Annotated in this window: 51 protein-coding genes, 15 tRNA genes and 1 pseudogene (2 of these 67 cut by a window edge); 19 read left to right on the top strand and 48 right to left on the bottom strand. The window is 46.6% G+C overall.

What is annotated here, in order from left to right:
* Together AB0763_RS10105 and queF are read right to left on the bottom strand one after the other, a co-directional pair.
* Positions 1-1,101, bottom strand: partial view of a lipopolysaccharide assembly protein LapB gene (locus tag AB0763_RS10105; RefSeq protein WP_306100806.1) — the beginning only. 1,188 nt of this gene lie to the left of the window's left edge; only the first 1,101 of its 2,289 coding nucleotides appear in the window; the start codon lies at positions 1,099-1,101; its stop codon lies off the left edge, out of view.
* 12 nt (positions 1,102-1,113) lie between these two features.
* Positions 1,114-1,959, bottom strand: a complete 846-nt coding sequence (gene queF, locus AB0763_RS10100; protein ID WP_306100807.1) for an NADPH-dependent 7-cyano-7-deazaguanine reductase QueF — start codon at positions 1,957-1,959, stop codon at positions 1,114-1,116.
* Positions 1,960-2,176: 217 nt separating this feature from the next.
* On the opposite strand from queF, the gene syd reads away from it, so the two are divergent.
* Both syd and AB0763_RS10090 read left to right on the top strand, forming a co-directional pair.
* Positions 2,177-2,728: a SecY-interacting protein gene (gene syd, locus AB0763_RS10095; protein ID WP_306100808.1), complete on the top strand. Its 552-nt coding sequence runs from the start codon at positions 2,177-2,179 to the stop codon at positions 2,726-2,728.
* The gene (locus AB0763_RS10090; RefSeq protein ID WP_306100809.1) at positions 2,728-3,513 is read left to right on the top strand and encodes a Zn-ribbon-containing protein; all 786 of its coding nucleotides are present in this window, start codon (positions 2,728-2,730) and stop codon (positions 3,511-3,513) included. Before syd ends, AB0763_RS10090 begins: the two co-directional genes overlap by 1 nt.
* A 58-nt stretch (positions 3,514-3,571) precedes the next feature.
* On the opposite strand, the gene metQ is transcribed toward AB0763_RS10090, so the two are convergent.
* The 3 genes from metQ to metN all read right to left on the bottom strand — a co-directional run bounded on the left by metQ (position 3,572) and on the right by metN (position 6,137).
* On the bottom strand, positions 3,572-4,366 hold the full coding sequence (metQ, locus tag AB0763_RS10085; protein WP_306100810.1) for a methionine ABC transporter substrate-binding lipoprotein MetQ: 795 nt from the start codon (positions 4,364-4,366) through the stop codon (positions 3,572-3,574).
* A gap of 69 nt (positions 4,367-4,435) precedes the next feature.
* Positions 4,436-5,113, bottom strand: a complete 678-nt coding sequence (locus tag AB0763_RS10080) for a methionine ABC transporter permease (protein ID WP_306100811.1) — start codon at positions 5,111-5,113, stop codon at positions 4,436-4,438.
* Positions 5,103-6,137, bottom strand: coding sequence for a methionine ABC transporter ATP-binding protein MetN (gene metN / locus AB0763_RS10075; RefSeq protein WP_306100812.1), 1,035 nt, complete (start codon positions 6,135-6,137; stop codon positions 5,103-5,105). Before metN ends, AB0763_RS10080 begins: the two co-directional genes overlap by 11 nt.
* A 227-nt stretch (positions 6,138-6,364) precedes the next feature.
* Between metN and gmhB the strand changes: the two genes are divergently transcribed.
* The gene (gene gmhB / locus AB0763_RS10070) at positions 6,365-6,913 is read left to right on the top strand and encodes a D-glycero-beta-D-manno-heptose 1,7-bisphosphate 7-phosphatase (protein ID WP_306100813.1); all 549 of its coding nucleotides are present in this window, start codon (positions 6,365-6,367) and stop codon (positions 6,911-6,913) included.
* A gap of 222 nt (positions 6,914-7,135) precedes the next feature.
* Here the strand turns inward: gmhB and AB0763_RS10065 are convergent, their stop codons facing one another.
* A complete protein-coding gene (locus AB0763_RS10065; RefSeq protein WP_306100814.1) occupies positions 7,136-7,735 on the bottom strand; it encodes a YitT family protein in 600 nt (199 codons plus the stop codon).
* Between the two features lie 327 nt (positions 7,736-8,062).
* Between AB0763_RS10065 and glyA the strand changes: the two genes are divergently transcribed.
* Positions 8,063-9,313, top strand: coding sequence for a serine hydroxymethyltransferase (gene glyA / locus AB0763_RS10060; RefSeq protein ID WP_306100815.1), 1,251 nt, complete (start codon positions 8,063-8,065; stop codon positions 9,311-9,313).
* A gap of 218 nt (positions 9,314-9,531) precedes the next feature.
* Here the strand turns inward: glyA and lipA are convergent, their stop codons facing one another.
* The 12 genes from lipA to leuS form a co-directional block, all read right to left on the bottom strand.
* The gene (gene lipA, locus AB0763_RS10055) at positions 9,532-10,497 is read right to left on the bottom strand and encodes a lipoyl synthase (RefSeq protein ID WP_306100816.1); all 966 of its coding nucleotides are present in this window, start codon (positions 10,495-10,497) and stop codon (positions 9,532-9,534) included.
* Complete coding sequence (gene lipB / locus AB0763_RS10050) at positions 10,490-11,143, bottom strand: lipoyl(octanoyl) transferase LipB (protein ID WP_306100817.1); 654 nt, start codon at positions 11,141-11,143, stop codon at positions 10,490-10,492. Before lipB ends, lipA begins: the two co-directional genes overlap by 8 nt.
* Before the next feature lie 176 nt (positions 11,144-11,319).
* On the bottom strand, positions 11,320-11,598 hold the full coding sequence (ybeD, locus tag AB0763_RS10045; protein ID WP_306100818.1) for a DUF493 family protein YbeD: 279 nt from the start codon (positions 11,596-11,598) through the stop codon (positions 11,320-11,322).
* 356 nt (positions 11,599-11,954) lie between these two features.
* Entirely contained in the window at positions 11,955-13,133 is a 1,179-nt protein-coding gene (locus AB0763_RS10040; protein ID WP_306100855.1) for a serine hydrolase, read from the bottom strand.
* An 81-nt stretch (positions 13,134-13,214) separates the two neighbouring features.
* Positions 13,215-14,030, bottom strand: a complete 816-nt coding sequence (locus tag AB0763_RS10035; RefSeq protein ID WP_306100819.1) for a septal ring lytic transglycosylase RlpA family protein — start codon at positions 14,028-14,030, stop codon at positions 13,215-13,217.
* Positions 14,031-15,152 (bottom strand): rod shape-determining protein RodA, encoded by a 1,122-nt coding sequence (gene rodA / locus AB0763_RS10030; RefSeq protein WP_306100820.1) that lies wholly within the window; start codon positions 15,150-15,152, stop codon positions 14,031-14,033.
* A gap of 2 nt (positions 15,153-15,154) precedes the next feature.
* Positions 15,155-17,071 carry a penicillin-binding protein 2 gene (mrdA, locus tag AB0763_RS10025; protein ID WP_306100821.1) on the bottom strand — a complete coding sequence of 639 codons (1,917 nt, stop codon included), beginning with the start codon at positions 17,069-17,071 and terminating at the stop codon, positions 15,155-15,157.
* Positions 17,072-17,077: 6 nt separating this feature from the next.
* Positions 17,078-17,548 carry a 23S rRNA (pseudouridine(1915)-N(3))-methyltransferase RlmH gene (gene rlmH / locus AB0763_RS10020; protein WP_306100856.1) on the bottom strand — a complete coding sequence of 157 codons (471 nt, stop codon included), beginning with the start codon at positions 17,546-17,548 and terminating at the stop codon, positions 17,078-17,080.
* A 3-nt stretch (positions 17,549-17,551) separates the two neighbouring features.
* Positions 17,552-17,869, bottom strand: coding sequence for a ribosome silencing factor (gene rsfS, locus AB0763_RS10015; protein ID WP_306100822.1), 318 nt, complete (start codon positions 17,867-17,869; stop codon positions 17,552-17,554).
* Between the two features lie 45 nt (positions 17,870-17,914).
* Complete coding sequence (gene holA / locus AB0763_RS10010) at positions 17,915-18,940, bottom strand: DNA polymerase III subunit delta (protein ID WP_306100823.1); 1,026 nt, start codon at positions 18,938-18,940, stop codon at positions 17,915-17,917.
* A gap of 17 nt (positions 18,941-18,957) precedes the next feature.
* A complete protein-coding gene (lptE, locus tag AB0763_RS10005; protein WP_306100824.1) occupies positions 18,958-19,494 on the bottom strand; it encodes an LPS assembly lipoprotein LptE in 537 nt (178 codons plus the stop codon).
* A gap of 149 nt (positions 19,495-19,643) precedes the next feature.
* Complete coding sequence (leuS, locus tag AB0763_RS10000; RefSeq protein WP_306100825.1) at positions 19,644-22,217, bottom strand: leucine--tRNA ligase; 2,574 nt, start codon at positions 22,215-22,217, stop codon at positions 19,644-19,646.
* A gap of 121 nt (positions 22,218-22,338) precedes the next feature.
* On the opposite strand from leuS, the gene AB0763_RS09995 reads away from it, so the two are divergent.
* The gene (locus tag AB0763_RS09995) at positions 22,339-22,809 is read left to right on the top strand and encodes a zinc ribbon-containing protein (RefSeq protein ID WP_306100826.1); all 471 of its coding nucleotides are present in this window, start codon (positions 22,339-22,341) and stop codon (positions 22,807-22,809) included.
* 81 nt (positions 22,810-22,890) lie between these two features.
* Here the strand turns inward: AB0763_RS09995 and lnt are convergent, their stop codons facing one another.
* The 5 genes from lnt to miaB all read right to left on the bottom strand — a co-directional run bounded on the left by lnt (position 22,891) and on the right by miaB (position 28,475).
* Positions 22,891-24,414 (bottom strand): apolipoprotein N-acyltransferase, encoded by a 1,524-nt coding sequence (lnt, locus tag AB0763_RS09990; protein WP_306100827.1) that lies wholly within the window; start codon positions 24,412-24,414, stop codon positions 22,891-22,893.
* A gap of 29 nt (positions 24,415-24,443) precedes the next feature.
* Entirely contained in the window at positions 24,444-25,319 is an 876-nt protein-coding gene (gene corC / locus AB0763_RS09985; RefSeq protein ID WP_306100828.1) for a CNNM family magnesium/cobalt transport protein CorC, read from the bottom strand.
* A gap of 101 nt (positions 25,320-25,420) precedes the next feature.
* Positions 25,421-25,885: an rRNA maturation RNase YbeY gene (gene ybeY, locus AB0763_RS09980; protein WP_306100830.1), complete on the bottom strand. Its 465-nt coding sequence runs from the start codon at positions 25,883-25,885 to the stop codon at positions 25,421-25,423.
* Positions 25,885-26,985, bottom strand: coding sequence for a PhoH family protein (locus tag AB0763_RS09975; protein ID WP_306100831.1), 1,101 nt, complete (start codon positions 26,983-26,985; stop codon positions 25,885-25,887). Before AB0763_RS09975 ends, ybeY begins: the two co-directional genes overlap by 1 nt.
* A 65-nt stretch (positions 26,986-27,050) precedes the next feature.
* On the bottom strand, positions 27,051-28,475 hold the full coding sequence (gene miaB / locus AB0763_RS09970) for a tRNA (N6-isopentenyl adenosine(37)-C2)-methylthiotransferase MiaB (protein WP_306100832.1): 1,425 nt from the start codon (positions 28,473-28,475) through the stop codon (positions 27,051-27,053).
* A 244-nt stretch (positions 28,476-28,719) separates the two neighbouring features.
* Here miaB and AB0763_RS09965 point away from each other — a divergent pair, with 244 nt between their 5' ends.
* Positions 28,720-29,874, top strand: a complete 1,155-nt coding sequence (locus AB0763_RS09965; protein ID WP_306100833.1) for a 2-octaprenyl-3-methyl-6-methoxy-1,4-benzoquinol hydroxylase — start codon at positions 28,720-28,722, stop codon at positions 29,872-29,874.
* Between the two features lie 335 nt (positions 29,875-30,209).
* On the opposite strand, the gene AB0763_RS09960 is transcribed toward AB0763_RS09965, so the two are convergent.
* The 19 genes and pseudogenes from AB0763_RS09960 to lolB all read right to left on the bottom strand — a co-directional run bounded on the left by AB0763_RS09960 (position 30,210) and on the right by lolB (position 36,519).
* A tRNA-Leu gene (locus AB0763_RS09960) sits at positions 30,210-30,294 on the bottom strand.
* Positions 30,295-30,343: 49 nt separating this feature from the next.
* Positions 30,344-30,418: transfer RNA gene (locus AB0763_RS09955), tRNA-Gln, on the bottom strand.
* Between the two features lie 22 nt (positions 30,419-30,440).
* A tRNA-Met gene (locus AB0763_RS09950) sits at positions 30,441-30,517 on the bottom strand.
* Positions 30,518-30,531: 14 nt separating this feature from the next.
* Positions 30,532-30,616, bottom strand: a tRNA-Leu gene (locus AB0763_RS09945).
* A 49-nt stretch (positions 30,617-30,665) separates the two neighbouring features.
* A tRNA-Gln gene (locus AB0763_RS09940) sits at positions 30,666-30,740 on the bottom strand.
* A 34-nt stretch (positions 30,741-30,774) separates the two neighbouring features.
* A tRNA-Leu gene (locus AB0763_RS09935) sits at positions 30,775-30,859 on the bottom strand.
* Positions 30,860-30,908: 49 nt separating this feature from the next.
* A tRNA-Gln gene (locus AB0763_RS09930) sits at positions 30,909-30,983 on the bottom strand.
* 34 nt (positions 30,984-31,017) lie between these two features.
* Positions 31,018-31,102 (bottom strand) — tRNA-Leu (locus tag AB0763_RS09925).
* A 50-nt stretch (positions 31,103-31,152) separates the two neighbouring features.
* Positions 31,153-31,227 (bottom strand) — tRNA-Gln (locus tag AB0763_RS09920).
* 32 nt (positions 31,228-31,259) lie between these two features.
* A tRNA-Leu gene (locus AB0763_RS09915) sits at positions 31,260-31,344 on the bottom strand.
* 46 nt (positions 31,345-31,390) lie between these two features.
* A tRNA-Met gene (locus AB0763_RS09910) sits at positions 31,391-31,467 on the bottom strand.
* A gap of 79 nt (positions 31,468-31,546) precedes the next feature.
* Positions 31,547-31,621: transfer RNA gene (locus AB0763_RS09905), tRNA-Gln, on the bottom strand.
* A 27-nt stretch (positions 31,622-31,648) separates the two neighbouring features.
* Positions 31,649-31,733, bottom strand: a tRNA-Leu gene (locus AB0763_RS09900).
* A 38-nt stretch (positions 31,734-31,771) separates the two neighbouring features.
* A tRNA-Met gene (locus AB0763_RS09895) sits at positions 31,772-31,848 on the bottom strand.
* A gap of 265 nt (positions 31,849-32,113) precedes the next feature.
* On the bottom strand, positions 32,114-33,205 hold the full coding sequence (gene ychF, locus AB0763_RS09890) for a redox-regulated ATPase YchF (RefSeq protein ID WP_306100834.1): 1,092 nt from the start codon (positions 33,203-33,205) through the stop codon (positions 32,114-32,116).
* 10 nt (positions 33,206-33,215) lie between these two features.
* A complete protein-coding gene (gene pth, locus AB0763_RS09885; protein ID WP_306100835.1) occupies positions 33,216-33,806 on the bottom strand; it encodes an aminoacyl-tRNA hydrolase in 591 nt (196 codons plus the stop codon).
* A 137-nt stretch (positions 33,807-33,943) separates the two neighbouring features.
* Positions 33,944-34,891 (bottom strand): ribose-phosphate pyrophosphokinase, encoded by a 948-nt coding sequence (locus AB0763_RS09880; protein ID WP_306100857.1) that lies wholly within the window; start codon positions 34,889-34,891, stop codon positions 33,944-33,946.
* Positions 34,892-34,951: 60 nt separating this feature from the next.
* A pseudogene (ispE, locus tag AB0763_RS09875) lies at positions 34,952-35,797 on the bottom strand (4-(cytidine 5'-diphospho)-2-C-methyl-D-erythritol kinase); the annotation flags it as partial.
* A 107-nt stretch (positions 35,798-35,904) separates the two neighbouring features.
* Complete coding sequence (gene lolB, locus AB0763_RS09870) at positions 35,905-36,519, bottom strand: lipoprotein insertase outer membrane protein LolB (RefSeq protein WP_306100836.1); 615 nt, start codon at positions 36,517-36,519, stop codon at positions 35,905-35,907.
* 150 nt (positions 36,520-36,669) lie between these two features.
* On the opposite strand from lolB, the gene hemA reads away from it, so the two are divergent.
* The 7 genes from hemA (at position 36,670) to ybaK (ending at position 42,565) form a co-directional block, all read left to right on the top strand.
* Positions 36,670-37,932, top strand: a complete 1,263-nt coding sequence (hemA, locus tag AB0763_RS09865; protein WP_306100837.1) for a glutamyl-tRNA reductase — start codon at positions 36,670-36,672, stop codon at positions 37,930-37,932.
* Positions 37,933-37,949: 17 nt separating this feature from the next.
* Positions 37,950-39,038 (top strand): peptide chain release factor 1, encoded by a 1,089-nt coding sequence (gene prfA, locus AB0763_RS09860; protein WP_306100858.1) that lies wholly within the window; start codon positions 37,950-37,952, stop codon positions 39,036-39,038.
* Positions 39,039-39,055: 17 nt separating this feature from the next.
* The gene (gene prmC / locus AB0763_RS09855) at positions 39,056-39,913 is read left to right on the top strand and encodes a peptide chain release factor N(5)-glutamine methyltransferase (protein ID WP_306100838.1); all 858 of its coding nucleotides are present in this window, start codon (positions 39,056-39,058) and stop codon (positions 39,911-39,913) included.
* Between the two features lie 21 nt (positions 39,914-39,934).
* The gene (locus tag AB0763_RS09850; RefSeq protein WP_306100839.1) at positions 39,935-40,318 is read left to right on the top strand and encodes a SirB2 family protein; all 384 of its coding nucleotides are present in this window, start codon (positions 39,935-39,937) and stop codon (positions 40,316-40,318) included.
* Between the two features lie 25 nt (positions 40,319-40,343).
* Entirely contained in the window at positions 40,344-41,153 is an 810-nt protein-coding gene (locus tag AB0763_RS09845) for a SirB1 family protein (protein ID WP_306100840.1), read from the top strand.
* A gap of 15 nt (positions 41,154-41,168) precedes the next feature.
* Entirely contained in the window at positions 41,169-42,020 is an 852-nt protein-coding gene (kdsA, locus tag AB0763_RS09840; protein ID WP_306100841.1) for a 3-deoxy-8-phosphooctulonate synthase, read from the top strand.
* Between the two features lie 71 nt (positions 42,021-42,091).
* Entirely contained in the window at positions 42,092-42,565 is a 474-nt protein-coding gene (gene ybaK / locus AB0763_RS09835) for a Cys-tRNA(Pro) deacylase (RefSeq protein WP_306100842.1), read from the top strand.
* 214 nt (positions 42,566-42,779) lie between these two features.
* Here ybaK and rluF read toward each other — a convergent pair whose 3' ends face one another.
* Together rluF and smrA are read right to left on the bottom strand one after the other, a co-directional pair.
* The gene (gene rluF / locus AB0763_RS09830; protein WP_306100843.1) at positions 42,780-43,787 is read right to left on the bottom strand and encodes a 23S rRNA pseudouridine(2604) synthase RluF; all 1,008 of its coding nucleotides are present in this window, start codon (positions 43,785-43,787) and stop codon (positions 42,780-42,782) included.
* A gap of 59 nt (positions 43,788-43,846) precedes the next feature.
* Positions 43,847-44,425, bottom strand: coding sequence for a DNA endonuclease SmrA (gene smrA, locus AB0763_RS09825; protein ID WP_306100844.1), 579 nt, complete (start codon positions 44,423-44,425; stop codon positions 43,847-43,849).
* Positions 44,426-44,821: 396 nt separating this feature from the next.
* Between smrA and AB0763_RS09820 the strand changes: the two genes are divergently transcribed.
* Positions 44,822-44,898: transfer RNA gene (locus tag AB0763_RS09820), tRNA-Pro, on the top strand.
* 1,213 nt (positions 44,899-46,111) lie between these two features.
* On the opposite strand, the gene AB0763_RS09815 is transcribed toward AB0763_RS09820, so the two are convergent.
* Together AB0763_RS09815 and AB0763_RS09810 are read right to left on the bottom strand one after the other, a co-directional pair.
* Entirely contained in the window at positions 46,112-46,960 is an 849-nt protein-coding gene (locus tag AB0763_RS09815) for a TraB/GumN family protein (protein WP_306100859.1), read from the bottom strand.
* A 128-nt stretch (positions 46,961-47,088) separates the two neighbouring features.
* Positions 47,089-49,821, bottom strand: coding sequence for a heavy metal translocating P-type ATPase (locus AB0763_RS09810; RefSeq protein ID WP_306100860.1), 2,733 nt, complete (start codon positions 49,819-49,821; stop codon positions 47,089-47,091).
* Positions 49,822-50,024: 203 nt separating this feature from the next.
* Between AB0763_RS09810 and gltX the strand changes: the two genes are divergently transcribed.
* The 3 genes from gltX to AB0763_RS09795 all read left to right on the top strand — a co-directional run bounded on the left by gltX (position 50,025) and on the right by AB0763_RS09795 (position 53,591).
* Positions 50,025-51,449, top strand: coding sequence for a glutamate--tRNA ligase (gene gltX, locus AB0763_RS09805; RefSeq protein WP_306100861.1), 1,425 nt, complete (start codon positions 50,025-50,027; stop codon positions 51,447-51,449).
* A 139-nt stretch (positions 51,450-51,588) separates the two neighbouring features.
* Positions 51,589-52,119 (top strand): PAS domain-containing protein, encoded by a 531-nt coding sequence (locus AB0763_RS09800; protein WP_306100862.1) that lies wholly within the window; start codon positions 51,589-51,591, stop codon positions 52,117-52,119.
* Positions 52,116-53,591: a methyl-accepting chemotaxis protein gene (locus AB0763_RS09795; RefSeq protein WP_306100863.1), complete on the top strand. Its 1,476-nt coding sequence runs from the start codon at positions 52,116-52,118 to the stop codon at positions 53,589-53,591. The genes AB0763_RS09800 and AB0763_RS09795 overlap by 4 nt, the downstream gene beginning before the upstream one ends.
* A 37-nt stretch (positions 53,592-53,628) precedes the next feature.
* Here the strand turns inward: AB0763_RS09795 and AB0763_RS09790 are convergent, their stop codons facing one another.
* Together AB0763_RS09790 and AB0763_RS09785 are read right to left on the bottom strand one after the other, a co-directional pair.
* Complete coding sequence (locus tag AB0763_RS09790) at positions 53,629-54,135, bottom strand: Fe3+-citrate ABC transporter substrate-binding protein (protein WP_306100864.1); 507 nt, start codon at positions 54,133-54,135, stop codon at positions 53,629-53,631.
* A 176-nt stretch (positions 54,136-54,311) separates the two neighbouring features.
* A complete protein-coding gene (locus tag AB0763_RS09785; protein WP_306100865.1) occupies positions 54,312-55,409 on the bottom strand; it encodes a GNAT family N-acetyltransferase/peptidase C39 family protein in 1,098 nt (365 codons plus the stop codon).
* 69 nt (positions 55,410-55,478) lie between these two features.
* Between AB0763_RS09785 and AB0763_RS09780 the strand changes: the two genes are divergently transcribed.
* Positions 55,479-56,933: a RimK family protein gene (locus AB0763_RS09780; protein WP_306100866.1), complete on the top strand. Its 1,455-nt coding sequence runs from the start codon at positions 55,479-55,481 to the stop codon at positions 56,931-56,933.
* 162 nt (positions 56,934-57,095) lie between these two features.
* Positions 57,096-57,671, top strand: partial view of a peptide antibiotic transporter SbmA gene (sbmA, locus tag AB0763_RS09775; protein WP_306100867.1) — the 5' end (the start) only. Its footprint extends 699 nt past the window's final position; only the first 576 of its 1,275 coding nucleotides appear in the window; the start codon lies at positions 57,096-57,098; the stop codon falls past the right edge of the window.

The following is a 57,671-nucleotide window of genomic DNA, read 5'->3' as shown; positions in this document are numbered from 1 at the left end:
GGTGTTGGATAAAATTTGATCGGCTTGCTGTAAATACTGTTCCGCGAGTGGGTAGTTGTAGAGCTGTAAATATGTGGCGGCCAAATCGAGGCGAATGCGGAGAATTTTATTGAGGTCTTTTTCCGTTGCGCTGTGATCAAGCACGTTAAAATAATGCACCAAGGCTAAGTTGTATTTCCCTTGTTTAAAATACATGTCTCCCATCATGGTTAGGGTTTGCGCCAATGCATTCGAGTCTGGGTAGTGATCAAAAAATTCAGCGGCTTGTGAGGCGTGTTGTAATGCTTTGTCAAACACGCGACGCTGTTTAAACAGCAGGGCGAGCTGTTGATTTATTTGCGCGAGTAAAATGCTTTTGTTGTGCTCTACTGCGTGCCAGTAAGCAAAAAGAAGCTCGGTTAAGGCGTGGTTGTATTGTTTAAACTGCAGATAAAATCGCCCAGCAGATAAGTGATAATCAATGGTCAAATCATTTGCCGCTTGCGAGCCCAAAAGCACTTTTGCTTGTTTGAAGTTTTGCTCGACTGAGGATAAGTCCCCTTGTCGCGCCGCAATCTTGGCTTTTAACATCGCCAAGTGATACCAGGTCTCTTGGGCAAGGGTGGCTTTTTTATCCAAAGCGTAGAGCTTGTTTTCAATCACCTCGAGGCTTTTTTGGGCTTTGTTGTCGTCGTGATCGATTTGCCAATTAAAGTCGGCAAACGCCATTTCGGCCTCGATCGCTAAAAAAGGCAGCCGGAATGTTTCACTGAGTGCCAGTGCGGATGACAAATGATTAAAAGCCAGTGAGATTTTGCCTTGGATAAAACTGGCTTTAGCAATGATCATGTGCGCTTGGATACTGCCACTGGGCGTTCTTAAATGGGCATCGCTGTCGTCGCGGCTCAATGTCGATGGGCTCTGGTCACCGCTGTTGGCCAAGCGGCGTTGTTGCAGGTATTGTTGTGCCACACTTTGCGATTGCGCAGGTGCAATCGCAAGGAGTTGCTGAGCGTCGTAGAGTTCACTGGATTGGAAGCGAAAACTGTTGGCGTTTACCTGGGCGGTAAGCAATAAAAAAAGCAGCGCGCTTACCCATCGACAAAGGTGGCAATTGATCATTGTGATTAACTCTTACTGTCTCGCCATGCGTTGATGGTTGGTGACTGAATCGGGCTCTGAACTGCGGAAAGGGTTGATGTCCAGCCCGCCGCGGCGAGTATATCGCGCCAATACGCTCAACGACTGTGGTTGGCAATAGCGAGTGATATCGGTAAAAATGCGCTCGACACATTGTTCGTGAAACTCATTGTGCTCTCGAAAGGAAACAATATAGCGCAAAAGTGATTCGCGTTTGATCTTAGGCCCTTGATAGCGGATTTCGATGCTGCCCCAATCGGGTTGGTTGGTGATCAAGCAGTTCGATTTGAGCAAATGGCTGTGCAAAGTTTCACTGACGATCTCGGTCTCGATGGCATTGTTAAGGTGCTGAGGGTCAAATTGATAACTGTCGATGCTGATGTCTTGATCATCAATGCACTCACCGGCCATGGCCATAATCGGTTGATGCTCAAAATGAGACACGGGATGAAGTTTTACCGTGACCGTTTCACCGGCACACGCCGAGAGATCGTTTGTTAAATGACGCTCAACTTCTTGCCACGATGCAAAACGGGTTTGATTAAAGCTGTTGAGGTAAAGCTTAAACGATTTTGACTCGACTAAGTTTTCTGAGGTAGCAGGAATAAAAACATCACCGATGGCCACTTGGGGTAAGCCCTTTTCATTGAGCCAAGACAACTCATACAGGGTCCACATATCGCCACCGTGAAAGGGCAATTCGTCACCCAATGCTAGGTCTTGTCGATTTAGGCTGCGCGGTACCGGTTGCAGTAAGGAAGGATTGTACTGACTGGCGTATTCGGTCTTTTGACCTAATGTCAGTGAAGCGAGTTCTTTCGCGTTTGAATATTTGCTCATACATCGGATTAAAATTCGATTACAATGACGCAATTTTACTGAATTAATAACAGAAAAGCCATGACAATACCGATTCGCGCTTTGGATACCAACCGCTGAGTTGCCTGTTAGATAAGGGCGTTACGATAGTGTTGACCAAGGGGAGTATTAAGACGTGTCCACTTAGACCTGGATTGCGAGCTTGATAGTGATTGGCTTTTTACTGAAAGGAGTATTTATGACTCACTCTGTGAGCGATGCATTACGACAATTGCACCATACTTATTACCAATCTTGCCAGCGGCAAACAGGACACTCACCTTATTGTGATGAAACGTTTGTCGATTGGCCGTCGCCTTGTATCGAGCGTATCGACAACGAGAAAGTGTATTGGCAAGCACAGCCGCAGCAGAGTGAGGAGTCCTTGTTTGACGGCGTTGAAAATGCACTTGAGTTGACGTTACACCCCGATATTAAAGCGTTTTATAGCGCTTTTTTTGCCGGTGATATAACGCTTACTATTGAGCAGCAGGCGATCACATTACTGCAGGTGTGGAACCGAGAAGACATCGAACGTTTGCAAGAAAACATGATTGGTCATTTGTTAATGCAAAAAAGGTTAAAACAAACGCCAACGGTCTTTATTGGGACGACAGAAGATGAACATCAAGTGATTTCCATCTGTAACTTGTCCGGTGAGGTGTTACTCGAAACCTTGGGGAAAAAGCAGCGTCGCGTGCTTGCTGATAACCTAGTGAATTTTTTAACTCGTGTGGAGCCTTTGCACTGATGTGGGTTTGTGAACTGGAGTTTGAGTGTTTTGATAACACCACCGTCGATGCCGTCGACAAGGCCATCAACGGTTTGATGGATGCATTGCGCTATAATGGGCAAGTTCTGGGACGCGAGTTTCCCGTCGTGATGGGCGAGGGCATTTTTTATGTCCGCGCGGTGTGCCCAGAGCAAGAGAGTTTACACCCTAAGTATCATTCAGATTACGTTAAAGCTTGTGTTAAGCGTTTGTCTGAGGCTTGCCTTCTTGCGCCGAAAGTACGCCTATTAGGGCGAGATTTGAACTCAGAGCAAAGTGCACAGGCTGACAAGCCAGAGTGGCAAGTATTGTATACCACTTATGTTCATACCTGTTCCCCTTTAAGAGATGGCGATAGTTTGCTGCCTATCCCTTTGTATCGCTATCCGGCCACTTTTAATGGCGATCACAAATCCGTGATCAAATGGCAATCGGAGTGGCAAGCGTGCGATGAGATTCAAATGGCTGGCGGTTGCCAAGCGGAACACGCCGCATTACATGAAATTTGTGATGTAGACAGCGTATTATTTCGTCGAGGTTGGGGTCTTAGAGGACGTATTGAGTATTTAACCCAAGTGCCGACCTACTATTATTTGTATCGAGTTGGTGGCGAAAGCTTGCGTGCTGAGCGCGAGCGAAAATGTCCTCGCTGTGGTCAAGATTGGTTACTCGAACAACCGCTACACGACATCTTCCACTTTAAATGCGAGCCATGTCGTTTACTGTCTAATATCTCTTGGGATCATCTGAAAACCCAAGGCTAAAAAAGCCTTCATCACTCGGTGATGAAGGCTTTTTTATCGCTCAGTATTTATCTCGGTATTACCAACCTTTGACCACACCGCCAAACAGTTCATCCGCTTTTTTGTACACAGCTTCGGTTTGGTATGCTTTGATAAACTCTTGGACTTTTTCGTCGTTGACGTTGTCTTGGCGCGCCACGATAAGATTGACGTATGGGGAGTCTTTTGCTTCAACGAACACGCCGTCTTTCTCTGGGCTTAGGCCAAGTGAACTCGCGAACGTATTGTTGATAACAGACAAAGTGACGTCATCGAGTGAGCGCGGTAATTGCGCGGCATCAAGCTCAACAATTTGGAGATCTTTCGGGTTTGACACAATATCGCGTGGTGTGGCTTTAAGACCAGCGCCATCGCGCAGTTTGATCAGACCTTCTTTCTCAAGTAGCAATAATGAGCGACCTAGGTTAGTCGGGTCATTGGGAACGGCAATGCGATCACCTTGTTTCAACTCGTCCACTGAGGTGACATTTTTCGAGTATCCCGCCAACGGGTAAACAAAGGTATTACCGGCAATGGCCAACTTATAGCCACGGTCTTCGATTTGTTGATCTAAATACGGTTTGTGTTGAAAGGCGTTAATGTCAACAGAGCCATCGTCGAGGGCAGCATTTGGCGTGATGTAGTCGGTAAAGGTCACCAATTCAACATCAAGGCCATATTCTTCTTTGGCGATTTTTTTAGCCACTTCAGCAACTTGTGCTTCAGCACCTGCCATAACGCCAAGTTTTAGAGTGTGGTCATCTTGGTTATCGCCACCACAAGCGGCCAATAAAAGACTTGATGCAGCAAGAGCAAGTATACGAGTGAATTTCATACTTTTATTCCTATACGATAATTTTTAAAGTTGTCTTTTTATACTATTCGTTTAACGAGAGATTGATTTTTATCGATGATCGACGCGGCGTACTATCGCATCACCGATCGATTGAATAATTTGTACCAACACGATTAACATAATGACGGTGACAATCATGATGGTTACATCATAGCGGTAAAAACCGTATCGAATCGCGACATCGCCTAAGCCGCCGCCGCCAACGGTTCCTGCCATGGCAGAATAACTAACCAGAGTCACTAAGGTGATGGTCACGGTGTTGATAATGGTAGGAAGCGCTTCTGGTAATAACACCTTATTAATAATCTGCATCGGAGTTGCTCCCATCGACTGGGCGGCTTCCACCAAACCATTGGGGACTTCCATCAAGGCGCTTTCTACTAAGCGGGCGACAAAAGGAATCGCTCCAATCGTCAAGGGGACAATGGCGGCGGTTGTGCCGATAAAGCTGCCGACGATCATTTTGGTAAAAGGAATAATGGCCACCATCAACACTAAAAAAGGCACAGAGCGACCGATGTTGACAATGGCACCCAATACGCGATTGAGTTTCGGGTTTTGGTGTAAACCACCTGCTTTGGTGGTATGTAGGATCACGCCAAGTGGAATACCAACAGCAAAACCAATCAAGCCAGCGACGAGCACCATGTAGATGGTTTCCCAAGTGGCACCGAGTAGCAGCGAGGCGTTGTCGCTCAGCCATTGAATCATTGCATTAAAGGACATAGCCCAATACCTCTACTTTCACATTGTTGTCTTTAAGAAACGCTAACGATTGCTCAATATCCTTCGCTTCACCAATCAGCTCTGTCACCATCATGCCGAACTTTACACCACCGGCGTAGTCAAGATCGGAGGTTAGGATATTAGCATCGGTATGATACAGCTTGGCAATTTGCGACATTAAAGGCGCATCAACCGTTGCCCCAGTAAACTCAAGTCTCACGAGAGGGTGGGCATTTTCGACGGGATCGGCGTGCAAGCGGTTAAGGTAATCTTCAGGAATCGACAGATCCAAGGTAGAGCGGATAAAGTTGTGCGCAAGCTCAGTTTTCGGGTGGGCAAAAATCTCACCAACCGTGCCTTTTTCAACCAACTCCCCACCGCCGATAATAGCCACTTGGTGACAAATGCTCTTAACCACATCCATTTCGTGTGTGATTAATAACATTGTGATATTTAACTCGCGATTGATTTTTTTGAGCAAGGTTAAAATCGATTGTGTTGTGGCCGGATCCAACGCACTGGTCGCCTCATCACAGAGCAATACTTTGGGTTCTGAGGCCAACGCACGGGCAATGGCTACGCGCTGTTTTTGCCCGCCACTGAGGTTTGCTGGGTAATGGAGGTGCTTATCACTTAAGCCAACTAATTCTAATAAGTCGGTGACGCGCTGCTTGATTTTATCACTGCTTTGGCCTGCAAGCTCCAAAGGCAGAGCGACGTTGTCAAATACAGTGCGAGAAGACAGCAGATTAAAGTGCTGAAAAATCATCCCAATATTGCGACGAGCACGGCTAAGTTCACTCGCGCTAAGCTCGGTCAAATCAACACCGTCCACTTTGATTGAGCCTGAGCTTGGTGCTTCAAGCATATTGACACAGCGTATTAAGGTGCTTTTCCCTGCACCAGATGAACCGATTACCCCAAAAATAGTACCTTGAGGAATTTGCAAATTGATGTTTTTAAGTGCGTGAATATCTTTATTACCTAAAGAGAACACCTTATTCACATGATTAATTTCTATCATTTATTGACCTTGCACGGAATCAATCCAAAGCGAAAATGTTGATAAATCGGGTTGCGACTTATCCAGGGTACAGGGAATACGGCCTGTGAGATGCTGATGCTAGGGATTCTACTGAAAGAAGTCAATAGCTATTTTTACGTCTAGACGTCTAAATTCAATTTGCTAGTGATGGTGAGTCTAAAGCGTGCGATAATACAGCCTGGTATCGAAAGCAAGAGAGACATGTTTTGGCTAAACCCGCTATATTCCTAGACCGAGATGGGGTGATTAATCGCGATCACGGTTACGTACACGACGAACACGATTTTGAGTTTATTGACGGTGTTTTTGAGGCGACGAAAGCGTTAAAGCAGCAAGGCTATTTATTGGTGTTAGTGACCAATCAATCCGGTATTGCGCGTCACTTATTCTCAGAAGAGCGCTTTTTAGATTTAACTCAGTGGATGGATTGGAACTTTGTTGATCACGGCGTGGAGTTTGATGGCTTTTATTATTGCCCTCATCATCCAGAGCATGGTATCGGCGAGTATAAACAAGATTGTGATTGTCGTAAGCCAAAACCCGGTATGTTTCTTTCTGCACGCGATTTCTTGAAAATTGATATGGCGCGTTCCGTCATGGTTGGCGATAAAGCACAAGACTTGCAAGCGGCTCTGGCGGCTGGGGTCGGAACAAAAGTCTTAGTGCGCTCTGGCAAAGCTGTGACAGAAGAGGGGATGGCATTAGCCGATCACGTCGTAGACTCTATTGCAGATGTTCCTAGTTTGCTAGCCTAGTGACGTCAGTCATCAGAGGGAACAAGCCCCTCAATGAACGGTTTTGCGTCGACCTAGCGCCAAGCCATGTCGAACGACAGTAGCAATACATCTAGCACTTCAGCCATGGCCTTTTACGCAGAGCAGTAAAAGGCCATGTTGTTTTGAGGGTGAAATGTTGTTTTGAGAATGAATCGTTGGCCACGGGGTGCCGTTATAAAGTCAAACCCATCGCGATGCGGGTTAACTGTAGTTGACTGTATAGCGCTTGGGCTTGTGATTCATAGCGAGAACGGCATTGAGGATCACCACGCCAAACACTGACATGGCTAATTGCATTGGCGCGATAAAAAATCCCGAAGCAATCAAAATGCCGGCATCGATGATGACTTGTGATTTTCCCACTGACAAACCAAAGCGATCTTGAATCATAAGGCACAAAACATTAAACCCCCCCAGACTGGCACGGTGGCGAAATAAGATAAGCATACCAATCCCCATCAGCAGACCACCGGCCAAGGCGCAATACCCTTGATGAAGCTGATCTAAGTGCAACCACGTCGGGATCCACTCACTCATCAGAGACACCAAAGCGCCACACAATAGACTGTTAAAAGCAAATCGACGCCCAAAGCGCTGCCACGCCATCCAGTAAAAAGGCAAGTTGACCAAAAAGTATACGGTGCCGAATGACACGGGCAACACATGAGTCATCAGTAGGGCTAAACCTGCGGTGCCGCCAGTCAGTAAGTTGGCTGACTGTAAAAAGAACAAACCTTGTGTGACCAAAAGACAGCCAGTCAACATGGCGATATAGTCTTCATTTCGGGTGTGTTTTTCCATCTTTTCATATTGAGGTTGAAAAATTTGAGCTCATATTATTAAAAAGACGTAGATAGAGGTAGCCGCCATGAAGAATTTGCGGTACACCTATGTCTAGGACACTTTACAAAGTGTAAATCAGAAAGTTGACACAAGATGGCTGCCTTTTTTTGATCATGAATGCCTCTGAAAACGGATATGAAGAAATCGCATAATAAAAAGTGTTTTTTATCCTTTATGCCGCTGAGTAATTTATGTAAAATGCGCGCCATTATCGCAACGAAAACGTTTGCTTTTGGTTGCTGTGCCTATTTTATACATTAGTCATATCTGAGTCAGGAGATACAGATGCTTAAGCGCGACATGAACATTGCCGATTATGATGCCGATCTTTTTGCTGCTATTGAGGAAGAAACCCTTCGTCAGGAAGAGCACATTGAGTTGATCGCTTCTGAAAACTACACCAGCCCACGAGTCATGGAAGCACAAGGTTCTCAACTGACCAATAAATACGCAGAAGGTTACCCTGGTAAGCGTTATTACGGCGGTTGTGAGTACGTTGACAAAGTGGAAGCCTTGGCCATTGACCGCGCCTGTCAGTTGTTCGGTTGTGAATACGCGAATGTTCAACCTCACTCTGGCTCACAAGCCAACAGCGCCGTTTATATGGCATTGCTTAACCCAGGCGATACCGTGTTGGGTATGAGCTTGGCACACGGTGGTCACTTGACTCACGGTTCGCCGGTTAACTTCTCTGGTAAGCACTACAACGTCATCCCTTACGGTATTGATGAGCAAGGCCAAATCAACTATGAAGAGATGGAAGCCTTAGCGCTTGAGCACAAGCCAAAAATGATTATTGGTGGTTTCTCAGCTTACTCTCAAATTGTCGATTGGAAGAAAATGAGAGAAATCGCTGACAAAGTCGGTGCGTATTTCTTCGTCGATATGGCTCACGTTGCCGGTTTAATTGCGGCAGGCGTCTACCCAACGCCTGTGCCTTATGCTCACGTTGTTACGACAACCACACACAAAACCTTGGCTGGTCCTCGCGGTGGCTTGATCTTGTCGAATGCCGGTGAAGAGATGTACAAGAAATTGAATTCAGCGGTTTTCCCTGGTGGTCAGGGCGGTCCTTTGATGCACGTTATCGCCGGTAAAGCGGTGGCATTTAAAGAGGCGATGGAGCCTGAGTTTAAAGCCTATCAAGCTCGCGTGGTTGATAATGCCAAAGCTATGGTTGCTCAATTCCAAGAGCGTGGTTACAAAATTGTCTCAAACAGCACTGAAAACCACTTGTTCTTGGTTGATCTGATCGACAAAGGCATCACGGGTAAAGAAGCGGATGCAGCCCTCGGCGCGGCAAACATTACGGTCAACAAAAACTCAGTACCGAATGACCCTCGCAGCCCGTTTGTTACTTCAGGTATCCGTGTTGGTACACCTGCCATCACTCGTCGCGGTTTTAACACTGAAGATGCGAAAAACCTTGCTGATTGGATGTGTGATGTTCTTGACAACACTGACAACCAGCAAGTCCTAGAAACGACGAAAGCGAAAGTGCTTGAAATTTGTCAGCGTCTACCTGTTTACGCATAATCGTTTGATTTGATAAACAGAAAAAGCCTTGCGGTAGTCGTAAGGCTTTTTTTTGGCTTTTGATACCAGATAACCTGACCGTCAACACAACAATCTCATGAGAAGGGCGGTTATACCCATCTGATTAAGTGTGTGATCAATGATAGCGAAGGATCAAGCTTGATAACCAGGCAAAAAAAACGGCACCTTGTGCCGTTTTTTGTTCAGTGTGAGTCGGGTTATTTAATTTCAATACCCTGCGCTTGCATATCCGCATGGTAAGAAGAGCGAACAAATGGACCACAGGCTGCGTGAGTAAAGCCAAGCTCCAGCGCAATTTCTTTGAGTTCGTCAAACTCCGCTGGTGGCACATAACGAGCGACGGGTAAGTGGTGACGGCTCGGCGCTAAGTATTGGCCTAGCGTTAGCATAGTGACACCGTGTGCGCGCAAATCTTTGAGTACTTCAACGATTTCTTCTTTGGTCTCGCCAAGGCCCATCATTAACCCAGATTTCGTCGGTACATTTGGGTGCTGCTGTTTAAACTTTTCAAGTAATTGCAATGACCACTTATAGTTGGCACCAGGTCGAGCTTTGCGATAAAGGCGTGGTGCTGTTTCTAAATTGTGGTTGAATACATCTGGTGGATTGTCTTTGAGCAAATCAAGAGCCACATCCATACGTCCGCGGAAATCGGGTACTAAGGTTTCAATTTTGATGTTTGGGTTTAAGGCACGGATTTCGCGATTACAGTCGGCAAAGTGTTGAGCACCACCATCGCGTAAGTCGTCACGGTCCACTGAAGTGATAACGACGTATTTTAGTTTCATGTCGCGAATCGTGCGCGCCAGTTTTTGTGGTTCATCCGCATCAGGGGTCATTGGACGGCCGTGTGCAACATCGCAAAAAGGGCAACGACGGGTACAAATAGCGCCTAAAATCATGAACGTCGCAGTACCGTGGTTGAAACACTCAGCTAAGTTTGGGCATGAGGCTTCTTCACATACCGAGTGTAAGTCGTTTTTGCGCATTGCCGCTTTGATTTCTTGAATACGCTGACTGTCAGCCGGAAGTTTGATCTTCATCCAATCGGGCTTTCGCAAAACTTCAGTTTGTTCCGCTGGCATATTTTTGACTGGAATTAACGCCATTTTATCAGCGTCGCGGTACTTGACGCCTTTTTCCATTTGGATTGGTTTACTCATGACAATTTGCTTCTGTTATTAATTCGACTTGCTCGTAGCCAAGGGCTGTTACGAGATGTTGGATTAAATGCTGGCTGACAACATCTATATCACTTGGACCGTTGAGATCCTTAACTTGCACCATTTCCATTCCTTGATAGCCACAGGGATTAATACGTAAAAAAGGCGCTAAATCCATATTGACATTTAATGCCAAACCGTGGAAAGAACAGCCTTGGCGAATGCGCAATCCCAATGAACAAATTTTTCGTCCCTCGACATAAACTCCAGGTGCATCTGGACGGGCATACGCGTTTATGTCATAGCCTTTTAGGGTGTTGATGACGATATTTTCAATGTGAGTGACAAGCTCTCGGACCCCAAGCTTTTTACGTCGCAAGTTGAGTAAAAAGTAGACCACTAATTGCCCTGGTCCGTGGTAGGTGACTTGCCCGCCACGATCACTTTGAACAACCGGTATCTCGCCGGGGTTTAACACGTGCTCAGCTTTACCAGCTTGTCCCTGAGTAAATACCGGGTTGTGTTCAACCAGCCAAATTTCATCGACACTTGCTTCACCCCTTTGATTGGTAAAATCATGCATGGCTTGCAATGTTGTTTCGTAGTCACAACGACCAAGGTGTTTAACCTTCAACCCCTCACTCATTACTCTATCCGCCGTCGATTAAATTTGATGGCGCATTATAAACCTTATCTGGGCAGCACTCTACCATAGAGCAACAAATTTTTAACTTTGTGAACAAGGCTTTAAAAGTAACTGTATGAAAATAAACAAAAAGCAGCCAAAGCTGCTTTTAAAAAAAAGTTGAAATAATAAAAAAATTACAGAACCATACGAACAATATCAATCTCGCCAAGCTCTTTGTACAGGGTTTCTACTTGCTCGATTGATGTTGCGGTAATGTTGACAGACACCGAGTGGTAATTGCCTTTAGCACTGGGCTTTACCGTTGGGCTGTAATCACCAGGGGCGTGTTTTTGAATCACTTCAAGCACTTTTTCTGGTAGTTCAGGTTTTGCGTAACCCATGACTTTGTAAGTAAATGAACATGGAAATTCCAATAAGTCTTTGAGCTTTGCATCTGAATTAATGTTTAACATGGAAAACACTCCGAGGTAAAAATTACAACTTAGCGAATACTAATGTGAATTTGCTCAAAGCTCAAGCGCGAGCTCTCGAGCGAAGAACAAACCAAGCCGCTGTGCCAAGCGACACGATTAGGTAGGCTTTTGAACGGAAAATGAATTTGAGCGTGATGTTGAGAAAATCACGAGTTGGGGAATAGATTGAATTTTTTTGATAAAGCCTTTTTGTACTCACCCTTTTCCTATGTGGTCAATACCCTGGTATTGAATCAAATGGGTATAAGATGCCGCCAAATACGCGTAAAAAAAGCTGCTCAATTGAGCAGCTTGGGTTGTGTGTGGTGATTCGCTAAAACAAAGCCACCAGTTAATTAAAACAGGCTTTTGAAAAGCAGGATAACGTAGTCCCAAAGGCGACTGAATACACCACCTTCATCGACGTCTTCTAACGCGACCAATGGGTATTGCGCAACGTCATTACCATCGAGTTGGTAATAGAGTTTGCCAACCACATCACCTTGTTTGATCGGTGCTTTTAGCTCTTTGTCAAGAATAAAGCTCGCTTGCATATTTTTTGCTTCGCCGCGAGGTAGCGTGACATACGTGTCTTCGTTAACGCCAAGTGCCACTTCACTCTTGTTGCCCATCCAAATGCGTTCTTTGACGAAGGTTTCACCGGCTTTGTGAGGGTTGACGGTTTCAAAGAAACGGAAGCCATAGCTGAGTAGCTTTTTACTTTCGGCTTTGCGAGCATTGGAGCTTTTCGTTCCCATAACCACCGCGACCAAACGCATTTTGCCTTCGGTGGCTGAGGTGACTAAGTTGTAGCCGGCTTGGCTGGTGTGGCCGGTTTTGATGCCATCCACGTTCATGCTCTTATCCCAAAGCAAACCGTTGCGGTTGTACTGGGTAATGCCATTGTAAGTAAACTTCTTCTCAGAATAGATTTTGTATTCTTCAGGTACATCGCGGATCAACGCACGACCCAATAACGCTAAATCGTAAGGCGTAGAGTACAACTCGTCACTGTCTAGGCCGTGAACGTTAGTGTAGTGAGTGTCTTTCATACCCAAGGTGCTGGCCCATGCATTCATGAGATCGACAAAGGCATCGGTTGACCCGGCAATGTGCTCAGCCATGGCAACACAAGCGTCGTTACCCGATTGGATAATAATGCCTTTGTTGAGATCGCGAACTTTTACTGTGGTACCGACTTCAATGAACATTTTCGATGAATCAGGGAAGTTTTTTGCCCATGCATTTTCACTGATCACAACGTCGTCGTCTGGGCTGACATTACCGCGTTTGATTTCTTGACCGATGACATAACTGGTCATCATTTTTGTCAAGCTGGCTGGAGGCAGTTTGTCATGCATGTTTTTTTCGGCGAGGACTTTGCCCGAGTGAAAGTCCATCAAAACAAAGCCAGTGGCAGCGATCTGAGGTGCGTCGGGAACGACAACGGGATTAGCAAACGCTGAATTAACGATAGTGGCGCACAGGGCGACAGAGGGGACAATTAAACGTTTAAAAAGAGTTGTTTTTTTCATCATGAGTCAATGTTGCTTCTATTTGGTTGTATCCTACCAGAAACACCGCCAGAGTCGGAGTGTTTGTTGTGAGAAAATCTGTTAACTTTTGCTTTGGCCAGATTCTGAAAACGCTTTGATAAACGCGGTGGGATATCCCTTTGTTTTCAATTTGTTCAGTGCAATTTGAGCTTGTAAATAATCGTCAAAAGGCCCCAGCATCAATTGATGGATGGCCGACTTTGAGTATATAAAAGACTCAACATCTAAACTTAGACTCAGCTCGTCGCGTAAAGTTCGCACTCTTTCTAAATATTTTGAGCTAACAACTTGTACCGTGTACTGTTTATCGGTGGCCTTGGGGCGGTGGTTGGCCGGTTTAGTAAACGTGAGTGCTTCTATTTTGACATTCGCGGTCCCCGTTTTCAGCACACCGAGTTTGTGGGCTGCGGCATAGCTCAAATCAATGATTCGGCCTGGGTGAAAAGGCCCGCGATCATTGACGCGAACAATCACAGATTTGCCATTGTCGGTATTGGTGACTTTGACAAAACTCGGCAGTGGCAGAGTCTTGTGCGCCGCGGTCATCGAGTACATGTCATAGACCTCGCCATTGGATGTGCGATGGCCTTGGAATTTTTGTCCGTACCAGGAGGCTTTCCCCGTTTCAGTAAAGCCTGTAGGATCGGTAATTATAGTGTAGCGTTTGCCGCGCAGGGTATAATTGCTGTTGCCGCTGGCACTATAAGCTTCATAGCGAGGGTGCGCATTTTCAATATGCTCAACTGAGATGGGCGTCGCCGGAGCCACATCGTCTGATAGGGTGTAGCGCCCCCCGCTGGGGTTTTGAGTGCTACTACAACCTGCAATGACCGCAATGGAAAGCGCCGCGCCAAGTTTTTGAAGGTATTTATGCATTTAGGTTGCCTTTGAAAATGCTTTTCGATGTGTGTGGATCGACATTAAAATGCCAAAACCGGCCATAAGCGTCAGCATGGAAGTTCCTCCATAGCTCACCAAAGGTAAAGGTACGCCAACCACGGGCAAAATGCCACTGACCATACCAATATTGACAAAGATATAAACAAAAAAGCTCAGCACGATACTGCCAGCCATCATACGACCGAAAGCCGTTTGTGCTTGGCTCGCTAAGTACAAACCTCGGCCGATGATAAATAGATAAATGGCCAGTAAGCACAAAAAGCCAATTAACCCCCATTCCTCGGCAATGACCGCAAAGATAAAATCCGTGTGTCTTTCGGGTAAGAATTCCAGTTGCGATTGGGTGCCGTGCAGCCAACCTTTACCCGTTAGTCCGCCAGAGCCAATGGCAATTTTACTTTGAATAATGTGATAGCCAGCGCCGAGTGGATCAGATTCGGGGTTGAATAACGTCCGCACCCTAACTTTCTGGTACTCGCGCATTAAGAAAAACCATAATATGGGAATAAAAGCGCCTACGGCGACAATAGCGGCAAAGATAATTCGCCAACTGATACCCGACAAAAAAATCACGAATATTCCCGACGCGGCAATTAAGATCGCCGTGCCTAAGTCCGGTTGCTTGGCGATCAGTATGGTGGGGACCATCACTAAGGTTAAACCAATAATTAGGGTTTTGAACGAAGGGGGTAACGGCCGGCGACCAAAGTAGCGAGCCACCATCAATGGTACGGCCAGTTTGAGAAACTCAGAGGGTTGAAAGCGGACAAAACCGAGGTTGAGCCAGCGTTGTGCCCCTTTTGAAATCTCTCCAAAAAACAGCACGCCAAGCAGTAAGATCACACCGGCAAAAAACACAATCGGGGCAAACGCTTCGTAAGTACGCGGCGGGATTTGTGCAAGAAATACCATGACGACGAGTGAAAGAAGCATCCGCATGGCTTGCTTGTCCATCATTTCCATACTCTGCCCACTAGCGCTGTACATGATCACTAGGCCGCAGCCCATGAGTAATAGTAGGCCCAGTAACATGGGTAAATCCAGATGTAATCGTTCAAATAGAATCCGGTTTTTACCGGTAGAAGGATCCATTTTCATGGTTAGTGTTCCTCTGTGGGTGGCGATACTTCACCGCCGTCTTGATCGCTTTTGTGTGGTAGCAACAAGTAATCAAATATTTTTCGTGCCACTGGCGCACCGTGAGAAGAACCACCACCCGCATTTTCAAGCACAACAGTGACAACGGCCTTAGGATCGTCAAAAGGCGCAAAGGAGGTATAGAGGGCGTGATCGCGTAAATGCTCAGCCAGTTCATCGGCGTTGTATTTTTCGTTTTCAGACAAGCCAAATACTTGCGCGGTTCCCGATTTCCCAGCACTTTCATATTTGGCGCCAAAAAAGGCGCGCCTTGCTGTGCCTCGGGCCCCAGTATTGACTAAGTGCATCCCTTGTTTGGCGATGTTCCAATATTTTTGTGGCACATTTTCGATAGGGGGGTAGGGATCAAAAGGCTCAGCCTGTTGCGAATCGATAGGGTGGCTGTTTTCGATGGTTGCTTTAAGTAGGTGCGGAGCCATGACTTTGCCATCGTTGACCAATACGGATGTGGCTTTGGCAATTTGAATTGGCGTTGCGGTCCAATAACCTTGACCGATGCCAACCGGAATTGTGTCACCTTTGTACCATGGAATATTGTGACGAGCGCGTTTCCATTCGCGAGTCGGCATATTGGCTTGGCTCTCTTCATAGATATCAATACCTGTGTATTTGCCAAAGCCAAATAAGTTCATCCAACTTGAGATCCTGTCTATTCCTAAATCATAAGCGACTTGGTAATAAAAGGTATCGACCGACTCTTCAAGGGCTTTTAGGACATCAACCGTTCCGTGGCCCCAGCGCAGCCAATCTCGATATGGGCGGGTGTTTGAATTGGGGATCTGCCAGTAGCCGGGATCGTTGCGAGTGGTATTTGGCGTAATCACCCCTTCTGTTAGCGCCGCCACCGAAATAAAAGGTTTAACCGTAGACGCTGGCGGATAAATCCCCAAGGTAGCGCGATTGACCAATGGACGATTTTTATCTTGTAGCAGTGACGCGTATTGCTTGCTTGAGATACCATTGACAAATTGGTTCGGGTCATAGCTTGGGGTAGACACCATGGCCAATACACCATCGTCTTTCGGGTCGAGGACAATCGCACTGCCACGGCGCTCTCCCATTAGTTGATGCACGTATTGTTGCAGTTCAATATCGATGTTGAGGACGAGATCTTTCCCCGGCGTTGGTGGGACGTATTTCAGTGTCCGGATCACCCGACCTCGGCTGTTGACTTCGACCTCTTGGTAGCCAGATGTGCCATGCAGTAAATCTTCGTAGTACTTTTCAACCCCCAGTTTTCCGATGTCGTGGGTGGCTTTGTAATTAGACGCTTTGTCCTCTCGAGCGAGTCGTTGTAGGTCCTTGTCGTTGATACGTGATACATAACCAAGGACATGGGTGAGTATTTGCCCGTAGGGATAAAATCGCTTTAGCGAAGCGCTGACTTCGACGCCGGGAAACTTGTATTGATTGACCGAGAACACCGCGACTTGTTTTTCAGTCAGTTGTGATTTTAGTGGTACAGATTGGAAGCGATGGAAGCGACGCCGCTCTTTTTGGAAGTCGGCAATATCGTCATCGGTAATGGGTAAAAATTGCTTTAATTGAGCAATGGTGGCATCGATATCATCGATTTTTTCCGGGGTGAGTTGCAAGGTAAAAACCGGGCGGTTTTCAGCTAATAACACGCCGTTTCTGTCGTAGATTAAGCCCCGAGTCGGTGCAATCGGTACGATTTTGATCCGGTTGTCATTGGATCGTGTTTTGTAGTCTTGAAACTGATTGACTTGAATATTGTACAGGTTCGCAACCAGTACGCTTAACAGGACTAAAATACCAAGAAAGGCAACCACAGCACGATTTCTAAACAATCGTGCTTCTGCTTGATAATCTCTGATTTGGCTACGTCGTCGTAACATGAATGCTTATTCTCGGTGGTACGGGTGATTCGTCGTTATGCTCCACGCGCGATATAAACTCTCCGCCATCATGACACGTACGAGAGGGTGAGGCAGTGTCAGCGGTGAAAGAGACCAAGATTGATCCGCAGCGGCTTTACAGGCCGGGGCTAATCCTTCAGGGCCGCCAATTAAAATTGAAACATCGCGGGCGTCGAGCTTCCAACTTTCCAATTGCTGGGCTAATTGCTCGGTATTCCAGGGTTTACCGGGAATGTCGAGTGTAACAATTCGATTGCCTTTGGGCACGGCATTGAGCATCGCTTCGCCTTCTTTTTGCAAAATTCTTGCAATGTCGGCATTTTTACCTCGTTTACCTGCTGTAATCTCAACCAATTCTAATGGCATATCATGTGGGAAGCGGCGTCGATACTCTTGAAAGCCCTCTTCAACCCATTTAGGCATTTTAGTACCCACGGCAATAAGTTGGATCTTCACCATTTAGCCCCAAAGTTTTTCTAGTTGATACAGTTCGCGAAATTGTGGCTGCAGTACGTGCAACATGCTTGAACCCATATCGACCACGACCCATTCGCCTTCGGCTTCTCCGTCGATGCCAATCGGAGTGAGCCCCAATTTTTTGAGCTCATTGGCAACGTGTGAAGCGATCGAGGAAACGTGGCGCTTAGACGTACCAGTACAGATGATCATGGTGTCAGTAATATTCGATTTATCAGAAACATCGAGGGTGATAATGTCTTCTGCTTTCATATCATCAGCTTTGTCAGCAAGTAGGTGGATCAGTTGTTCTTGAAGCACACAGGGTTCCTTATTTAATAGCGGTATAACAATAATTTATAATGGTTATAGAGAGGCGATGACTTTGCGCTCAGGTTGGCATAAGTCGATACTGAGCTCGGCCAAACCAGGCCAAGATGTCCGATCGTATTGAGTTTTAACCTCAAGTTCAAGTTGGCTGAGTTTTTTCATCGCCCTTTGAAGCTCATTTAGGTCTAGACGCGACAGGGCAGCGTGATAGGCCGGTCTTTTATTTTGCCACACTCTCAATTGATCGAAAGCTTTACCCATGGGCATTTCTCCGCTCAGCCGCTGCAGCTTTATTAAAGTGAGCAGCTCTTTTTGTAGCGTTCTTAATAAAATCGTGATTTCTACGCCTTCGCTGTCGAGCTGGTGAAGAATTTTTAGGGCCCGCTTGGCCTTACCGTCGAGTAGAGCGTCTAACCACTGAAAAGGGGTATAGTGATAATGTCGACTGAGCGCCTCTTCGACGCGGATCAAGGTTAACTGGCCATCGGGATAAAGCAAAGTCAATTTTTCAAGGCTTTGTTTTAACGCCAGTAAATTACCTTCATGCCATTGAGCGAGCATCTGAACACTGGCGTCATCAGCCCGTAGCCCAAGTTGTTGGCAGCGATTAGCCACCCAGCGGGGCAGGTGCTTAACGTCAGGCGTTAGGCATTGAACCCAAAGTGATTGCTTACTGAGTTCGCTAAACCATTTGGCTTTTTCTTGCGCTTTAGGCAGCTTATTGGCCACGATGATCAGCAAGGTTTGCGGGTTAAAAAGTGGGATAAGCTCGAGCAGTGGCTTGGCTTGTGTCGCGCTGACACCGCTTTCTGGAATGTCTATCTCAACGACTTGCTGTTCACAAAATAGACTCATGGATTGAAAGCAGTCGTAGACGCGATCCCATTCAATACTTTGATCCAAAGTAAACCGATGCACCTCTTCATAGCCCTGCGTTTTAGCTTGACGGCGAATGGATTGACGGCTTTCTTCAAGCAACAGGGGGTCGTTGCCGACCAGCAAATAGGCCGGGCTCAACCCGCGTTGTAATTGTTCTTGTAAACGGTCAGCAAAAATACGCATAGTAATCAACGACCAGATTAATTGCTTGAGTTGGCCACATTATTTTCTTCGTCTTCGTATTTGGCTTTGACTCGACCGAGTTGACGCATCATTTGACTGGCCGCTTGGTCGTACATCTCTTTCTCTATCAACTCTTTTTCGACTGATTTAGCCAAAGCCACCAGCGAGTTTTCAAGGTAATTACGGCTGACTGAAATGGTGTACTTTTGAATGCCAATTTCAGGGATAGTGACCGAGTATTGGACTTTATAGGTGAGTTCTTTTTCCGCTTCTTGGGCGTTTTGATACAAAGACAGTGTACGAGAGCTCATGTTGGTACTGATAATGCGCAAGCTTGGGATCTTTTCTGAAATCGGTACAATGTTAATGTCATTGCGTTTCAATTGCGTCACCACTTGACGAGAGAAGTAACTGTAGTCATCGTTACTGGTAAACGACAATTGATGCAGTTCTTCAGGCACAATGTACTCATCTCTGAGGTGAAAGCCACATGCCGATAGTAGGGTAATCAGACCTAATGTGCAGGTCACTTTGAGAAAAGATGTTAATTGCATTAATAAGCTCTTTGTATTGAGTGATTTATCTTAGGTCACTGTGTCCCAATCTCGTTCGATACTGACAAGAGGGATTGTTCAATGAACTAAGATAAATAAACAGGGCCACACTAGCCCTGTTTGTGCTGAGTTTTTGTTATTTACTTGGCTTAGTTTGCCACAATGTTAAGCAATTTGCCTGGCACATAAATCACTTTGCGAATCGTTTTACCTTCGGTAAATTTCGTCACATTTTCATCGGCTAGACCCATGGCTTCCACCGCTTCTTTAGTGGCATCAGCAGCCACGGTTAATTTGGCACGCAATTTACCGTTGACTTGTACCACGATGAGTTTTTCATCTTCGACTAAGGCTTGCTCATCGTAACGAGGCCAAGCGGTATTATCGATATCTTGTTCACCGAGTGCTTGCCACATTTCAAAGCAAATGTGTGGCGTGATCGGCGACAGCATCACGACAATGGCTTTTAGTGCTTCGTCTAGAATAGCGCGATCTTGAGCATCGTCTTGAGGGGCTTTAGCCAGTTTGTTCATCAACTCCATAATGGCCGCAATCGCGGTATTAAAGGTTTGACGGCGTTCTACGTCATCGGTGACTTTAGCGATCGTTTTGTGAACATCGCGACGCAATGCCTTTTGTTGATTGCTCAAGGCCGCAGGCGCTAATGCTTCGACCTCACCGCCATCAATATGTTCACGAACGAGTTTCCAAACGCGTTTTAAGAAGCGGTTGGCACCTTCTACGCCAGACTCTTGCCACTCTAGCGTCATGTCAGCAGGGGAAGCAAACATCATGAACAAACGCACCGTGTCTGCGCCGTATTTATCCACCATTTCTTGAGGGTCAATACCGTTGTTTTTCGACTTAGACATTTTGATCATGCCCGAGTGAACCACGTCACGGCCTTGGTTGTCGACCGCAGAAGTGATGTTGCCCTTGCCATCTCGCTCAACCGCGACATCGGTTGGTGCGACCCATTCTTTGGTGCCTTTTTCATTGGTGTGATAGAAGGCATCCGCTAACACCATGCCTTGACACAATAACTTCTTGAATGGCTCGTCAGAAGAAACGTACCCTGCGTCGCGCAGCAGTTTGTGGAAGAAGCGCGAGTAAAGCAAGTGCATACAAGCGTGTTCGATACCACCGATGTATTGATCGACAGGAAGCCAGTAGTTTGCTTTTTCTGGATCAAGAATGTCATCCGCTTGTGGTGAGCAGTAACGCGCATAATACCAAGAAGACTCCATAAAGGTGTCGAAGGTATCGGTCTCACGCAGGGCCGGTTCACCATTAAAGGTGGTTTTAGCCCACTCTGGGTCTGCTTTGATTGGGCTTGTTACTCCATCCATCACAACGTCTTCAGGTAAAACGACGGGCAGTTGATCGGCGGGAACCGGGTGTACTTCACCGTCTTGCGTTGTGACCATTGGAATGGGGGCGCCCCAGTAACGCTGACGAGATACCCCCCAGTCACGTAGGCGGAAGTTAACCGTTTTATGTCCTTTGCCCAAGGCCTCTAGTTTAGCTGCAATGGCATCAAAGGCCGCTTGGAATTCAAGGCCATCAAACTCTCCTGAGTTAAACAAGGTGCCTTTTTCAGTGTAAGCTTGCTCAGATAGGTCCAGTTCACTGCCGTCTTCAGGTTGGATGACCGCTTGAATATCAAGACCGTATTTCGTTGCAAATTCGAAGTCGCGTTGATCGTGAGCAGGAACGGCCATCACGGCTCCAGTGCCGTAATCCATCAAAACAAAGTTAGCGACATAGACAGGCACTTCACGGCCATTAAGTGGGTGGATAGCGGTGAGCCCCGTATCCATGCCTTTTTTCTCCATCGTTGCCAATTCTGCTTCGGCAACTTTGGTGTTTTTGCATTCTTCGATAAATTCAGCCAGTGCTGGGTTGTTTTTGGCGGCGACGGCGGCAAGGGGGTGCCCTGCAGCAATACCGACGTACGTGACACCCATTAAGGTATCTGGACGCGTTGTGTAGACTTCCAGATCTTGTTGACCTTTGACGGCAAACGTCAGTTCAACGCCTTCAGAACGGCCAATCCAGTTGCGCTGCATGGTTTTTACCATCTCTGGCCAGCCATCAAGATTATCGAGCTCGTCGAGAAGTTCTTGCGCATACGCTGTGATCTTAATGAACCACTGTGGGATCTCTTTTTGTTCGACCGGCGTATCACAGCGCCAACAACAGCCGTCTTCTACTTGCTCGTTGGCCAATACGGTTTGATCGTGTGGACACCAGTTGACCGATGACGTTTTTTTATACACTAGGCCTTTTTCGTACAGTTTGGTAAAGAACTCTTGTTCCCAGCGGTAGTACTCAGGACGGCAAGTGGCAAATTCGCGATTCCAATCATAACCAAAGCCCAATAGTTTGAGTTGGTTTTTCATGTACTCGATGTTTTCATAAGTCCAAGGGGCGGGAGCGGTTTTATTTTTGACTGCTGCATTTTCAGCAGGAAGACCAAAGGCGTCCCAACCGATGGGCTGCATAACGTTTTTGCCCTGTAGGCGTTGAAAACGAGAAACCACGTCACCGATAGTGTAGTTACGTACGTGCCCCATGTGGAGTCGCCCACTGGGGTAGGGGAACATAGAGAGGCAGTAAAATTTTTCTTTGTTCGGTTGTTCTGTAACCACAAAGGTGTTGTTCTCTTCCCAATGTTGTTGAACTTGTTGTTCAATCTCTTTGGGGTTGTATTGTTCTTGCATCGATGATATCCGTAATCTTGGAAATTGTGAGTTCTGTTCGAACAGACAGGGTTAGATCGTCATAGAATACCTAAAGCAAGCCTTATCAACAAGACACAGGCGACGATAAAAGGAGTCAAATATGTCTAAGCGCAAAGCCGATTATGAACAAATGCTCACCACCATCTTCTCTCAGCTGAGGCTTTCATCGGGGGAGTGGTCAAAAGTGATGGAAAAATCCACACAAGTGATGACGGCAGCCAGTGATTTAACCAAAGACGAACTGGCTTTGATTCGGGCTTACATCAATGCGGATCTACAAGATTTTGCGCATCAATATCAGCAGAGCCAGTCCAGTCCGTTCATGCTCGCGCTCAATGATACCCTTTGGCATCACTTGCTCGATATCACCGATAAAACCCAAATTGAATGGCAAGAGCTCTTTGATGATATTGAACATCAAGGCTGCTACCAAAGCGGTGATGTCATTGGTTTGGGGTATTTAGTCTGTGAAGAGTGTGGTCATAAAGTGGCATACACTCACCCAACGGTGATTGAGGCCTGCCATCATTGTCACCATGACAGCTTTATGCGCCTGCCACTCAACCCATAGCGAAAGGGGATAAAGAAAATGGGCGAGGAACATCGCCCATTTTACCCATGCTTTGTCGACTCAATACCGCGAGGGTGTGTTTTATTCTTGGCGGCGAGAAAGGAACCGTTGAGACAATAGCCACAAACAGGTCAGAGCGACAAACGCGATTAAGGGCCAACTGCCTAAAGTTCGATAAGGCGTGTTCCCTGTGGTTGGCACTAGCGTTTGGGTTAATACGCCAGTCTCAAACTGAGGCAGCGCGTTGATAATATGCCCGCGATGGTCTGTGACGGCCGTTACCCCGTTGTTGGTGGCTCGAATTAATGGTTTACCTAACTCCAGAGCGCGCATTTGAGCGATCTCCATATGCTGTAAAGGGCCAATAGAATGGCCAAACCAAGCATCATTGGATAGGGTCAACAAAAAGTCGGTTTGCTCTGTGACATTCTGTCTGACTTGCTCGCCAAAAATAATTTCGTAGCACAACGCCGAGACAAAGTGGCGCCCTTTGGCCACCAGGTTCGGTTGTATGTAATCACCGCGCTGAAATGATGACATCGGCAAGTTGAAAAACGGTGCTAACGGCCTTAGCAAGTCTTGAAAAGGAACAAACTCGCCAAAAGGCAACAAGTGATGTTTGTTGTAACGGTTTGACAAGTCAAAGTGATAATCACCATAAGGGGTTTGACCCAGAGCCAATATACTATTGTAATAATCTCCTTCGTTGTCTCGATTGACGATACCAGTCATGATGGCCGCATCACTTTCTTTGGCAACCTCATCGAGACGAGTTAAAAAACTGGGCAATTCATCTTCAAAAGCTGGAACCGCCGCTTCTGGCCAGATAATAATGTCTGAAGACCAGTTTTCTTCGGTCAAATGTGTGTATTTCATGATGGTTGGCCAGCGATGATGAGGAGCCCATTTGAGCTTTTGGTCAATGTTGCCCTGGAGCAGACTAAATTGCGTGGCTTTTTGTGGTTGAGGCTTAACCCAATCGACGGCCTGGAGACCAAAGCCGGTGGCGAAAACAACGAGGGGCACGACCAGAAGAGGCCACTGTTTTTTTTGCCAAGCCAGCACCAATGCCCCACTGCAAAAAACGATTAAAGCGGTAATCAACGCCACACCACCAAGAGGGGCAAATGAAGCCAGTGGGCTATCGATTTGACTGTATCCAAGCCACAACCACGGAAAACCAGTCATAACCCAGCCTCGCAGCCAGTCACATACAATCCACAACGCCGGAGCGGCTAGCAATAAACGCAGACTACCGCTTTGCGGTGTGAGTTTTTGCAGCAAATAGGTAAACAGGCCGGTATACAGCGCCAGGTAGGCAATGAGTGCTGCCATCAAGGCGATATTAGCAATCCAAGGCATACCGCCAAAGTTGGCAATACTCACATAAACCCAACTGATCCCGGTGGCAAATTGGCCAAATCCCCAAGCATAACCAACGGCAAAGGCTTGCTTCGGACTGCGTTCTAGCAGCAGTAGTAACAATGCAGGGCTGAGAATAGCGATAGGCCAAAAAGAGAAGGGAGCAAAAGCGAGCGTGGTTGCAGCGCCAATAAAAGCGGCCAGTAATGGCCGCTTTAGGCGATGAAAAAAAACGTCATTCATCGTTGTCTTCTTTAAGTAATAGAGAGCAATTAGTCATCCGCGGATTGATGTTTGGTGGTATCGTCGGGGATGGTCACTTGCAGTTGAATAATGCGTCGATTGTCTGCGGTCGTTACTTTAAAGTGATAATCTTGGATTTCAACCACTTCACCTCGGGAGGGTAAGTGGCCAAAAGCCGTCATCACCAGGCCGCCTACGGTGTCCACTTCGTCATCGAGAAACTGGGTGTTGAACGTACGATTAAAGTCTTCAATGGTGGTGAGGGCTTTGACTGAATAAGTGTGTTTACTCAGTTTTCGGATGTCGTTTTCAGCATCATCGTCGAATTCATCTTCAATTTCGCCGACAATTTCTTCCAAAATATCTTCAATGGTCACTAAGCCAGACACACCACCAAACTCATCCACGACAATCGCCATGTGATAACGTTCTTCGCGAAACTCCTTGAGTAAGCGATCAACTCGCTTGCTTTCGGGAACGACAACCGCAGGTCGAATGACCTCAGTAATGTCGAAGTTAACGCTGTCTGAACCGAGAAATTTTAGTAAGTCCTTCGCAAGTAAAATGCCTTCAACGTGATCTTTATCTTCATTGACAACAGGGTAACGCGAGTGCTGGGCATCGGTCATTAAAGTGACCAGTGCATCTAGGTTGTCCGTGTTGTCGATGGTGACCATGTGAGAGCGAGGGATCATGATATCTCTTACTCGCTTCTCTGAAATGGCCATGACACCTTCAAGCATGTCTCTGGTGTCGGGGTCGATGAGGTCATTAATTTCAGAATCTCTAATGACATCCACCAACTCCTGGCGATCTTTGGGTTCACCTTGAAAAAGTTGGCTAAGGCGCTCAAGGAAGGACTTTCTACTCGGACCTTCCGAACTTTGCGAGTTATCTTCGTTCATTGTATCTCTATTTGATCATGCTATCTGCCGTGCGATAGCCCACATATAAAGGGCGATAGTCAAGTACAGCAAAAGCTCGCTGTACTTGCCCTTTCCAGTTGTTACTGTTTCTCAGCCGCATAGGGGTCATTAAACCCCAATTTTTGCATTATCTCAGTTTCAAGTGATTCCATTTCTTCGGCTTCACTGTCCTCGATATGATCATAACCTAGCAGATGCAAGCAGCCGTGTACAACCATATGCGCCCAATGCGCCGATAATGTTTTATTTTGCTCATTGGCTTCTCGCTCGACGACCTGTCGACAAATAATCAAGTCACCGAGCAAGTCAAGCTCGATCCCCGGTGGTGCTTCAAAGGGAAAGGACAAGACGTTGGTTGGTTTGTCTTTGCCGCGATAGTCCGCGTTGAGTTGCTGACTTTCCGTTTCGTCGACGAGGCGCACAGTAAGCTCAGCATGCGGTTGAAAAGCTTGAATTGCCTGTGATGCCCATCGATGAAAATCCGACTCATCAGGCAAACCTTGGTTGTCCTGACAAGCCATTTGAAGATCCAATTCCAAGTCCATTATGACTCTCCATGCGGCGCATTTTGCGCGGTAAGATCCGCTTTAGCCGTTGCCAGTAGTTGTGCTTCACGCTCTTGTCTGCGTTTTTGCTCAATGGCCTTGCGTTCTTTTTGATCTTTGACTTCCCACTTTTCATAGGCGTTGACGATGCGGGCAACCACAGGGTGGCGAACCACATCTTCTGCTTGGAAGAAATTAAATGAAATCTCATCGACGTCACTTAATACTTCGACCGCGTGGCGCAATCCAGAACGCGCTCCGCGAGGTAAGTCAATTTGTGTCACGTCACCGGTAATGACAGCGCGAGAATTAAAGCCAATCCGCGTTAAGAACATTTTCATTTGCTCGACGGTGGTGTTTTGACTTTCATCGAGAATAATAAAGGCGTCGTTTAACGTACGTCCGCGCATATAGGCTAGGGGCGCAATCTCGATAACATTGCGCTCGATGAGTTTTTCAACTCGTTCAAAACCGAGCATTTCAAACAATGCATCGTAGAGCGGGCGTAGGTACGGGTCGACTTTTTGACTGAGATCACCGGGTAAAAAACCGAGTTTTTCACCGGCTTCGACAGCTGGACGAGTGAGTAAGATACGACGAATTTCTTGACGTTCTAAGGCATCAACCGCCGCGGCAACCGCCAGGTAGGTTTTGCCAGTCCCTGCCGGACCGATACCAAAACTGATGTCATGAGTGACCATGTTCATCAAGTATTGAGCTTGATTTGGTGTTCTTGGCTTGATAATGCCTTTTTTGGTTTTGACAAAGACTTCTTTACCGTGAGCAATCGCCGATTCGGTATTTTGCTCCAGTACACCAGATTCTTTGATGGCGAGGTGCACTTGCTCAGGCTCAACATCGCTCAATTGGCCTTTGACTGGCGCCGTTTCAACATACAAGCGTTTGAGTATATCTAAGGCTGCGGCGGCGGTGTGTGCTTTACCAACGATAGTAAAGAAATTACCTCGGTGATTGATTTCTACCCCTAAACGACGTTCAAGTTGTTTGATATTGTCATCAAAGGGGCCGCAGAGGCTAGCTAGTCTACGGTTATCTGAAGGTTCTAAGTCGATTTCTAATGTGACGATTTTGTTGCTCAATGTTGCCTCTCAATTAGCCAAGTGTGGAGCCCGATTGAGACCGGGCTCCCAGCAGTTCAGTAAGCTTAAGGCGTAAATGTTGCTACCCCAAGTTCATCTTCGCGACGAGTGCGTTCCATCATTTGCGATGGAGAAACAACGACGCGCAAGTCCATATCTTTTTCGGTGCGCAGCAGTTCACCGCGCAGAGAGTTAGGGAAAACGTCGACAATCTTCACGTCGACAAATTGACCGATCAGCTCTGCCGGGCCCTCAAAATTGACTACGCGGTTGTTCTCTGTACGGCCGCGCAATTCCATCAAGTTTTTCTTCGATGGCCCTTCAACTAAGATACGTTGCTCTGTGTTCATCATCAAGCGTGAGTAACGCATTGCTTGTTGGTTAATGGTTTGTTGTAACTCATACAGGCGTTCTTTCTTGGTTTGTTCGCTCAAGTCGCACGGGTAATCCGCTGCGGGTGTACCAGGACGCGCTGAGAAGATAAAGCTAAAGCTCATATCAAAGTCAACATCGCGAATCAGTTTCATCGTATCCTGGAAATCCTTATCCGATTCACCAGGGAAGCCGACAATAAAGTCAGAGCTGATTTGAATATCAGGACGTGCTTTGCGCAGTTTGCGTATGATCGATTTGTACTCAAGGCCTGTGTGTGGGCGCTTCATCATCGTCAAAATACGATCTGAGCCGCTTTGTACCGGTAGGTGCAAGAAGCTAACTAATTCTGGCGTATCTTCGTAAACGGCGATAATGTCGTCGGTAAACTCAAGGGGGTGGCTGGTGGTAAAGCGAATGCGATCGATACCATCGATAGACGCGACTAAGCGCAATAGCTCTGCAAATGAGCAAATCTCACCATCGTGAGTTGGGCCGCGATAAGCGTTGACGTTTTGGCCCAGTAAGTTCACTTCGCGAACCCCTTGTTCTGCGAGTTGAGCAATTTCGAACAGCACATCATCCATCGGGCGGCTAACTTCTTCACCACGAGTGTAAGGTACCACGCAATAAGTACAGTATTTAGAGCAGCCTTCCATAATCGAAACAAAGGCCGTCGCGCCTTCAGCACGCGGTTCTGGTAGACGGTCAAACTTTTCGATTTCTGGGAAAGAGATGTCCATAACCGGAGCCGAATCACTTTGTGATTGTTTGATCATTTCTGGTAGGCGGTGCAAGGTTTGCGGGCCAAAAATGACGTCGACATACGGGGCGCGATCGCGAATGTGATCGCCTTCTTGAGTTGCAACACAGCCACCCACACCAATGACGACATTGGGTTTCTTGTCTTTTAATGTTTTCCAACGGCCCAATTGGTGGAAAACTTTCTCTTGAGCTTTTTCACGAATTGAACAGGTGTTAAGTAATAATACGTCTGCTTCCTCAGGCTCTTCTGTTAGCTCGTAACCATTTGAAGCATTAAGCAAGTCAGCCATTTTGGATGAATCGTATTCGTTCATCTGGCAGCCCCAGGTTTTTATTAGCAGTTTCTTACTCATCTCACTTTCGCTCGTTCAGTTGTTTGTTACAGATAGTGAAGCTTGCGCTTCAAGTATAGCTGCTCATATTGCAGTAAGCCGCGTATTGTACTGCTTTCAAAACCGACTGACCAGTATTGTGTGAAATAGACGCGATTGTTCTGTTTGTCAAATGTGATTGACAATAAACTTGATCGGCTGATGGTGCGATTTTAGGTGAGAAGACGTACAATATCACTAAAGAGTCAACAGAGTAAAACATACGATGGATCAATACGATATAGCCGTCATCGGCGGTGGAATGACTGGGGCTGCCATGGCGTTAGGGCTAGCGAAGCAGGGAATGTCCGTAGCGCTGGTCGAAAACACCCAGCCTCAGACTTATGACATGCAGCAAGAGATGGATCTGCGCGTATCGGCTATTTCATTGCGCTCCGTCGCTTTACTGAAACAATTGGGCGCTTGGTCGTATATTGAGAGCCGGCGCCTGTGTCCATATCGTCGGCTGGAAACGTGGGAGTCACCTAGGTGTCGAACTCGTTTTAGCAGCGATGATATTGGTGAGCCTCAATTGGGGTACATGGTGGAAAATACGTTGATTCAAGACGGGCTGTGGCAGCAATTTGACCAATACCCTAATTTGACTGTGTTCTGCCCCGATCAGTTAGCGACTCTGTCTTATCACGATAATCACGCTGACATTGGTTTAACCTCCGGTCAATCGCTTCGCGCCTCTTGGGTTGTCGGCGCCGATGGAGCGCACTCTAAAGTCCGGCAGTGGTCTCACATCGGCAGCACCGATTGGGATTATCGCCAGCGATGCATGCTGATCCATGTCACCACCGAATTACCGCAACAAGACATCACTTGGCAGCAATTTACCCCCAATGGGCCGCGTTCTTTTTTGCCTTTGCCTGGTCAGCAAGCTTCGCTTGTGTGGTATGACAGCCCGGAGCGAATTCAGCAATTGTGCTCGATGAGTGGCAGCGCTTTACAGCGAGAAATCTGCGCTGAATTTCCCGACGAACTCGGTGAGGTCACGGTTATCAAATGGGGGGCGTTTCCGTTAACGCGACGTCATGCTCAGCGCTATTGGCGACATCGAGCGGTTCTGGTTGGCGATTCCGCCCATACGATTAACCCCTTAGCAGGACAAGGCGTTAATTTGGGCTTTAAAGATGTTGAGGTTTTGTTGTCACTGTGCGAACCACAGGGAATGACAGCGCAGTGCTTACAACAATATCAAGCGCGTCGGCGACCGGATAATATGGTGATGCAAACGGGTATGGATGTCTTTTATACCTTGTTTAGCAATACGCTTTCGCCATTAAAATTATTGAGAAATTCCCTGTTACTCGCGGCCGATCATTCAGGGCCGGTAAAAAGTAAAGTGTTAAGGTATGCGATTGGTTTAGATTGAGGCGCGGGTAAAGTGCGATGTTAATTGATTCAATCGGTTACCTCTACTTTGCGTGAGTTTGTTGGGCCGTGAGAGGGAATGAAATATACCAATCTGATTGAGTATGTAGTCAAGGATGACGCAGAAAAAAATGAGAACAAGGCAACCTATTTGCTTATAAATACAAGACAGTGAGTCGGTGTTCTACAAGTTATTTTTTAACTCGCTAGGGTGGCCAGCTATTTCGTTAGATTGGTATAAGGCAAGCGAATCGACTATCGCTCGCTTGTCGCTTAAATGGTTGTATTTCAGAAAAGGCAGGCGAAAAAAAACCAGCATCAGCTGGTTTTTTTATATGGTGCGGAAGGAGAGACTTGAACTCTCACACCTTGCGGCGCCAGAACCTAAATCTGGTGCGTCTACCAATTCCGCCACTTCCGCATGTTTTTTAGTTACTGTATTGTAGCGAAATACAATAACGTTGTAAAAATGGCAGGGCTACCTGGATTCGAACCAGGGAATGGCGGCATCAAAAGCCGCTGCCTTACCGCTTGGCGATAGCCCTACATTGCTGTTAAGCAAATTAATGGTGGCTACGACGGGATTCGAACCTGTGACCCCATCATTATGAGTGATGTGCTCTAACCAACTGAGCTACGTAGCCAACCTAAAAAAGTATGGTGCGGAAGGAGAGACTTGAACTCTCACACCTTGCGGCGCCAGAACCTAAATCTGGTGCGTCTACCAATTCCGCCACTTCCGCATCATTTGTAGTTACTGTTTTGTAGCGAAAAACAATAACGTTGTAAAAATGGCAGGGCTACCTGGATTCGAACCAGGGAATGGCGGCATCAAAAGCCGCTGCCTTACCGCTTGGCGATAGCCCTACACAGCGCTAACTTTCGTTAGACTTAAAAAGTATGGTGCGGAAGGAGAGACTTGAACTCTCACACCTTGCGGCGCCAGAACCTAAATCTGGTGCGTCTACCAATTCCGCCACTTCCGCATCATTTGTAGTTACTGTTTTGTAGCGAAAAACAATAACGTTGTGATAATGGCAGGGCTACCTGGATTCGAACCAGGGAATGGCGGCATCAAAAGCCGCTGCCTTACCGCTTGGCGATAGCCCTACACAGCGCTAACTTTCGTTAGACTTAAAAAGTATGGTGCGGAAGGAGAGACTTGAACTCTCACACCTTGCGGCGCCAGAACCTAAATCTGGTGCGTCTACCAATTCCGCCACTTCCGCATCATTTGTAGTTACCGTTTTGTAGCGAAAAACAATAACGTTGTAAAAAATGGCAGGGCTACCTGGATTCGAACCAGGGAATGGCGGCATCAAAAGCCGCTGCCTTACCGCTTGGCGATAGCCCTACACAGCGCTAACTTTCGTTAGTCTTAAAACATGGTGCGGAAGGAGAGACTTGAACTCTCACACCTTGCGGCGCCAGAACCTAAATCTGGTGCGTCTACCAATTCCGCCACTTCCGCATGTTTTTACGTTGCTCATCAATATTTTGATCAGAAACGATTGTAATGGTGGCTACGACGGGATTCGAACCTGTGACCCCATCATTATGAGTGATGTGCTCTAACCAACTGAGCTACGTAGCCAACTTTGAGCGAGATAATATAGCGATTCTCTCACTGAGTGACAACCACTTTTTCAAGTTATTGTTCACTTTAAATAAAATGGCAGGGCTACCTGGATTCGAACCAGGGAATGGCGGCATCAAAAGCCGCTGCCTTACCGCTTGGCGATAGCCCTACAGCGTTAACTTTCGTTAACTCAATATGGTGCGGAAGGAGAGACTTGAACTCTCACACCTTGCGGCGCCAGAACCTAAATCTGGTGCGTCTACCAATTCCGCCACTTCCGCATATTTCCTAAATACTTTGAAATAAAGCATTTAGGAAATGGTGGCTACGACGGGATTCGAACCTGTGACCCCATCATTATGAGTGATGTGCTCTAACCAACTGAGCTACGTAGCCATTTTTACTTCCTTTTGAAACCTTGCCGTCTCGCTGGGAACGGAGCGCATTATGCGGATATGAGTGCAAAGCGTCAATAGTTTTTTTAGATAAATTTAGATAAATCGACCGTTCGGTTTCTTTTTGTACAAAGGGGCGTGTTTGTGATCAAAAACTGGTGTTATTGTGGCTGGTGTGGGAATGGTTAATTGCAGGTTACTGAAATTGAAATAGAAAAAAGCCAGTCCCGAGACTGGCTTTTACAATTCATGCCGAAGAAGAAAAATTAAACGTTAAAACGGAAGTGAACCACATCGCCGTCTTTGACAATGTACTCTTTACCTTCTAAGCGCCATTTGCCGGCTTCTTTTGCACCACTTTCGCCATTGAACTGAATGAAATCGTCGTAGCCGACAACTTCAGCTCGGATAAAGCCTTTTTCGAAGTCAGTGTGGATTTTCCCTGCGGCGTTCGGTGCTGTTGCACCAACCGGGATAGTCCAAGCACGGACTTCTTTGACACCAGCGGTGAAATAAGTGTGTAAATTAAGCAGTTCATAACCCGCGCGAATCACGCGATTGAGCCCTGGCTCTTCAATGCCGAGATCCGCTAAGAATTCTTCTCTTTCATCGTCTTCAAGTTCAGCCATTTCTGATTCAATGGCTGCACAGACAGGAACAACAACATTGTTTTCTTTGGCGGCAAACTCACGTACTGCATCAAGATACGGGTTATCGTCAAAACCGTCTTCATTGACATTGGCAATGTACATGGTCGGTTTTAGAGTTAAGAAATTAAGGTAATGAATCGCAGCAAGTTCTTCTTTGGTTAGCTCAACAGTGCGAGCAGAACCACCTTCAGTCAGAACGGGAAGTAGTTTTTCAAGAACGCTGATCTCAAATTTTGCGTCTTTGTCACCACCTTTGGCTTTTTTGGCTTGGCGTTGCATCGCGCGCTCGCAGCTGTCCAAGTCCGCTAGAGCCAACTCGAGGTTGATCACTTCGATATCTTCGATAGGTGAAACTTTGCCCGCAACGTGAACGATATTGTCGTTCTCAAAACAGCGAACAACATGGCCAATGGCATCGGTTTCACGAATGTTGGCCAAAAATTTGTTGCCCAGACCTTCGCCGCGTGATGCGCCTGCTACCAAACCCGCAATGTCGACAAACTCCATGGTTGTCGGTATGACTTTCTGTGGGTTAACGATATTGGCCAGTGCGTCCAATCGCAGATCGGGCACAGGTACGACCCCTGTGTTTGGCTCAATAGTACAAAAAGGGAAATTAGCAGCTTCGATACCTGCTTTGGTCAGTGCATTAAAAAGTGTTGATTTACCTACGTTGGGTAGGCCAACAATCCCACATTTAAAACCCATGATATAAACCTTATTCAGCTTTGAACGTATGCAAGCGATTTTGCGCTTTTTCTAGTCCATCTTTTATTAAAATATCAAGACAGCGAACCGCTTCATCAACGGCTGCGTCAATACATTCTTGTTCTTTAGTCGGTGCTTTGCCAAGAACATACCCCGCGACTTTATCTTTGTGGCCAGGATGACCAATGCCAAGGCGCAATCGGTAAAATTCTTTGTTATTTGCCAGTTTACTAATTGTATCACGCAATCCATTGTGACCGCCGTGTCCACCGCCTTTCTTAAACTTAGCAACGCCTGGAGGAAGGTCGAGCTCATCGTGAGCAATCATGATTTCCTCTGGCTTGATTTGATAAAAATTCGCTAAAGCGGCAATCGATTTCCCAGACAAGTTCATGTATGTCGTTGGGATTAACAGTCTCAGATCGCCCCCGTTAAGAGAAATTCGCCCTGTCAAACCAAAAAATTTACTTTCTTCTTTTAATGGGCTGCCATGAACACGAGCGAGCTCTTCCACTACCCAAGCTCCCGCGTTGTGACGGGTTCTTTGGTATTCGAGACCCGGGTTTGCCAGCCCGACCAATAGTTTTATTGAATGACTCAAGAAAAGCTCCCTATCGAATTTTTAAAAGCGCCGTATCATAGCATAGAACAATCGAATCGTGCGAGGCAGTGGGATAAACAAAAAAGCCACTTCGCATGAAGTGGCTTTTTTCAATCCAATTGGTGCGTGGAAGCAAATTATTGGTTGAACATGGCTGAGATTGACTCTTCATTACTAATGCGGCGAATCGCTTCAGCCAACATAGTTGAAAGTGTTAATTGAGTGACTTTCCCCGTTGCTGCCATTTTGGGCGACAGGGTGATCGAGTCAGTAATAATCACTTGGTCAAGCACAGAGCCACCGAGAATTTCTGCGGCGTTGCCAGAGAAAACCGCGTGGGTTGCATAAGCAAACACGCGTTTTGCTCCGCGGTTTTTTAATGCTTCAGCGGCTTTACATAAAGTACCACCTGTGTCGATCATATCATCAACAATGACACAATCGCGGTCTTTAACGTCACCGATAAGATGCATGACTTCAGAGACATTTGCGCGTGGGCGGCGTTTGTCGACAATCGCAATGTCGACGTCCCCCAAGGCTTTTGCCGTTGCACGAGCACGTACCACGCCACCGAGATCGGGGGATACAACCACAGGATCTTCTAGATCACGTGCTTTCATGTCTTCAAGTAGCACGGGCGTACCGAAGATGTTGTCTACTGGTACATCAAAGAACCCTTGAATTTGCTCTGCGTGAAGGTCGATGGTTAAAACGCGGTCAACTCCGACGTTGGAAAGGAAATCGGCAACAACTTTTGCTGTGATTGGCACACGGGCAGAGCGCACACGGCGGTCTTGACGAGCGTAGCCAAAGTAAGGGATTACCGCAGTGATACGGCCTGCAGAAGCACGGCGCATCGCGTCAATCATAACAACCAATTCCATGAGGTTGTCGTTAGTGGGTGCACAGGTAGATTGAATGATAAAGACATCACTACCACGGACATTTTCGTTGATTTGTACAGCGACTTCGCCATCAGAAAAGCGCGAAACCGTTGCATCACCAAGGGAAATGTAAAGACGATCTGCAATACGTTGGGCTAGTTCGGGTGTGGCATTACCAGCAAATAGCTTCATATCAGGCACGGTGGAAACCTCAGGGTTGCGTCCAGTTTTTAAATGGGTTGGGGGGGCAAATTGTTTTTGATAATTCGCCAATGTTTCTTTGAGTGGCGAGATATTGCATCCTTTAGCAACAAAAGCCGAAACATTATCATTGAGGGCATTATACACGGTTTGGGCGTTAATTCGCGATGAAAATTCACCGAACACGCAAGAGCCGGTACCCGTCAATCTTGACGGCGCGTATTGTAGCAGCCAAGAAAGTTGCTTATCAACCTCTGGATAAAGCAATCGCACAATTTTTTCGCAATCGTTTTCGTATTCTCGATTGAGCAATGCGGCCAGGGAACGCTTGGGTGTATCACGAGTTAATTCGCGATGCGTAAAAATATCGACAGTAGCGATACTGACATCAGGCTTGATGACGAGGTAATGATGTTCTTGGGGTTCTGCTGCCGTCAGTTTTTCCCCGACGCCTTCGGCAAAGGCGGCATGGCCTTTGACAAAAACCGGAACATCCGCGCCTAGAGACAAACCAATTTCAGCGAGTTCGTCATCACTGAGGTTGAGTTGCCATAAAAAGTTGAGTGCGACCAATGCCGTTGCCGCATTAGAGGAGCCGCCGCCAATCCCTCCTCCCATGGGTAAGACTTTATCAATATGGATATGAGCACCATAAGGGCAGCCCGTGTGTTTTTTTAGGGCCATCGCGGCGCGCCAGATTAAGTTATCTACGGTTTTCACTCCCGGTAACTCTGGACTTAGGGTGATCGACTGACGATGGTTGGCGGTGATCGTCATGGTGTCACCGTAGTCGAGAAATTGAAACAACGTCTGCAACTCGTGATACCCGTTGTCCTGTTGGCCGTTGATATAGAGAAATAAGTTGAGTTTAGCCGGGGACGGCCACACCGTTGTGTCACTGATCATTGCGTTGTTATTGAGGCTATCGACTTTACTGGCGGGCGCCTTGCTTTCACACAGTGCGCCGCTTTTATTACTCATGCTGTTTTGGGTGATGATAGGGGAGGTGCGGATCATGGCAGTAGGGTCCACTGATTGACCTGTAGGTTGATTTTGATCTCACCTTGTAAGATCGTCAAGCGACTGGGTAAAGGCAAGGTAAACTCAGGGCCATTCACGTCGGTGTATAGCTGATATTTTGCCTGCCATGGCTGCGATGTCGATTGAGTGGCTAAGGTGGCCAGAGTATTTTGTGAGTTAAGAGTGAACGACTCATCGCCTTGAGGTAAGCCGAGCAGCCAATGTGGTAAGGAAGACACGGGAATGTTTAAACCGGTCATTTGCCACATCAACTGATCGACGTCTTTGGCGCGATGCTGGTTTCCATCGTAATCAATTAAGGTGGCTTGCTCAGGCGTGATGGTCAGTTTCATCACCGTTTGCCCTAAAAACGTCGTTAGCCTCAGCTGACTTTGTTGTGGCTGATGCTGCCAGAAAAAATTCAAATTTTGTCGCTCTTCGGGTGAGATATAGCCTAGTTTACCGGCGACTTTAAAGTGTTTAATGGTGTTGAGGCGTTGTTGATGTTGTTGCCATTCAACACTGGTGTGAGTACTGGGAAGCGTGCTACAACCGGCGATCAAGACGATGAGTGCGGTGCAAAGCCAAAGCGAAATTGGTTTAGTCACAAGTATCCATTTTTCTAAGCAGGAGATGGCTCGAATTATACCATTGATAAGTATTCTGATGAAAACAAATCGCTTCCCCTTTTAAACCGGGTCAGCTTCAAGTAAAATTCCTGACCTTATTCTCATTGTTCACAGAGAACCATCACTCAAATGTCCTTGCTTGCTATCGGAATTAATCACAATACTGCGACGGTTGAGCTGCGTGAAAAAGTGGCGTTTGGTCCAGAAAAATTACCTCTCGCACTCAATCAACTCAGTCAACACGACTCGGTGCACGGCAGTGTGATTGTTTCGACTTGTAACCGCACGGAGCTTTACTGTGATGTGAACAGTGGGGACAGAAATAAGTTGATTGATTGGTTGATTGACTTTCACCAAGTGCCCCCAGAAGAACTTAAACCCAGTTTGTATATTCACGAAGAGCAGGCGGCCATTAAGCACTTGATGCGTGTGTCGTGTGGTCTCGATTCTCTTGTACTGGGTGAGCCGCAAATACTCGGTCAGGTTAAACAAGCTTATTCCGATGCCAAATCGCTACAAGCTGTTGATATGGCGACCGATAAGTTGTTTCAAAAAGCTTTTTCCGTTGCCAAGCGAGTGCGGACCGAAACCGATATTGGTGGTAATGCGGTGTCGGTGGCTTATGCGGCATGCACACTGGCAAAGCACATTTTTGAGTCATTACAAAAAACCACCGTCTTGCTCGTTGGGGCAGGTGAAACCATAGAACTGGTTGCCAAACACTTAGACAGTAATGGCTGCGGTCAAATGATCGTCGCTAACCGAACCCGTGAACGCGCAATGGGACTGGCGAATGAGTTTGGCGCTGAAGTCATTAGCTTGAGCGATATTCCCGACCACCTGCACCGAGCCGATATTGTGATCAGCTCAACGGCCAGTCCTTTGCCGATCATTGGTAAAGGCATGATGGAAAGTGCGCTAAAACGGCGTAAACATCAGCCTGTCCTCGTGGTCGATATTGCGGTGCCCCGTGATGTTGAAGCACAAGTCGGTGATCTGTCGGACGTGTATTTGTATTCAGTCGATGATTTACAAAGTATTATCGATCAGAACATTGAGCAGCGAAAAATGGCCGCCATCCAAGCAGAAGCCATTGTCAGTGAAGAGAGTGCTGCTTTTATGACTTGGATGCGCTCTTTACAAGCAGTGGACAGTATTCGCGAGTTCCGCCAATCTGCCAATCTGATCAGAGAAGAATTATTGGCCAAGAGTTTGCAGTCATTGGCGGCTGGTATGGATGCGGAAAAAGTACTTAATGAGCTGAGCAACAAGCTGACCAATAAATTGATCCACGCGCCGACTCGCGCTTTGCAAGACGCAGCAGAGCAAGGGGATCCTAATAAGTTATCGATCATTCGCCAAAGTATTGGCTTGGATGATCTTAAATCATAAAGAAAAAGAAAATCATGATGAAACCCTCGATTATCACCAAATTAGAAACTTTGGTTGAACGTTACGAAGAAGTGCAGCACTTACTGGGCGACCCAGATGTGATTGGCGATCAAGATCGCTTTAGATCATTGTCAAAAGAGTACTCTCAGCTCGAAGAAGTCACTCAGTGCTTTCAAAAATATCAGCAGGCACAAGACGATTTGGCGGCGGCACAAGACATGGCCAATGAAGATGATGAAGAGATGCGCGCTATGGCCCAAGATGAAATTCAAATGGCCAAAGAAAGCATGGAATCGTTAAGCGACGAATTGCAGATTCTGTTACTGCCAAAAGATCCCAACGATGACCGTAACTGCTTTTTGGAAATTCGCGCCGGTGCTGGCGGCGATGAAGCGGGTATTTTTGCTGGTGACTTGTTCCGTATGTACAGTAAATATGCCGAGAAAAAAGGCTGGAGAATCGAAATTATGTCGGCGAATGAGGCCGAACATGGTGGTTATAAAGAGATGATCGCCAAAATCGCTGGTGAAGGCGTTTATGGCGAACTTAAATTTGAGTCCGGTGGGCATCGAGTGCAACGAGTTCCAGCAACGGAATCCCAAGGTCGTGTGCATACATCGGCTTGTACTGTGGCTATTTTACCTGAAATTCCTGAAGCGGAAGTGCCGGAATTAAAAGCTGGCGATTTGAAAATTGATACTTTCCGCGCATCGGGCGCAGGCGGTCAGCACGTCAACACCACAGATTCTGCAATTCGTATTACTCACTTGCCAACCGGTACGGTTGTTGAGTGTCAGGATGAACGCTCTCAGCATAAAAACAAAGCAAAAGCGATGGCGGTATTGGCAGCGAGAATTGCACAAGCTGAAGAAGCCAAACGCGCTGCCGAAGAGTCTGATACTCGTCGTAATCTGCTGGGTTCTGGGGATCGCAGCGATCGTATCCGTACCTATAATTATCCCCAAGGTCGTGTTTCCGATCACCGTATTAACCTGACGCTTTACCGTTTGTCAGAGGTCATGGAAGGGGATGTGTATTCGTTGATCGGCCCAGTAATACAAGAGCATCAAGCGGATCAGTTAGCCGCTTTAGCGGGCGATAATTAAAACAACTGATGACAGCTATGACTGATGAGATCACGGTTGAGTCCTGGTTGGCTAAGGCACGCGAGCAGTTGCATTGCCATGGCATTGCTTCTGCATCGCTCGATGCGGCGGTATTGCTGTGCCATGCATTGCAAAAACCGCGCAGTTATTTGTTTACTTGGCCAGATAAAGCCTTAACCGAGCCAGAATATATTCAAGCACAAGCCTTGCTTACCCGGCGACTGGCTGGGGAGCCCATCGCTTATATTGTCGGGCTTCGAGAGTTTTGGTCTTTGCCGTTAAAAGTATCGCCGACCACCTTAATCCCGAGGCCAGATACGGAAAAGCTAGTCGAAGTGGCTTTAAGTGTGATCAAAAATGGTGCGCTATCAGGGCCCGTTTTGGATTTGGGTACCGGTACTGGCGCCATTGCCTTAGCCATTGCCAGTGAATGCCCATCACTTAGTGTCACTGGGGTGGATGTTCGCCCTGAGGCAGTGGAACTCGCCCAGCAAAATGGTTTGGCACTGTCGATCCATAATGCTCAGTTTTGCACGAGCCATTGGTTTTCTGAGCTTACTGGAAAAAAGTTTGCTCTGATTGTGTCTAACCCGCCTTATATCGACGAAAATGACCCGCATTTATCTCAGGGAGACGTTCGCTTTGAACCCCTGAGTGCTTTAGTTGCCAAAGATCAGGGCATGGCGGACATTAAACACATTATTTCGGCGGCGAAGCCATTTTTATTGCCTGGTGGTGGGGTGGTGTTTGAACACGGGTTCGAACAAGGGAAATTGGTGCGCGATTTCTTTTTGAATCAAGGCTATACTGATGTCGAAACGATTCAAGATGACGCAGGCCTAGATCGGGTCACTATTGGCTTTTTGGCCCCATAATTTATTGAGAGAACGATAACAATGTATGAAGCCTTAAAACACTTTCACTTTCTGACCATTGGGGTCAGTGTCGTGATGTTATCTCTGAGATACGTACTTGTTATGATGAACTCACCAAAAGTAAATCATAAATTTTTGAAAGTATTTCCACATGTCAATGATACTTTTTTGTTGTTATCCGGCATTGCCTTGATTTCGATGACCGGTTTTATCCCATTTACTGATGCAGCCCCCTGGTTAACAGAAAAGTTAACCTGTGTACTGGCTTATATCGCGTTGGGATTTTTTGCCCTTAAATTGGCCAATAATAAACTGCTGAGAACCTTTGCTTTTTTAGGCGCAATTGGCTGGTTGGCAATGGCGGGTAAAATTGCGGTGACGAAAATGCCGGTTTTATTTGGTTGAGGTAGGTTAAAATTAGGTGTCCGTCATGCAGACTTTTGTAGATGAAGACTTTGATAATATGTCCTTGGCAGAAGGGGCTTTGGCACTCAATGAGGCCATTGACCCGACAACAGAGGTCCACTGGGCAAAACAAGAATTAGAGCGACTCGCTCAACATGCTGAACAATTCGTGTCAGTCGAAGCGGATGAATACCAACGCTTGGATGCGTTGTTGCGTTTGTTTTATCGCCAGTGGCAGTTTCAAGAAGATATCGAAAATTATTACAGTTCGCAAAATGGTTTTGTCGATAAGGTGCTAAAGCGCCGCAAAGGGGTACCAGTGAGCTTAGGGGTCATTTTTATTTACCTTGCTCAGCGCTTAAATTTACCCGTGAGCGGTGTGGTGTTTCCGACTCAGTTCATTTTGCGTGTCGATTGGCCAGATAGGCCGGTTAGGTTTATCAATCCGGCCAACGGTGACGATGTGAGTACCCATGTATTACACGCTTGGTTAAAGGGAAAAGAAGGCCAGTTAGCCGAACTCAAAAATGAGTACTTGCAAAAAAGCGATCATCCTACCGTGATCGGGCGTTGGCTCGGAATGTGTAAAAATATGCTACTGCAAGAAGAAAAATACGATTTGGCGCTTGCGTGTACCAATTTGGCTCTGATTTTAGTGCCCGATGATCCTTATGAAATCAGAGATCGCGGGTTTATTTACCAGCAACTCGAGTGCCCGCAAATCGCGGCGAATGATTTTCAATTTTTTGTTGAGCAATGCCCGAACGATCCTGTTACTGATCTGCTAAAAACACAAATCAGTGATTTAAATCATACTCCTGTCACGTTGCACTAACCAAAGAGAATTACCATGGAACAGAAAACTGTAAAAATTGGCCATATTGACGTGGCAAACGATAAGCCATTCACCTTGTTTGCTGGAATGAATGTACTGGAATCACGCGATATGGCGATGCAAATCTGTGAGCACTATGTAAAAGTGACAGAGAAACTCGGCATTCCTTATGTGTTTAAAGCGTCTTTTGATAAGGCAAACCGCAGTTCAGTTCACTCCTATCGCGGCCCTGGTTTGGAAGAAGGCATGAAAATATTCCAAGAGTTGAAAGAGACTTTTGGGGTTAAAATCATCACCGATGTCCACACAGAAGCGCAATGTCAACCTGTCGCCGATGTGGTAGATGTTATTCAGTTGCCGGCGTTTCTCGCTCGTCAAACCGACCTGGTTGAAGCGATGGCGAAAACTGGCGCCGTTATCAATGTCAAAAAACCTCAATTTATGAGCCCAGGTCAAGTGGGCAATATTGTTGAGAAATTCGCTGAATGTGGCAACGATAACATCATCTTATGCGAACGCGGTGCATGCCATGGTTACGATAACCTTGTGGTTGATATGCTTGGTTTTGGTGTAATGAAAAAAGCGTCACAGGGCAGCCCAATCATCTTTGATGTCACGCATTCTTTGCAAATGCGCGATCCGTCTGGTGCTGCTTCAGGAGGCCGCCGTGAGCAAACCGTTGAGCTTGCTAAAGCTGGCTTGGCAACGGGTATTGCCGGTTTGTTTATTGAAGCGCACCCAACGCCAGATCAAGCCAAGTGTGATGGTCCATCGGCGTTGCCTTTAGATAAGTTAGAGCCATTTTTGGTGCAAATGAAAGCCTTAGATGATTTGATTAAAGGTTTTGAGCACATTGACATCAAGTAATTAAGACAGCCTGGTGAAAAAGAGTCGGATTACCGGCTCTTTTTTTGACCACCGAGATAAGGAGATCTAAGGTGACCCCCGCAATTGAATTGGCTGAAAAGCGCAAGATTTCTTATACCCTCCATCAGTATCAGCACGACCCCAGAGCGACCAGTTTTGGCCTTGAAGCCGCTGAAGCTTTAGGACAAGACGCCAATAAAGTGTTTAAGACCCTACTTGTCAGTTTAAATGGCAACGCAAAAGAATTAGCCGTTACGATTATTCCCGTTGCTCACCATCTCAATTTAAAGCAAGCCGCTAAAGCATTGGGCGTGAAAAAAGTGGCGATGGCTGACCCGAAGATAGCTGAGACAACAACCGGTTATATCCTCGGTGGTATCAGTCCACTCGGTCAGAAAAAAGCCTTACCAACAGTGCTGGATGTCAGTGCTCAAGCCTGGCAAACCATTTGTGTCAGTGCAGGGAGAAGGGGGCTGGAAATTGAGTTGTCCGCCAGTGACTTGTTAGCCCTAACCCGGGGAAAAGTCGCAAAGCTGATCGATTGAAACAGGGAAGCCTCACTTTATAATGAGGCACTGTAGCCGGTGAACACGTCGCAAGTGGCATTAAACAAGAACGAGTAAAGTGATTGCTTTACTCGTACTCAATAGAAAATGCCGACTTGGTCTTTAGGCTTTTTCCCTCAGCGACGACCAACTGCGGAGCTAACTCGGGTGGTTTTCGTTCATTCAACCATTGAGCGACATGTTGATGTTGGGATCACTTTTTTAATGACAAGGTTCCTCCCGAAGTACGGGCTCTGGTCTCGCTATTGTTTGATGAATGGGATGACTTGCGACGTTGTGGATTTACTGTGCTTGGCTTGTTCTTGTTTCCTTTGTTTGGTGAGTGACGGAAACGATCGGCATCACGGCCTTGGTAAGAACGCGCTTTTGGGTTGCGACGCGCTTTGGAGTCTTGATTTTCTGCTCGGCTATCAAACAACTTGGCATCGGTGGCTTTGTGAATCCGTTGCCCTTTAGCATTGTACTTTGAGGCTTCTTCGGTACCGGTGGAGTTATCACATAATTGCAATAAAGTGGCGACCTCACTGTCGTCTAAATAACGCCAATGCCCGTTAGGTAGACCATCAATGGTGATGTTCATAATTCTTACTCGGCGCAGTTTGAGAACTTGATAGCCGAGCGCTTCGCACATTCTGCGGATTTGACGATTCAACCCTTGAGTTAACACAATGCGAAAAGAGAATTTGGTTTCTTGTTGGATCTGACAAGGCAAGGTGACCGTGTCTAAGATCTCGACGCCAGACGCCATTTTTTTGATGAAGGCAGCCGTGATAGGTTTATCGACCCGTACCACGTATTCTTTTTCGTGTTGGTTACCCGCACGCAGGATTTTGTTGACAATGTCGCCATCATTGGTCAAAAAAATCAAACCGTCTGACGGTTTGTCGAGACGACCAATCGGGAAAATACGTTCCTTATGACCAATAAAGTCGACGATGTTACCGGGGATGTCTCGTTCGGTAGTGCAGGTGATGCCCGTTGGTTTATTTAAGGCGATGTAGATGGTTTTCGGCTTGGCTTTTAGAGGCTTGCCATCGATAGCTACTTGATCGCCAGAATGAACTTGCATGCCCATTTCCGGGGCCTGACCATTAATGGTTACTCGGCCTTGCTCGATAAGGCGGTCAGCTTCTCTGCGTGAGCAAAACCCCGTTTCACTGATGAATTTATTAAGGCGTTTACTTTGTGCTGATGTGGTCATGGTTTACGTTTCCCAACGGCTGTGAATTTAAGGGGCGATAGTCTAACAGTAATCTGGACTTATCCAAGGCGTTTTTGGTGCCTTTCTCGTGTTTCTAGTTTTTTTTCCGCGCTCTTTCTCAGTAAGACATACACCGCACCGCTGCCACCATGAAATCGCTGTGCGCTGTGCACGCATTGTACATCTCTGATTTGTGTTAACCAGTGGGCGACGTAGCTTTTCATTAACGCGGGTGGATTCGCGCCTGCGCCTTTGCCATGAACAATTAACGCGGTACGTATGTCCATTCTCAAGCATTGTTTTAAAAAGGAAACCACTTCGTTTCTTGCTTGCTCAAGGCTTTTTTTGTGTAGATCCAGTTTGGCTTGAATGGGGTATTTACCCAAACGCAATTTGCGATAGACACCGTCTTGTACTCCATCCCTTTTGTATTCCACGATATCTTCGGGTTTGATCATTGGTGCGTTATCAAGGGTGAGGTAGTCTTCGGACTCTTCGCCAAGCCACATCGCCGCTTGGCGCTTGGCGAGGTGTGCATCGGTGACTTGGTGACGTTTTTTGTGAAGGGTTGTGTCTTGGACTAAGGGTTTTACATCGCCCATCATTTGTTGAAAAAGATCCAAATCATCATCTTTCATGGTCACACTTCTCTTTAATAGCCATAAAGGGTTAATACTAAGCATCAATGTGTGGGAATCAAGATAATTTGTGTGAAAAATAAAAAAGAAACCGGAGTGATAAAGTGTCACTCCGGTGCGCTGACATATGTGCCGTGACGCGAGATCTAGTGAGGAGATTTGTCAAAAGAAGCCGTTGAAAAGTAAGCTGTTCAACTGGGCTTTTACGTGACAAGCTCAGTATAACGAAATGATTTCCTTTTGGTCTGATCCAGATCAATAGACATTAGGTATAAAATAATAATTAAACACAGCGGGTTTGATGTTTGTTTGAGCAGTCGGTTTTCTTTTTTTGAAAACCCCTTGCACTGAACAAAAAAATCAGTAGTATACGCCCACATCGACAAGATGTCGTCTCGGTGAATAGCGCAGCTTGGTAGCGCATCTGGTTTGGGACCAGAGGGTCGGGGGTTCGAATCCCTCTTCACCGACCACATTCTAAAGCCTCGTCAGCAATGACGGGGCTTTTTTGTTATGGCTATAGTCATGGTTGAGCACTGAGGGTCGGGGTCTGGAAGCCCAGCCGCGTCGAATCCCTCTTCACCGACCACATTCTAAAGCCTCGTCAGCAATGACGGGGCTTTTTTGTTATGGCTATAGTCATGGTTGAGCACTGAGGGTCGGGGTCTGGAAGCCCAGCCGCGTCGAATCCCTCTTCACCGACCACATTCTAAAGCCTCGTCAGCAATGACGGGGCTTTTTTGTTATGGCTATAGTCATGGTTGAGCACTGAGGGTCGGGGTCTGGAAGCCCAGCCGCGTCGAATCCCTCTTCACCGACCACATTCTAAAGCCTCGTCAGCAATGACGGGGCTTTTTTGTTATGGCTATAGTCATGGTTGAGCACTGAGGGTCGGGGTCTGGAAGCCCAGCCGCGTCGAATCCCTCTTCACCGACCACATTTTAAAGCCTCGTCAGCAATGACGGGGCTTTTTTGTTATGGCTATAGTCATGGTTGAGCACTGAGGGCCGGGGTCTGGAAGCCCAGCCGCGTCGAATCCCTCTTCACCGACCACATTCTAAAGCCTCGTCAGCAATGACGGGGCTTTTTTGTTATGGCTATAGTCATGGTTGAGCACTGAGGGTCGGGGTCTGGAAGCCCAGCCGCGTCGAATCCCTCTTCACCGACCACATTTTAAAGCCTCGTCAGTAATGACGAGGCTTTTTTGTTATGGCTATAGTCATGGCTGAGCACTGAGGGCCGGGGTCTGAAAGCCCAGCCGCGTCGAATCCCTCTTCACCGACCACATTTTAAAGCCTCGTCAGCAATGACGAGGCTTTTTTGTTATGGCAATAGTCATGGTTGAGCACTGAGGGTCGGGGTCTGGAAGCCCAGCCGCGTCGAATCCCTCTTCACCGACCACATTCTAAAGCCTCGTCAGCAATGACGGGGCTTTTTTGTTATGGCTATAGTTATGGCTGAGCACTGAGGGTCGGGGTCTGGAAGCCCAGCCGCGTCGAATCCCTCTTCACGACCACATTATAAAGCCTCGTCAGCAATGACGGGGCTTTTTTGTTATGGCTATAGTCATGGTTGAGCACTGAGGGTCGGGGTCTGGAAGCCCAGCCGCGTCGAATCCCTCTTCACCGACCACATTCTAAAGCCTCGTCAGCAATGACGGGGCTTTTTTGTTTCAAGAAAACATCGCTAGTTTGGTGATGTGCTGTTGGGGGCACTGAGCGTATAACCATGCTGCTCAAGGTAATCGAGTAGGTTATTCGGACCCAATAAATGCAGAGCACCGACCACGACTAAATAGCGATTTCCTGAGGTAAAGTTGTCTGGATCAGACAGCTCTTTTGCCCAGCGCTGATTGCGTTCATACAACAAGGTGTGTTGCAAAGTATCAGGTAAGCTCTGCGCATCACTTAAGCGCTGTAATTGCTTTGCATTGCCATTCTTCCAAGCCTGGACTAAGAGCTTTAATCGCGATGGGGTGGTGGTAAAGTCTTCTATCGCTGAGAGCAGTAAGTTCAGTCCTTCATCTTCACTGTTGGCCAACATATCCAATTGCTGTTGCGCACTTTCTAGACCGATGACGGGGATCTGCTCGTCTTGAGCTCGTTCAATGAGATAATGATCAATGCCGAGCTCGACTTGGTAGCCCAGTTTTTTCAGTTGTGAGTATTGTAATAAAATCGCACTTCGCCAAGGAGGCAAAGCGAGTAATGTTTTGGGGTTGAGTTCGATTTGTTGGGCTATGTGTTTGAGCTGCGTGATTTGTGGTTTGGTTAGCCATTGCTCAGTACGTTGTTGATTGGGGTAATCCAGTTGTGGGGATGAATGAATATCAGCTTCAACGACGATTGCATCACTTGAAGACAAAAATTGCATAACCGGCTTAGGCAGAGGGTATAAATCCTCACGGCCGACGTGTATTGAACCGAGTAACATGAGTTGAGTCCCCGCTTTTTCTGCCGTCCAGAAAAGGGGAGTGGCGTGTAAGCTGAATGTAGAAAGCCAAAGGCCAAAACAGGTTAAAGGGAGCCATTTCATGGTGGGTTATCCTTGTTGTGTGTCCTTTTAACCCTAGCATTGCCTTGTTCTAGTAAGCAAGACAAAGCCGCTCAGTCATTCGAGGATGACTGAGCGTTGCTTGGGCGTTCCAGGTCAATAACGTGGCGCTATGAGGTAAAGTGCTTAAGGCGATGAGCATTGAGCACCACGGTAATTGAAGACAGTGCCATCGCGCTGCCCGCAACAACAGGGTTGAGTAATACCCCCCAGAGCGGATATAAAATGCCAGCGGCGACAGGAATACCTAAACAATTGTAAAGAAAAGCCCCTACGAGATTTTGTTTGATGTTTTTCATGGTCGCTTTTGACAGGGCAATAGCCTCGATTAAAGCGTATGGGCTTGATTTCAATAGCGTCATATGTGCGGTTGAAATCGCAATGTCACTGCCATTGCCCATGGCGATACCCATATCGGCCTGGGCGAGTGCGGGAGCGTCATTAATGCCATCACCGACCATCGCAACGCGTTGCCCTTGTTGCTGATATTGAACCAAATAATCGTATTTTTGTTCCGGGAGAACGTGCGCCACAACGGTGTCGATACCTAATTGTTCACCAACTCGAGTCGCCACGTAATGGTCATCACCGGTTAACATCACGGTGTTAATACCCAGTTGTTTTAAATGGCTAATGGTTTGCTTTGCATCGGGTTTGATTGTGTCAGCGACCCCAACCAGACCCACCATATGACCATCAAGTGCTAAGCCAATCGGGGTCCATGCTTGCTGTTGGTATGTGCGAATGCTGTCTGAGAACTCTTGGCAATCAATCGCATGTTGTTTGAGAAAGTCTAAGGAACCTAGTAAGGCAACCTGCTGGTGATACTGCCCTTTGACGCCTTGGCCTGTGACACTTTCAAATTGCTCAACGTCAGCAGCGAGCACTTTTTTCTGTTGGCTAAATTGACAGATCGCCTGAGCAAGCGGGTGTTCTGAGCCTTGCTCTAAACCATAAAACAGCGCTAATACCTCTTGTTGGGCGTGTGATTGAGCGGTGACAAAGTCTTGTACTTGGGGTTTTCCCTGCGTCAGGGTACCTGTTTTATCAAACACCACAGTGTTGATTTTACTGGCTTGTTGCAGTGCATCGGCGTCTTTTATTAAAATCCCCAATTGCGCCGCTTTGCCAACTGCCGTTGTGATGGACAGGGGAGTGGCCAACCCCAAAGCGCAAGGACAGGCAATAATGAGTACCGTGGTGGCGACGACCATCATATAGTTGAGCTGTGGTTCAGGCCCCCAAAGCCACCAAATCAGAGCGGAGAGCAAAGCAATAACGATGACGACAGGCACAAAAACCGCCGCCACTTGATCCACCAGTTGTGCGATTTTAGGTTTGCTACTTTGCGCTTGCCGCACTCGGGCAATTATGTTGGCCAATACTGTGTCTTCTCCGACACCAGTGGCTTCGATGATCACACTGCCTTGCTGGTTTTGAGTACCGGCACTGACATCGTACCCCGGGCTTTTGGAGACGGGCATCGACTCTCCTGTTAGCATGGATTCATCGAAAAAAGACTCGCCTTTGATAATGCGCCCATCGACGGGGACCCGACTGCCAGGAGTGACGCGTAAATGCATGCCCAGTGCGACGTGCTTAAGTGCGATTTCCTGGTCGCCTTGCTCTGTGACCCTAAGTGCGGTTTGAGGTTGCAATTGCACCAATTGTTGCAAAGATTTTGTCGTATCTTGCTTTGCTTTTGTTTGAATATAGTGACCCAAAGAGATCAATCCGATGATCATGGCACTGGCTTCAAAATAAAGGTGACGAGATTGCTCAGGAAAAGCACCCGGCCAAATGACGACGCACATGGAGTAAAGCCAGGCCGCCCCGGTCCCAAGTGCGACTAGGGTATCCATGGTCGTGCGGCCAAATTTAATGGCTTGCCATGCATGGATAAAAAAGTGTCTGCCGACCGTAGCGAGTAAGGCAAAGCACAAAATGCCAATCGAGCCCCAAGCCCATTGCTGAGATGCCGTTGTGACTTGCATACTGCCACCGAGCGCTCCCCACAGCATCAAGGGGACACCGGTAGCGAGCCCGGCAATTGCTCCGTATTGATAGTCTTTTTTCTGTTTAAACAGTTGTTGGCTCTGGGCGGTTTGCAATTGATCATGAACGACAAAATCCGCTTGATAGCCAGCTTGTTGTACTGACTGACGTATTGCCTTTTTGTCACTGTCTGACAACGAATGGGTGTAAATTAACGCACTTTGCTCCGCTAAGCTAACTTGTGTTTTTTGTACGCCTTGGTGATGATTGAGTGCCTTTTCTACTGATGCGACACAACTCGCGCATGTCATGCCTTCGATGACTAAATAATAAGATTCGAGATCGTTTGTTTCTTGTCGGGTTGTGCGTTTTTCGTAAGAGGGCGAGCGAGAGCTTGGCTCTTGTTGTGTCAAAGGTGAAGACGACGAGTGAGTATCGACGTGAGTTTGGTCATTAACGCTGCTGTCTGTGATACTCTCGGCTTGATAACCTAGCTCTGATACCATGGCCTGTAGCTCGAGGTCGCTCAGAGTCGTCGACACTTTAAGATAATCGGTGTCGAGAGATTGTACGGCAATCTTGTCACTTTTCTCGAGTTGACGCTGCAGTTTATTGACACAAGCCTGGCAGCTTAATCCCAGCAGTCGATAGTGTTTTTGCGAGCCAACATGGTAACCGTATTCCTCGAAGGTGTGTTCAAGGACGGACAAAGGGACACGTTCCTCTAATGTTAATGTCTCTTTATCAAGGGCTGAGAAGGCGATGCCGTGACGCTCTAGCGCACGCTTAGCTTTATCGACACATTGATGGCAGTGTAAGCCGTGAATTGGTAATGTCGTGTTGCTCATTTTTATTACCCTCCATACAGAATTTGATTTTTATCCTAAGGCTTGTCTTAGGGGGAAGGTCAATCGTTGAACTGGATAAAAAGCGAAATGAAAAATGACGCTAGATCTCGCTCTCAGGTTGTAGAATTGCCAAGCAGTGGTAAAATACGCCGACAAAATCAAGGGTGTTACTCGACCCCTCAGTTAATCCCAAAGGAATTCAAATGACGGTTAAAACTCGTTTTGCTCCAAGCCCAACTGGCTTCTTACACGTAGGCGGTGCTCGAACTGCGCTTTACTCTTGGTTGTACGCCAAAAACCAAGGCGGTGAGTTTGTCCTTCGCATCGAAGACACTGATTTAGAGCGTTCGACTCAAGAAGCGGTCGATGCCATTCTTGAGGGGATGAATTGGCTTGGTCTTGAATGGGATGAGGGCCCTTACTACCAAACAAAGCGTTTTGATCGTTATAACCAAGAGGTCGACAAACTGTTGGCCGCGGATCTCGCTTATAAATGTTACGCCTCGAAAGAATTGTTGGATGAAGTGCGAGCGGAGCAAGAAGCAAACAAGCAATCGCCGCGTTACGATGCCAATCATCCTAAAATAAAAGCAGCTAACGAGGCAGCTAAACCGAGTGACCCTTGTGTGGTTCGCTTCCGCAACCCCAAACAAGGCTCGGTTGTCTTTGAAGACCAAATTCGCGGTCGTATTGAAATTGGCAATGATCAACTAGACGATTTGATTATTCGTCGCACGGATGGCTCACCAACCTACAACTTCTGCGTGGTCGTTGATGACTGGGATATGGGCATTACCCATGTGGTACGCGGTGAAGACCACATTAACAATACCCCGCGTCAGATCAATATCTATCGAGCTTTAGGTGCGCCAGTACCGGTGTTTGCCCACTGTGCAATGATCTTAGGCGATGACGGCGCCAAGCTGTCAAAACGCCACGGCGCAGTCTCTGTGATGCAATATCGCGATCAGGGTTATTTACCAGAAGCACTGAATAATTACTTAGTGCGTTTAGGTTGGTCTCATGGCGATCAAGAAATCTTTTCACAACAAGAAATGATTGATCTATTTAGCTTAGATGCGATTTCTCGCTCGGCCTCTGCGTTTAATACTGAAAAGCTTAACTGGTTAAATAATCACTATATTAAGACGTTAGACGCCAACTATGTTGCTGAGCATTTACAATGGCATATCGAAGAGCAAAAACTCGATACTCGCCATGGCCCTGCAGTCAGCGATGTGGTCAGCTTAGTGGGGGAGCGCTGTGACACCTTGGTTCAACTCACAGAGCAAATTCGTTATTTTTATGAAGACTTTAGCGAGTTTGATCCGGCTGCTGCTAAAAAGCACTTACGCGGCGTTGCCAAAGAGCCATTGGCTCTTGCGAAAGCGAAAATCGAAGCCTTGAATGACTGGAGTGTTGAAGCGCTTCACGGGGTTATCAAAGCCGTCTGTGATGAGCTTGAGATTGGCATGGGTAAAATTGGTATGCCGCTTCGCGTTGCCGTGACCGGTGGCGGTCAATCACCATCGGTTGATGCCGTGATGCACTTAATTGGTCAAGAGCGCGTCATTAAGCGCATTGACATGGCTTTGGACTTTATTACTGAGCGCGAAGCGAACGCTTAATTTGGTCTGTCGGTAGTGTAACTCTATTAAAATGCAGCCTAATGGCTGCATTTTTTATGCCTAAGGGAATTTGACGATCGTAAAAAGCCTATTATGCTTATATGAAATAATAATAATATTTCTATGTCAGAGGTTAGGTATGGCAGGACAAGAAGTCTCGTTTGATCCCAGTGAACTTATCGTCAGCAAAACGGATTTACAAGGAAAAATTGCTTACGTCAATCGTACCTTCATGAAAGTAGCCAATTTTAATGAAGCTCAGCTTTTGGGCTTTGATCACAATATTATTCGCCATGCTGAGATGCCGAAAGGGGTTTTTTATGGACTTTGGAAAACCTTAAAAAGCGGCGAAGAGTTTTTCGGTTTTATCAAAAACCGAACGGCTGAAAATAATTATTATTGGGTGTTTGCTAATATTACGCCTGATAAAGTGGATGGTGAGACCGTTGGGTATTATTCAGTACGACGCTATGCACCCCCTCAAGCCCTAAACATCATCATTCCCCTCTATCAACAAGCCCTAGACATTGAAGCGCAAACCCCGAAAGCGCAGGCTGGGGAAAAAAGTTGGCATTGGATTCAGTCACAACTCGAACAGCAGTATCAATTGAGTTATGAGCCCTGTGTTATTCATCTCTATCAGCAATTTAGTCGTGGGGATGTGGCATGAAAACCAGTCTATCTAGCCGAAATGTCCCGCTTTTAAAACACAAGTTCATTTATTGGAGTCTATTTTTTATTGGCATGACTACCCTGTTAGCCGTTAACGATATCATCACTCAAGGCTTTGGTTTGTTAAATATACTCTCACCTTGCATTGTCGTGGTTTTTTCGATCATTGCCTATATCGACTATCGCAAACCTTTGGAGACTTTACTCCGAATAAAGCAGGTTTTAGATGAGGCATGCCGTGGTAAAACGCACATCCGAATTACCCATACCAAAGGATTAGGGGAAGTTGGGCATGTCGCTTGGGCATTGAATCAATTTCTTGATATTGTCGAGACCAATTTTAAAGAGCTTTCTAACAGTTTTCACAAAAGCAGTCATCGTCAGTTTTATCGACGTGGTCTGGTTGTTGGCATGCCTGGCGAGTTTGGCTTAATGATGAAAAATGTCAATCAAGCCATTGAGAGTATGAAAGAAGCAGATACCTTTTCACGCCAAAACCGCTTGATGAGTGAACTGCACCATCAAAATACCTCCCACTTATTGCACAATTTAAAAAACAATCAACAAGAGCTGGTGAGTTTGGGAAGCAAGATGGGCAATGTCGTTGATATCGCCAAAGAAAGTGGTATCGGGGCTCGCAATAGCCTTAATTTAGTTTCGGGGTTAGTCAGTGATCTAGATGAAGTGAACCAGCACATGACGAGTATGGAGCGCACGGCCAATCAATTGGGTAAACAAAGTGATGTGATTGCAAATACGGTTAAGATCATCACGGAAATTGCTGAGCAAACGAATTTGCTGGCGTTAAATGCGGCCATCGAAGCTGCCCGCGCAGGGGAGGTGGGACGAGGATTTGCTGTGGTGGCCGACGAAGTTAGGCAGTTAGCGGATCGCACGCGCAGCTCAACGGCAGAAATCGGTACGGTAATAGGAACATTGACCTCTGATATAGAGCAAATGATGGCCAAAACCTCGGCGACAGGGCAAAAAGTCGCTGACGTGTCATTATCGGTTCAGGGGTTTGAAGAGCAGTTTGAGCAGGTCGCATCGTCATCGGAGCAAACAACATTGGTGGCGAGGCAAGCTAAAGACTCCGCCTTTGCATCACTGGTCAAACTTGACCATGTGATTTATATGCAAAATGGCTACATTGGGCTTGAAAAAAACGGTGAGGGTGCCGAAGCCGATGAAGTACAAGTCGATCATTTACACTGCCGTTTAGGGCAGTGGTATTACGAAGGGGAAGGGAAAAACAGTTACGCGAATCTAGAGGCGTATCGCGATTTAGAGAAGTACCATCAACAGGTCCATCAAGAGGTCCAATCGGCAATGAAGTTGGTCAAAGACGATTGGATGCAAAACGATGACGTGTTACTTGACCTCGTGAGTCATATCGAAAAAGCCGAACAAGCTAGCGCCGCTGTTATTCGCGCCATCAGCGACATGGTAAAGGAAAAACACTATGGGTAATCGGTGATAAAGCGCTGTGCTAGCAAACTAAATGGGATTACTTGAGATCGATACTGTTGAGCCGGCCCATAAACACCAGCAATTCTAAGCTGTCTTTGTGGGCTTGAAGTAGCGCTTTTTTGGTTTGTGAGTAGGCTGCTAATTTGCCATATTTGTTGATTGAACGAACTATGGTGCGATACTTGTAAGCCCCTTCTTCATTAAACTCGCGCCACTTGGCAATGTAACACGCATCGCGATGATCTGGATCGACTTGGGTTGGGTTGGGTTTATAAATGATTTTAGGCTCTAGGCTGTGTGGTAGCCGAGTCATTAAATATGGGTCTTTGAGTACTTTCGTCCAGAATTTCCCCCACATTTGTTTGCCCAGTTTATTTCTAAGGGCGATGGCTTTTTTTAACGCTTTCTCTTCGCCAATTTTTATAAAGCCGATCGAGCGATGCAGCACGGTGTCATCGGGGGTGTGTATGTGGACTTTGAACGCGGTTTTCCCTTTCGAGATGAAGCGATGCCCGGTATTGGTAATTAAGTTGCTTTTTGTCATCGTTTTAATTACAAAGCAGTCATTAATGATTAGAGCTTAAAATACAATCCCTATCAGCGAAAGGGGACACTTTCGCTGGCATGGAGTTAATGCTCTTTTTCTCAAAAATGATACACATGGGTCTTCTTTTTGAGATGAGAGTCAATATTGGCGCTATGAGTTCGGAGTGAGTATTCCTAGCGGGTTTTACTTTTGGTAATGATCACACAGCAGGTATGCTTTTGTTTACCAAAGCCAAGAATTTGGTTCAGGGCGGTTTTGTTAATTGGTACAGAGGCAGAGCTCACCAATTGGTTTGGATTTTCAACACTGGGATCGTGAAAAAAGAAAAAGTCATCGCTCATACCGCTAAGAACAATCCAATGCGGCTCTTTATTGCCATTAAAACGGTAAGTGCTGATTAAGACCAAGACACAAGCGTGTTCCTTTAACCAAGTTTCAAGTTGTTGAATGTTTGGTGCTTTGGTCAATACAGGGATATTGGCTTGTTCTAATTGCTGACAAAAATCGTCGTGGACCAATTCAATGATCGCTTTTTTCTCAACCTGACGGACAGAGTCAACAAATGGCGTACCGGATGATTGAGACCAAAGCTCAACCCCATATCCGCGGCGGTGAGCGGCTAACGCTAACCCATGCCCACTACACCCGCCATGCCCAGCGGCCATAAAAACCGTTGTTGCTTCTCGCCATAGCTGTATTTCTTGTTGTCGGCTCGGTTGATAGTGAGGGTTGAGCGTCGCAAAACTCATCTGTAGGCAAGCCGCACCGCAGGTAAAAGGGGTGGTTTGGACATACAAAGGCATAGGAAGTGACACTTGGGCTTTGTCTGGAATTAAGCGCTTTTGTAGCCGTAAGCCATCTGCGAGATCATCGTAATAATGCACTAAGGTTTTGAGCGTTTTAAAGCCCATTTTTTCATAGAGTGCTCGGGCCGAAAAATTATCTTCCCTGACTTCTAATCTTAACGTAATGTATCCCTTAGATACCGCAATAGTCTCGCATTGCTTGAGCAGTTGTCTGGCAATACCTTGACCTTGGTATTGAGGTGCAATGGCGATTGAATAAAGCCGACAAAGCAACGTACCTCGATGAAATAACATCAAAGCATACCCAGTTATGGTTTGTTCTTTGAACGCAAGTATAAAAGCATTATGAGTTGAATTGATAAAGCGCTTCATCTGTCTTGCCGAGAGCTTATCTCCAGGAAAGACTTGTTCCTCGATAGAGAGTAGTTCTGGAATATCAGCAAGTTGTGCAGCTCGAAACTTCATTGTTAGGTTCACATCTGAAAAAGTGGCTTTATTTAATCTCAATTTGTTTAATTTCGCCAGAGGAAATTCATGGCCAGTATTTTAATTGTTACCGATGAAGAGCAAGATTGGAAAAACTACTTTCCATCTGATCAGGTAGTTACGGTAGAGCAGTATTTGGAAGATACCTCATTATCGAATGAGCGACGTTATCAAGTGATCAATTTGTGTCGACGTTATGACTACATGAGTAGTGGCTACTATTGTTCATTAATGGCTGAAGCGCGTGGCCATAATGTGATTCCCAATGTAATGACCATTAATGATCTCAATCAGCCTTTTGTCTCCTATTGGCCACAAAGCGATTTTGAAGCTTGTGAGGTGACAGGGAATACCATTGAGGCAAAAGTGTTTTTTGGTCATAGCGCCCATCGCGGTTTTGATAAGGTGGCACGCAAGGTGTTCGCTTTATTTATGATCCCCGTGATTGAAGTGCGTTTTCACTTACAACAGAACGGCCAGTGGCACTTAGAATCCATAACGCCGTTGCCTTTTCAAGACCTCAATGATGAAGAGCAGACACTGTTTGCAAAAGCGCTTGAATCGTTCTCGCACAAAGTCTGGCGTACTCGTAAACAAAGTAAGCGTTATCGCTATGATTTAGCGCTTTTAGTCGATGATAATGAAAAAATGCCACCTTCGGATAAAGCCGCATTAAAGCGCTTTCGCAAAGCGGCGCAAAGATTGTCGATTAATATGACACCGATTGGCCCTGGGGATATTACACGTTTAGGTGAGTTTGATGGCTTGTTTATTCGCGCCACCACCAACATTAGTAACTTCACTTATCAGTTCGCTAAGGCAGCACAAGATCTCGGGCTGGTTGTCATGGATGACCCTGAATCTATTATGAAGTGTACCAATAAAGTCTTTTTAACAGAGTTACTCACTCGTAATAAGGTGTCGATCCCACCGAGCGTTATTTTGCGCAAAGGAAATCAAAGAGCACTGTCTCAAGCGATACAAGAAATAGGGTTTCCCATGGTACTGAAAGTACCTGACGGCGCGTTTTCCGTCGGTGTCGTCAAAGTAACGGATGAGCAGTCTCTGAACGATAAAGCCAATATTATTTTCGATAAAAGCGCGTTGATTTTAGCCCAAGCTTATATGCCCACCGATTATGATTGGCGTATTGGGGTGTTAAATCGACAGCCGATTTTTGCTTGCCAATACATGATGAGTCGAGGGCATTGGCAAATTTATCAGCATCACGACAGCGGTCGCGTGTCATCGGGTGGCTTTACCACACTCGATATTAAGCAAGCGCCCAAACACGTTGTCGATGTTGCTGTTCGTGCCGCTAATCTGATCGGCAGTGGTTTGTATGGCGTTGATGTCAAAGAGGTGGATGGCAAAGCGTACGTTATTGAAGTCAATGACAACCCGAGTATTGATCACCATGTCGAAGATGCCTTTTTAGGCGATTTACTTTACGAGCGCATCATTACAGAATTTTTGCGTCGCATACAATTAAGGGGTTTTTAACGGTCAGTGATTAAATTCGTATGGCTATTGAATTTTCAAGGCCTTATATGGTCGAATAGACGAGCCACCAAGGAAGGTGACAAAGGGTAGTCGTGTTCGGTGGCGATGTTTCTTGATCTTGTCACCGACTCACTGATTTTAACGATAAAGAGGACGCGGTTCGTGTTTGACTCATTTTTTCCAAAACCGAAATGGTTTTTTCTTAGTTTTTCCCTGTGGTCTATTTTATGTGTCGTGAGTTGGTATTGCGGTATCAATGATCTCGGCCAACAATTGAGTCTGGCACATTGGGTTAATATTGACTTTCCAGCGCCCTTATTACCCGATGCAAGTGAGCCGATGAAAGCGGAGTTTGAATCGCTGAGCACGCAAGCGATTAACGCTTGGCAGTATCAATACATGTTGTTTTGTTATGCCGCATTTTGTCTGTTTTGGATCAAAGTCGGCGGGCAAAAGTGGGCGAAGTGGTCGGTGCTTGGCTCGGCCTTAATCGTATTTATTACTTGGTTTTTGGTCGAAGTGAACGTCATGCTCAATGAGTGGTACGGTGATTTTTACAACCTCATTCAAACGGCATTGTCTAAACCTGACAGTATTACCATCGAGCAGTTTTATCATGAATTGTCATCGGTGGCGGTTATTTTAATGGTGGCTATTACTGTGTCAGTACTCAATAGCTTTTTTGTCAGCCACTTCGTTTTCCGCTGGCGCACGGCAATGACAGAGTACTACACCAAA

The sequence above is a fragment of the Vibrio sp. HB236076 genome, assembly GCF_040957575.1.
GTDB lineage: Bacteria > Pseudomonadota > Gammaproteobacteria > Enterobacterales > Vibrionaceae > Vibrio.
Note: the sequence above shows the minus strand (reverse complement) of the source record. Positions and strands in the feature narration are given on the sequence as shown.

Bases quoted from the DNA above. Each gene is read 5' to 3' on its own strand.
- queF (WP_306100807.1), bottom strand. From the start codon at position 1,959: ATGAGCAAATATTCAAACGCGAAAGAACTCGCTTCACTGACATTAGGT.
- syd (WP_306100808.1), top strand. From the start codon at position 2,177: ATGACTCACTCTGTGAGCGATGCATTACGACAATTGCACCATACTTAT.
- AB0763_RS10090 (WP_306100809.1), top strand. From the start codon at position 2,728: ATGTGGGTTTGTGAACTGGAGTTTGAGTGTTTTGATAACACCACCGTC.
- metQ (WP_306100810.1), bottom strand. From the start codon at position 4,366: ATGAAATTCACTCGTATACTTGCTCTTGCTGCATCAAGTCTTTTATTG.
- AB0763_RS10080 (WP_306100811.1), bottom strand. From the start codon at position 5,113: ATGTCCTTTAATGCAATGATTCAATGGCTGAGCGACAACGCCTCGCTG.
- metN (WP_306100812.1), bottom strand. From the start codon at position 6,137: ATGATAGAAATTAATCATGTGAATAAGGTGTTCTCTTTAGGTAATAAA.
- AB0763_RS10065 (WP_306100814.1), bottom strand. From the start codon at position 7,735: ATGGAAAAACACACCCGAAATGAAGACTATATCGCCATGTTGACTGGC.
- glyA (WP_306100815.1), top strand. From the start codon at position 8,063: ATGCTTAAGCGCGACATGAACATTGCCGATTATGATGCCGATCTTTTT.
- lipA (WP_306100816.1), bottom strand. From the start codon at position 10,497: ATGAGTAAACCAATCCAAATGGAAAAAGGCGTCAAGTACCGCGACGCT.
- lipB (WP_306100817.1), bottom strand. From the start codon at position 11,143: ATGAGTGAGGGGTTGAAGGTTAAACACCTTGGTCGTTGTGACTACGAA.
- ybeD (WP_306100818.1), bottom strand. From the start codon at position 11,598: ATGTTAAACATTAATTCAGATGCAAAGCTCAAAGACTTATTGGAATTT.
- AB0763_RS10040 (WP_306100855.1), bottom strand. From the start codon at position 13,133: ATGAAAAAAACAACTCTTTTTAAACGTTTAATTGTCCCCTCTGTCGCC.
- AB0763_RS10035 (WP_306100819.1), bottom strand. From the start codon at position 14,030: ATGCATAAATACCTTCAAAAACTTGGCGCGGCGCTTTCCATTGCGGTC.
- rodA (WP_306100820.1), bottom strand. From the start codon at position 15,152: ATGAAAATGGATCCTTCTACCGGTAAAAACCGGATTCTATTTGAACGA.
- mrdA (WP_306100821.1), bottom strand. From the start codon at position 17,071: ATGTTACGACGACGTAGCCAAATCAGAGATTATCAAGCAGAAGCACGA.
- holA (WP_306100823.1), bottom strand. From the start codon at position 18,940: ATGCGTATTTTTGCTGACCGTTTACAAGAACAATTACAACGCGGGTTG.
- lptE (WP_306100824.1), bottom strand. From the start codon at position 19,494: ATGCAATTAACATCTTTTCTCAAAGTGACCTGCACATTAGGTCTGATT.
- leuS (WP_306100825.1), bottom strand. From the start codon at position 22,217: ATGCAAGAACAATACAACCCCAAAGAGATTGAACAACAAGTTCAACAA.
- AB0763_RS09995 (WP_306100826.1), top strand. From the start codon at position 22,339: ATGTCTAAGCGCAAAGCCGATTATGAACAAATGCTCACCACCATCTTC.
- lnt (WP_306100827.1), bottom strand. From the start codon at position 24,414: ATGAATGACGTTTTTTTTCATCGCCTAAAGCGGCCATTACTGGCCGCT.
- corC (WP_306100828.1), bottom strand. From the start codon at position 25,319: ATGAACGAAGATAACTCGCAAAGTTCGGAAGGTCCGAGTAGAAAGTCC.
- ybeY (WP_306100830.1), bottom strand. From the start codon at position 25,885: ATGGACTTGGAATTGGATCTTCAAATGGCTTGTCAGGACAACCAAGGT.
- miaB (WP_306100832.1), bottom strand. From the start codon at position 28,475: ATGAGTAAGAAACTGCTAATAAAAACCTGGGGCTGCCAGATGAACGAA.
- AB0763_RS09965 (WP_306100833.1), top strand. From the start codon at position 28,720: ATGGATCAATACGATATAGCCGTCATCGGCGGTGGAATGACTGGGGCT.
- ychF (WP_306100834.1), bottom strand. From the start codon at position 33,205: ATGGGTTTTAAATGTGGGATTGTTGGCCTACCCAACGTAGGTAAATCA.
- hemA (WP_306100837.1), top strand. From the start codon at position 36,670: ATGTCCTTGCTTGCTATCGGAATTAATCACAATACTGCGACGGTTGAG.
- prfA (WP_306100858.1), top strand. From the start codon at position 37,950: ATGAAACCCTCGATTATCACCAAATTAGAAACTTTGGTTGAACGTTAC.
- prmC (WP_306100838.1), top strand. From the start codon at position 39,056: ATGACTGATGAGATCACGGTTGAGTCCTGGTTGGCTAAGGCACGCGAG.
- AB0763_RS09850 (WP_306100839.1), top strand. From the start codon at position 39,935: ATGTATGAAGCCTTAAAACACTTTCACTTTCTGACCATTGGGGTCAGT.
- AB0763_RS09845 (WP_306100840.1), top strand. From the start codon at position 40,344: ATGCAGACTTTTGTAGATGAAGACTTTGATAATATGTCCTTGGCAGAA.
- kdsA (WP_306100841.1), top strand. From the start codon at position 41,169: ATGGAACAGAAAACTGTAAAAATTGGCCATATTGACGTGGCAAACGAT.
- rluF (WP_306100843.1), bottom strand. From the start codon at position 43,787: ATGACCACATCAGCACAAAGTAAACGCCTTAATAAATTCATCAGTGAA.
- smrA (WP_306100844.1), bottom strand. From the start codon at position 44,425: ATGAAAGATGATGATTTGGATCTTTTTCAACAAATGATGGGCGATGTA.
- AB0763_RS09815 (WP_306100859.1), bottom strand. From the start codon at position 46,960: ATGAAATGGCTCCCTTTAACCTGTTTTGGCCTTTGGCTTTCTACATTC.
- AB0763_RS09810 (WP_306100860.1), bottom strand. From the start codon at position 49,821: ATGAGCAACACGACATTACCAATTCACGGCTTACACTGCCATCAATGT.
- gltX (WP_306100861.1), top strand. From the start codon at position 50,025: ATGACGGTTAAAACTCGTTTTGCTCCAAGCCCAACTGGCTTCTTACAC.
- AB0763_RS09800 (WP_306100862.1), top strand. From the start codon at position 51,589: ATGGCAGGACAAGAAGTCTCGTTTGATCCCAGTGAACTTATCGTCAGC.
- AB0763_RS09795 (WP_306100863.1), top strand. From the start codon at position 52,116: ATGAAAACCAGTCTATCTAGCCGAAATGTCCCGCTTTTAAAACACAAG.
- AB0763_RS09790 (WP_306100864.1), bottom strand. From the start codon at position 54,135: ATGACAAAAAGCAACTTAATTACCAATACCGGGCATCGCTTCATCTCG.
- AB0763_RS09785 (WP_306100865.1), bottom strand. From the start codon at position 55,409: ATGAAGTTTCGAGCTGCACAACTTGCTGATATTCCAGAACTACTCTCT.
- AB0763_RS09780 (WP_306100866.1), top strand. From the start codon at position 55,479: ATGGCCAGTATTTTAATTGTTACCGATGAAGAGCAAGATTGGAAAAAC.